Annotated in this window: 54 protein-coding genes (1 of these 54 cut by a window edge); 41 read left to right on the forward strand and 13 right to left on the reverse strand. The window is 47.3% G+C overall.

The window, feature by feature from the left end; all coding sequences use genetic code 11:
• Nucleotides 1–442, forward strand: partial view of an AraC family transcriptional regulator gene (locus BM200_RS02970; protein WP_091181168.1) — the 3' portion only. Its footprint begins 410 nt before the window's first position; only the last 442 of its 852 coding nucleotides appear in the window; its start codon lies off the left edge, out of view; its stop codon occupies nt 440–442.
• Nucleotides 443–507: 65 nt separating this feature from the next.
• Here the strand turns inward: BM200_RS02970 and BM200_RS02975 are convergent, their stop codons facing one another.
• Complete coding sequence (locus BM200_RS02975; RefSeq protein ID WP_091181170.1) at nt 508–2,163, reverse strand: response regulator transcription factor; 1,656 nt, start codon at nt 2,161–2,163, stop codon at nt 508–510.
• 2 nt (nt 2,164–2,165) lie between these two features.
• Complete coding sequence (locus BM200_RS02980; RefSeq protein WP_091181173.1) at nt 2,166–3,905, reverse strand: sensor histidine kinase; 1,740 nt, start codon at nt 3,903–3,905, stop codon at nt 2,166–2,168.
• A gap of 221 nt (nt 3,906–4,126) precedes the next feature.
• Here BM200_RS02980 and BM200_RS02985 point away from each other — a divergent pair, with 221 nt between their 5' ends.
• From BM200_RS02985 to BM200_RS03055, 16 genes are all read left to right on the forward strand, one after another.
• Nucleotides 4,127–5,014: an ABC transporter permease gene (locus BM200_RS02985; RefSeq protein WP_091181175.1), complete on the forward strand. Its 888-nt coding sequence runs from the start codon at nt 4,127–4,129 to the stop codon at nt 5,012–5,014.
• 10 nt (nt 5,015–5,024) lie between these two features.
• Entirely contained in the window at nt 5,025–5,903 is an 879-nt protein-coding gene (locus tag BM200_RS02990; protein ID WP_091181177.1) for a carbohydrate ABC transporter permease, read from the forward strand.
• A 66-nt stretch (nt 5,904–5,969) separates the two neighbouring features.
• Nucleotides 5,970–7,685, forward strand: coding sequence for a type 2 periplasmic-binding domain-containing protein (locus tag BM200_RS02995; RefSeq protein WP_091181179.1), 1,716 nt, complete (start codon nt 5,970–5,972; stop codon nt 7,683–7,685).
• A gap of 248 nt (nt 7,686–7,933) precedes the next feature.
• Nucleotides 7,934–12,616, forward strand: a complete 4,683-nt coding sequence (locus BM200_RS03000) for a sugar-binding protein (RefSeq protein ID WP_245772869.1) — start codon at nt 7,934–7,936, stop codon at nt 12,614–12,616.
• 66 nt (nt 12,617–12,682) lie between these two features.
• Nucleotides 12,683–14,440: a right-handed parallel beta-helix repeat-containing protein gene (locus BM200_RS03005; protein ID WP_091181183.1), complete on the forward strand. Its 1,758-nt coding sequence runs from the start codon at nt 12,683–12,685 to the stop codon at nt 14,438–14,440.
• Nucleotides 14,441–14,501: 61 nt separating this feature from the next.
• Nucleotides 14,502–15,692, forward strand: a complete 1,191-nt coding sequence (locus BM200_RS03010) for a polysaccharide pyruvyl transferase family protein (RefSeq protein ID WP_091181185.1) — start codon at nt 14,502–14,504, stop codon at nt 15,690–15,692.
• A 6-nt stretch (nt 15,693–15,698) separates the two neighbouring features.
• Nucleotides 15,699–16,532 (forward strand): AraC family transcriptional regulator, encoded by an 834-nt coding sequence (locus tag BM200_RS03015; protein WP_245772870.1) that lies wholly within the window; start codon nt 15,699–15,701, stop codon nt 16,530–16,532.
• Between the two features lie 133 nt (nt 16,533–16,665).
• Entirely contained in the window at nt 16,666–17,778 is a 1,113-nt protein-coding gene (locus BM200_RS03020; RefSeq protein ID WP_091181188.1) for an amidohydrolase family protein, read from the forward strand.
• Nucleotides 17,779–17,783: 5 nt separating this feature from the next.
• A complete protein-coding gene (locus tag BM200_RS03025; RefSeq protein WP_091181191.1) occupies nt 17,784–18,146 on the forward strand; it encodes a Rieske (2Fe-2S) protein in 363 nt (120 codons plus the stop codon).
• A gap of 156 nt (nt 18,147–18,302) precedes the next feature.
• The gene (locus tag BM200_RS03030; protein ID WP_091181192.1) at nt 18,303–19,307 is read left to right on the forward strand and encodes an NAD(P)/FAD-dependent oxidoreductase; all 1,005 of its coding nucleotides are present in this window, start codon (nt 18,303–18,305) and stop codon (nt 19,305–19,307) included.
• Between the two features lie 37 nt (nt 19,308–19,344).
• Nucleotides 19,345–20,532 carry a glycoside hydrolase family 88 protein gene (locus BM200_RS03035; protein ID WP_091181195.1) on the forward strand — a complete coding sequence of 396 codons (1,188 nt, stop codon included), beginning with the start codon at nt 19,345–19,347 and terminating at the stop codon, nt 20,530–20,532.
• 59 nt (nt 20,533–20,591) lie between these two features.
• Complete coding sequence (locus BM200_RS03040; protein WP_091181198.1) at nt 20,592–21,719, forward strand: hypothetical protein; 1,128 nt, start codon at nt 20,592–20,594, stop codon at nt 21,717–21,719.
• A 53-nt stretch (nt 21,720–21,772) separates the two neighbouring features.
• Nucleotides 21,773–22,009 carry a hypothetical protein gene (locus BM200_RS29620; protein ID WP_139230745.1) on the forward strand — a complete coding sequence of 79 codons (237 nt, stop codon included), beginning with the start codon at nt 21,773–21,775 and terminating at the stop codon, nt 22,007–22,009.
• Between the two features lie 19 nt (nt 22,010–22,028).
• Nucleotides 22,029–23,570, forward strand: a complete 1,542-nt coding sequence (locus tag BM200_RS03045) for a GH39 family glycosyl hydrolase (protein ID WP_175532714.1) — start codon at nt 22,029–22,031, stop codon at nt 23,568–23,570.
• Nucleotides 23,571–23,622: 52 nt separating this feature from the next.
• Nucleotides 23,623–23,847, forward strand: a complete 225-nt coding sequence (locus BM200_RS03050; RefSeq protein WP_245772871.1) for a ferredoxin — start codon at nt 23,623–23,625, stop codon at nt 23,845–23,847.
• A 465-nt stretch (nt 23,848–24,312) separates the two neighbouring features.
• On the forward strand, nt 24,313–25,227 hold the full coding sequence (locus BM200_RS03055; RefSeq protein WP_091181202.1) for a phytanoyl-CoA dioxygenase family protein: 915 nt from the start codon (nt 24,313–24,315) through the stop codon (nt 25,225–25,227).
• Between the two features lie 9 nt (nt 25,228–25,236).
• Here the strand turns inward: BM200_RS03055 and BM200_RS03060 are convergent, their stop codons facing one another.
• The gene (locus BM200_RS03060) at nt 25,237–26,091 is read right to left on the reverse strand and encodes a helix-turn-helix transcriptional regulator (protein WP_091181205.1); all 855 of its coding nucleotides are present in this window, start codon (nt 26,089–26,091) and stop codon (nt 25,237–25,239) included.
• A 58-nt stretch (nt 26,092–26,149) separates the two neighbouring features.
• Nucleotides 26,150–27,337, reverse strand: coding sequence for an AraC family transcriptional regulator (locus BM200_RS03065; RefSeq protein WP_091181207.1), 1,188 nt, complete (start codon nt 27,335–27,337; stop codon nt 26,150–26,152).
• A 166-nt stretch (nt 27,338–27,503) separates the two neighbouring features.
• Here BM200_RS03065 and BM200_RS03070 point away from each other — a divergent pair, with 166 nt between their 5' ends.
• The gene (locus BM200_RS03070) at nt 27,504–28,613 is read left to right on the forward strand and encodes a Gfo/Idh/MocA family protein (protein ID WP_091181209.1); all 1,110 of its coding nucleotides are present in this window, start codon (nt 27,504–27,506) and stop codon (nt 28,611–28,613) included.
• A 79-nt stretch (nt 28,614–28,692) separates the two neighbouring features.
• Here the strand turns inward: BM200_RS03070 and BM200_RS03075 are convergent, their stop codons facing one another.
• Both BM200_RS03075 and BM200_RS30285 read right to left on the reverse strand, forming a co-directional pair.
• The gene (locus BM200_RS03075) at nt 28,693–29,436 is read right to left on the reverse strand and encodes a Gfo/Idh/MocA family oxidoreductase (protein WP_245772872.1); all 744 of its coding nucleotides are present in this window, start codon (nt 29,434–29,436) and stop codon (nt 28,693–28,695) included.
• A gap of 83 nt (nt 29,437–29,519) precedes the next feature.
• Nucleotides 29,520–29,789 carry a Gfo/Idh/MocA family oxidoreductase gene (locus BM200_RS30285; protein WP_245772873.1) on the reverse strand — a complete coding sequence of 90 codons (270 nt, stop codon included), beginning with the start codon at nt 29,787–29,789 and terminating at the stop codon, nt 29,520–29,522.
• Nucleotides 29,790–30,024: 235 nt separating this feature from the next.
• Here BM200_RS30285 and BM200_RS03080 point away from each other — a divergent pair, with 235 nt between their 5' ends.
• The 9 genes from BM200_RS03080 to BM200_RS03115 all read left to right on the forward strand — a co-directional run bounded on the left by BM200_RS03080 (nt 30,025) and on the right by BM200_RS03115 (nt 37,239).
• On the forward strand, nt 30,025–30,762 hold the full coding sequence (locus BM200_RS03080) for a phytanoyl-CoA dioxygenase family protein (protein ID WP_091181213.1): 738 nt from the start codon (nt 30,025–30,027) through the stop codon (nt 30,760–30,762).
• 40 nt (nt 30,763–30,802) lie between these two features.
• The gene (locus BM200_RS03085; protein WP_091181216.1) at nt 30,803–31,648 is read left to right on the forward strand and encodes a helix-turn-helix domain-containing protein; all 846 of its coding nucleotides are present in this window, start codon (nt 30,803–30,805) and stop codon (nt 31,646–31,648) included.
• A 16-nt stretch (nt 31,649–31,664) separates the two neighbouring features.
• Nucleotides 31,665–31,853: a hypothetical protein gene (locus tag BM200_RS03090; protein WP_091181218.1), complete on the forward strand. Its 189-nt coding sequence runs from the start codon at nt 31,665–31,667 to the stop codon at nt 31,851–31,853.
• 293 nt (nt 31,854–32,146) lie between these two features.
• Nucleotides 32,147–32,998 carry a hypothetical protein gene (locus BM200_RS03095; protein WP_175532715.1) on the forward strand — a complete coding sequence of 284 codons (852 nt, stop codon included), beginning with the start codon at nt 32,147–32,149 and terminating at the stop codon, nt 32,996–32,998.
• Entirely contained in the window at nt 32,961–34,850 is a 1,890-nt protein-coding gene (locus BM200_RS03100; protein ID WP_281248349.1) for an FAD-dependent oxidoreductase, read from the forward strand. Before BM200_RS03095 ends, BM200_RS03100 begins: the two co-directional genes overlap by 38 nt.
• Nucleotides 34,851–34,923: 73 nt before the next feature.
• A complete protein-coding gene (locus BM200_RS03105) occupies nt 34,924–35,757 on the forward strand; it encodes an AraC family transcriptional regulator (protein ID WP_091181223.1) in 834 nt (277 codons plus the stop codon).
• Between the two features lie 25 nt (nt 35,758–35,782).
• Nucleotides 35,783–36,142 (forward strand): Rossmann-fold NAD(P)-binding domain-containing protein, encoded by a 360-nt coding sequence (locus tag BM200_RS30705; RefSeq protein WP_342716216.1) that lies wholly within the window; start codon nt 35,783–35,785, stop codon nt 36,140–36,142.
• 17 nt (nt 36,143–36,159) lie between these two features.
• On the forward strand, nt 36,160–36,747 hold the full coding sequence (locus tag BM200_RS30710) for a 2-hydroxyacid dehydrogenase (RefSeq protein WP_342716218.1): 588 nt from the start codon (nt 36,160–36,162) through the stop codon (nt 36,745–36,747).
• 153 nt (nt 36,748–36,900) lie between these two features.
• Nucleotides 36,901–37,239 (forward strand): hypothetical protein, encoded by a 339-nt coding sequence (locus BM200_RS03115; protein ID WP_091181224.1) that lies wholly within the window; start codon nt 36,901–36,903, stop codon nt 37,237–37,239.
• Between the two features lie 246 nt (nt 37,240–37,485).
• On the opposite strand, the gene BM200_RS03120 is transcribed toward BM200_RS03115, so the two are convergent.
• Entirely contained in the window at nt 37,486–38,073 is a 588-nt protein-coding gene (locus tag BM200_RS03120; RefSeq protein WP_091181227.1) for a spore coat protein, read from the reverse strand.
• A 248-nt stretch (nt 38,074–38,321) separates the two neighbouring features.
• Between BM200_RS03120 and BM200_RS03125 the strand changes: the two genes are divergently transcribed.
• The 3 genes from BM200_RS03125 to BM200_RS03135 all read left to right on the forward strand — a co-directional run bounded on the left by BM200_RS03125 (nt 38,322) and on the right by BM200_RS03135 (nt 40,560).
• Nucleotides 38,322–39,299, forward strand: a complete 978-nt coding sequence (locus BM200_RS03125; protein ID WP_091181229.1) for a ring-cleaving dioxygenase — start codon at nt 38,322–38,324, stop codon at nt 39,297–39,299.
• 77 nt (nt 39,300–39,376) lie between these two features.
• Nucleotides 39,377–39,601, forward strand: coding sequence for an alpha/beta-type small acid-soluble spore protein (locus BM200_RS03130; RefSeq protein ID WP_091181232.1), 225 nt, complete (start codon nt 39,377–39,379; stop codon nt 39,599–39,601).
• An 89-nt stretch (nt 39,602–39,690) separates the two neighbouring features.
• The gene (locus tag BM200_RS03135) at nt 39,691–40,560 is read left to right on the forward strand and encodes an ATP-dependent DNA ligase (RefSeq protein WP_091181235.1); all 870 of its coding nucleotides are present in this window, start codon (nt 39,691–39,693) and stop codon (nt 40,558–40,560) included.
• Between the two features lie 36 nt (nt 40,561–40,596).
• Here the strand turns inward: BM200_RS03135 and BM200_RS03140 are convergent, their stop codons facing one another.
• Nucleotides 40,597–40,785 (reverse strand): FCD domain-containing protein, encoded by a 189-nt coding sequence (locus BM200_RS03140; protein WP_245772874.1) that lies wholly within the window; start codon nt 40,783–40,785, stop codon nt 40,597–40,599.
• Nucleotides 40,786–40,817: 32 nt separating this feature from the next.
• Here BM200_RS03140 and BM200_RS03145 point away from each other — a divergent pair, with 32 nt between their 5' ends.
• From BM200_RS03145 to BM200_RS03155, 4 genes are all read left to right on the forward strand, one after another.
• Complete coding sequence (locus tag BM200_RS03145) at nt 40,818–41,240, forward strand: carbohydrate ABC transporter permease (RefSeq protein WP_342716219.1); 423 nt, start codon at nt 40,818–40,820, stop codon at nt 41,238–41,240.
• A gap of 154 nt (nt 41,241–41,394) precedes the next feature.
• The gene (locus BM200_RS03150; protein ID WP_091181240.1) at nt 41,395–42,414 is read left to right on the forward strand and encodes an AI-2E family transporter; all 1,020 of its coding nucleotides are present in this window, start codon (nt 41,395–41,397) and stop codon (nt 42,412–42,414) included.
• A gap of 142 nt (nt 42,415–42,556) precedes the next feature.
• Complete coding sequence (locus tag BM200_RS29870) at nt 42,557–42,730, forward strand: hypothetical protein (protein ID WP_175532716.1); 174 nt, start codon at nt 42,557–42,559, stop codon at nt 42,728–42,730.
• Between the two features lie 100 nt (nt 42,731–42,830).
• Nucleotides 42,831–44,048, forward strand: coding sequence for a multidrug effflux MFS transporter (locus tag BM200_RS03155; RefSeq protein WP_091181242.1), 1,218 nt, complete (start codon nt 42,831–42,833; stop codon nt 44,046–44,048).
• Between the two features lie 245 nt (nt 44,049–44,293).
• Here the strand turns inward: BM200_RS03155 and BM200_RS03160 are convergent, their stop codons facing one another.
• From BM200_RS03160 to BM200_RS03175, 4 genes are read right to left on the reverse strand one after another with little or no spacing between them, the layout of a single operon-like run.
• On the reverse strand, nt 44,294–45,346 hold the full coding sequence (locus BM200_RS03160; RefSeq protein WP_091181245.1) for an acyltransferase family protein: 1,053 nt from the start codon (nt 45,344–45,346) through the stop codon (nt 44,294–44,296).
• Nucleotides 45,347–45,351: 5 nt separating this feature from the next.
• Nucleotides 45,352–46,188, reverse strand: coding sequence for a D-alanyl-D-alanine carboxypeptidase family protein (locus BM200_RS03165; protein WP_245772875.1), 837 nt, complete (start codon nt 46,186–46,188; stop codon nt 45,352–45,354).
• Nucleotides 46,140–47,312 carry an alanine racemase gene (gene alr, locus BM200_RS03170; RefSeq protein WP_091181248.1) on the reverse strand — a complete coding sequence of 391 codons (1,173 nt, stop codon included), beginning with the start codon at nt 47,310–47,312 and terminating at the stop codon, nt 46,140–46,142. Before alr ends, BM200_RS03165 begins: the two co-directional genes overlap by 49 nt.
• A 14-nt stretch (nt 47,313–47,326) precedes the next feature.
• Nucleotides 47,327–48,403: a D-alanine--D-alanine ligase family protein gene (locus BM200_RS03175; RefSeq protein WP_091181250.1), complete on the reverse strand. Its 1,077-nt coding sequence runs from the start codon at nt 48,401–48,403 to the stop codon at nt 47,327–47,329.
• Nucleotides 48,404–48,603: 200 nt separating this feature from the next.
• Between BM200_RS03175 and BM200_RS03180 the strand changes: the two genes are divergently transcribed.
• The 6 genes from BM200_RS03180 to BM200_RS03205 all read left to right on the forward strand — a co-directional run bounded on the left by BM200_RS03180 (nt 48,604) and on the right by BM200_RS03205 (nt 54,756).
• Complete coding sequence (locus BM200_RS03180; protein WP_091181252.1) at nt 48,604–49,311, forward strand: response regulator transcription factor; 708 nt, start codon at nt 48,604–48,606, stop codon at nt 49,309–49,311.
• Nucleotides 49,301–50,392 carry a sensor histidine kinase gene (locus tag BM200_RS03185; RefSeq protein ID WP_091181254.1) on the forward strand — a complete coding sequence of 364 codons (1,092 nt, stop codon included), beginning with the start codon at nt 49,301–49,303 and terminating at the stop codon, nt 50,390–50,392. Before BM200_RS03180 ends, BM200_RS03185 begins: the two co-directional genes overlap by 11 nt.
• Nucleotides 50,393–50,571: 179 nt before the next feature.
• Complete coding sequence (locus tag BM200_RS03190; RefSeq protein ID WP_091181256.1) at nt 50,572–52,191, forward strand: spore germination protein; 1,620 nt, start codon at nt 50,572–50,574, stop codon at nt 52,189–52,191.
• 14 nt (nt 52,192–52,205) lie between these two features.
• Nucleotides 52,206–53,324: a GerAB/ArcD/ProY family transporter gene (locus BM200_RS03195; protein ID WP_091181258.1), complete on the forward strand. Its 1,119-nt coding sequence runs from the start codon at nt 52,206–52,208 to the stop codon at nt 53,322–53,324.
• The gene (locus BM200_RS03200; protein ID WP_091181259.1) at nt 53,293–54,534 is read left to right on the forward strand and encodes a Ger(x)C family spore germination protein; all 1,242 of its coding nucleotides are present in this window, start codon (nt 53,293–53,295) and stop codon (nt 54,532–54,534) included. Before BM200_RS03195 ends, BM200_RS03200 begins: the two co-directional genes overlap by 32 nt.
• Nucleotides 54,535–54,558: 24 nt before the next feature.
• Nucleotides 54,559–54,756, forward strand: a complete 198-nt coding sequence (locus BM200_RS03205; RefSeq protein WP_091181262.1) for a CLC_0170 family protein — start codon at nt 54,559–54,561, stop codon at nt 54,754–54,756.
• A gap of 41 nt (nt 54,757–54,797) precedes the next feature.
• On the opposite strand, the gene BM200_RS03210 is transcribed toward BM200_RS03205, so the two are convergent.
• The gene (locus BM200_RS03210) at nt 54,798–56,279 is read right to left on the reverse strand and encodes a glycoside hydrolase family 43 protein (protein ID WP_091181264.1); all 1,482 of its coding nucleotides are present in this window, start codon (nt 56,277–56,279) and stop codon (nt 54,798–54,800) included.
• A gap of 177 nt (nt 56,280–56,456) precedes the next feature.
• Between BM200_RS03210 and BM200_RS03215 the strand changes: the two genes are divergently transcribed.
• Nucleotides 56,457–57,356, forward strand: a complete 900-nt coding sequence (locus tag BM200_RS03215) for an ArsR/SmtB family transcription factor (RefSeq protein ID WP_091181266.1) — start codon at nt 56,457–56,459, stop codon at nt 57,354–57,356.
• Nucleotides 57,357–57,671: the final 315 nt, after the last annotated feature.

Genomic DNA, 57,671 nt, shown 5'->3' on the forward strand with positions numbered 1-57,671 from the left:
TGCTCCTGGTTATCGAACGGCGGTCAAAAGCCTGCTGATGACGATATGCGTGGAGCTTCTCCGAATGTCCAAGGACGAAATCAGCAGTACGACATGGCTGGATGGCATGCGAAACTATGAGCATATCAGGCCGGTGCTGCAATATATGGATCAGCATTACCAAAGGGAAATCAGCTTATCTCAATTAGCTTCGTTATTTCATATCAGTCAGTCGCATTTATCACGATTAATATTGGAAGCAACAGGGAGAAAGTTTAAAATTTATATGTCTACGCTTCGTATACAACACGCTAAGCGATTATTAGCGACGACTGTTATGCCGGTTACTGAAATATGCTACGAATGCGGGTTCCAAAGCATGGCAACCTTTTATCGCAATTTCAAACAATTTGTAGAAATGTCACCTGAAGATTATAGACGCGTCATGCTGACGATAGTGTAAGGGTAACAGACAAACAGCCGCAGAAGATTAACTCCTGCGGCTGTTTGTTATGACTGTATCCTTAATTAGGTTATGCTGCCCGATGCATCCCGGTACTCCTGCGGTGTCATTCCGAAAAATTTCTTGAACAGCTTGATGAAATAGGGCGGGTTCTGATAGCCGATTTTGCTGCAGATCTGATAAATGCGATCGTCCGTCTGTTTGAGTAAATAAGCTGCTTTCTCCATCTTGAGGCGGATAATGTATTCGCTGATGTTCTCACCTGTTTCGGTTTTGAAAATTTTGGACAAGTAAACCGGATGCATGTGGATATGATCGGCAATCTTCTGAAGCGTTACATCCTCTGCAAGGTTGGCATTAATGTAGCGCTGGATCTGCTGAATTGAGCTGTTTTTGGCTGTTGCCATCGATTGATTCATGTCCTCATAGAACAGCCCCACAACCTGAAGTGCCCATTCCTTTAACTGCTTTACACTTAGAAATGGCTTATGGGAAACGAAGGGCTCATAAGCAGCACCCAGAAGCTCTTCAAGCAACTTGCCGTTTTTGTGAGCGGCATAAGCAAAAGCAGCGCCGAGTTGGAAAAATACTTCCGTCAGCTGTTCATGGGAATCCAGGCCGTTAGACTCCATCTCGCTTGTAATGGCTTCAAGCTTGGACAGGGTCATATCTCTTTGTCCCATATCCAGGATCTGCATCATGGTTGGAGTCTCGTATAAACTATTGATGGATCGCATAGCGGTACCCGTAGTCAGGTTATCTCCTGTGGTCATGAACATATCTTGATCATTGCCGACGCTTCGGCGAATCGTTGTCACGCAGGCTTGATACAGGCCCGATACGTCTGTGGCCAATATCCCCCATGAGCTTATGACAACGGAGATTTTTCCTTTAAGAAAAGTCCGTACGTTTTCCTGCAGCTTCAGCATCGTTTGTTCCAATAGTCGGGATAACTGCGCTTCCGGATCAGGATAAGCAGCTAATTTCTCGGCCTTGCTTGCTTTCATTTTGATGAGAAGCACCAGGTAGTCATACGAATCTTTTCCTGCTACGAGATCAAAATGTGCGCCGAAGGTTTCTTCCGCAATGTTAAAGATGGCATATTCGAAAAGGGCCAGACTGCTGGAATCAAACTTGGAGAAACCGTCTTCCAGCCGAAGGACTGCTATGGCAATGGAGTCTTCCCCTTGCATAGGAATATGCAGCATCTCCAGCTTGGACTGAAGCTCTTCGCTGCCAAAGCGCTTGCCCTTGATCAGATCGTTAAGCAGGTTCGCCCGTAGAAGAGGGGCTTGTTCTTTCAAGGCAGCAAATACTTTTTTCTGGGTCAAAAGCTCTGCCCACTCCGCGGTCAACAGATCTTTCATTCGAGCAACGGCCTGTATGATCTCTTCGTCGCTTGCCGGTTTAATTAAATATTCCGTGACCTGTGAGGACATCGCTTGCTTGGCATAATTAAAATCCGCATATCCGGAATGGACGATGCATTTCAGCCGGGAATTGGCTTCCCGAATCGTTTCGATCAATTCGAGCCCGCTCAGCTCGGGCATGCGAATATCGGTAATGACGATGTCTATAACATGCGTATTGATGACTTGAAGAGCTTCCTTGCCCGAATATGCCCGGTAGACCTGCTCGATTCCGATCTCTTCCCAATTAATAGTCTCAGCCAGAGAATCGACAACCAGATGCTCGTCATCAACAATGAGTAATTGATACATAACTAGCCCTCCATATTTTTAATTGGCCATATAAGCGATATTTTCAAGCCGCCCAACGCGGCTTCTTCCATTTCTATACGTGCATCCGGGCCGTAGTGAAGGAGCAGACGCTGTGCAACATTCCACAGCCCGCATAAGTTGTCTTCATTGCTTGCTTTCATAATGCGATGCAGGAGAGCAGCACGTTTGTCCAGGGCAAGCCCAACCCCATTATCTTCTACAGACAACCGGTAGAATCCGTCTTCCTGGCAGCCGTTCACCCGAATCCAGCCTGCTTGTGACAGGGGAGCTAGCCCATGTATGATGGCGTTCTCAACCAAAGGCTGCAGGATGAGCCGCGGTACTTCAAGTGCTCGCATATTGTCGGAACAATCGATCTCATAGTTCATTTTGTGCATGCGCAGCTTATGGATCTCCAGGTAATTGCGGATAAGTTCCAGCTCTTCTTGAAGGGTGGACGTAGGATTCTCCAGACGAGTTGCATAGCGGTAATAGGCGCCAAGATTCAGCGTCATGGAGATGACCGCAGCTTCGTTGCCCATCTTTGCGCTGTATTGAATAAAGTTCAGGCTGTTGTACAGAAAATGCGGATCAATCTGCGATTGCAGATGCTTGAGCGTAGCTTCCTGCAGACGGATTCGTGATTCATAGACCGTTTCAATTAACTCCTTAATCTGGTGAGCCATCGTGTTGAACTGGTTGATCAGGAACTGGAATTCATTTTTAGGCGTGTAAGTAATTTGTACATTATAATCACCTCGCGTGATGGAACGAACGCTGGAGACTAGCTTCAGGATCGGTTTTTGCACATTGCGGTAAATGAGGAAGGACAACGTTAAGGCTAGTCCGATCAAGATGGCCAATGAAACCATAAAAATTTTGCTGGATCGGGAGATCGGCGCCAATACATCATTTAAGGGCAGAAAATCCACCAAATACCAATTGAGAGAATGGGATAACTGATAGGTAACAATATATTTTTTTCCATTCATTTGAACGGTTTCGTTGCCTGACTCTTTCAATTTGGATTCATTCAAATGTCTCAGCAGAATAGCGATTTGCGGCTTTTCCGAATAACTGTTCATAATGGGGGCAATTCCCGGCTTAAATAGAAACGGGTCATGAATACTGCCATTACTTTTAAAGGTGTCCAGCATTTTGATAATGTTTTGCGTCGGGAAAGAAATCTCGGTCAACAAGCGGTAGGAGGATACAGCCTTATTCTCCATTAAATTAGGCTCTACGAAATATCTTAAAAAATAAGGCGAGCTCCCGTACCGGTAATCCGGGGACGTATAGGTCCATTCCGTACTCAGATGTTTTTGAAGAAAGGATTCATTATAGGCGATATTTCCCGTATTGGAAATAGCCTCCTTGGCACTGGGAGAATAAACGGCAATTTGATTATCCCATGCCATCGAAGAGCTGTTGAGCTTCAGCTTCTCCTGTATATTCGATACGATTAAAAACTTGTCGTAAGGAAAATGAACCTCTTCATAATTAAGGTAAGACCTTACGGCGCTATCCCGTTCCATAATAAGAGCAAACGTGGACAGCTGATCAACCATTGTATCCATTTGATTGGTTAATAGCTGCATATTAGAGGAGCTTGATTTTAGAATCTCCTTCCGAACGACCGTATTGCTTGTTTGATTCGTGTAAAAGTTGAGGGCAAGCAGCGGCAGGAGTATACCGATCAGAATAAAGTTAAACTTGGCAAAGGTGCTGAATCGAAGTGGCATGGATACCTCCCGAGTACAATTAAATGATTGGTTCATTCGACATAGGCTTATCATATCGGGAAACTTGTGCAGATGGAAGAGCAAGGCATGCAGGCGGGAACGAATGATGCAAAGTGATTAAGAAAACATATCGAATCTTAAATTCGTCTTCTATCAGCCGGAAAATGAGGATGATAAGATTTAAACGTAGACAGACGATACGACATAAAGGAGCGAAAACAATGCTCGGAAGAAAAGGCATATTGTATGCGATGTTGCTGCCTGGCATCCTATTAACTTTCATTTTTCACTACTTGCCGATGATTGGACTGGTTATATCCTTTCAGAATTTCAAGCCTTGGTTGGGAATTACGGGTTCTGAATGGGTAGGTTGGGAAAACTTCCAAACCGTCTTTGAACGGGAAGACAGTCTGCAGGTAATCTGGAACACCTTATTTATAGCATGTGTCAAAATTATAGTGAACTTGGTAGTTCCTGTCGTGTTTGCTTTGCTCCTCAATGAGGTGAGACAAGCTCGGTTCAAGAAGACGATTCAAACCCTGGTGTACCTGCCGCACTTTTTATCCTGGGTTATCCTGGGCGGGATCGTCATTGATATCTTATCGTCAAAAGGCATTGTGAACACTGTCATCCTGCCGACATTTGGAATTGATCCGATTCTCTTTATGGCTGACGGCAACTGGTTCCGATTTGTTGTCATCGCCACGGACTCATGGAAGGAATTCGGCTTCGCCACCATCGTCTTCCTGGCTGCGCTTGCCGGCATTGATCCGTCGCTGTATGAAGCAGCCGAAGTGGACGGAGCAGGGCGCTGGAAGATGACCTGGCATGTAACGCTGCCGGCTCTTGTGCCTATCGTGATCGTGGTAGCCACATTGGCAATGGGGAATGTACTTAACGCCGGTTTTGACCAAATCTTTAATCTCTACAATCCGCTAGTGTATGAGAAAGGCGATATAATCGATACTTTCGTTTACCGGGTAGGCCTTCTCAGCAGTCAATTCGGCCTCGCAACCGCTATAGGATTATTCAAATCTTTAATAGGTTTCATCATGATCATCGCGGCCTATCAGCTAGCATCCCGATTCGCGAATTACCGCATCTTCTAGGAGGCAGACTATGTATTATAAATCGCGGCCTTACCGGCTATTCTATGCTATTAATATTGTCATTCTTTCTCTGGTTTCCATCCTTTGCTTGATTCCGCTCATTCACGTATTGGCTTTGTCCTTCAGCAGCGGGCTTGCAGTTGAGACCAATCAGGTGTCCTTATGGCCAATTGGATTTAACCTGGATTCTTACAGCCGGACATTCGCAGACGGCGCGTTTCTCGAAGCTTTGACGAATTCTGTGTTCAGAGTCGTGCTCGGTGTAAGCCTCGGTATGCTCGTAACGATCTTGACCGCATACCCGCTGTCCAAAATGGACGGCGGCGGCTTAAAGGGCGGGAAGCTGATCGCCTGGTACTTTGTTTTCACGATGCTGTTTAATGGCGGCCTTATACCCAACTATATTTTGATTCAAAAGCTTCATTTGATGGATTCGATCTGGGCCTTAGTCTTACCCGGTGCGCTTAGTATTTACAACATGATTCTGATGCTCAACTTCTTTCGAACGATTCCCAAAGAGCTGGAAGAAGCTAGCTTGATCGACGGAGCCGGTCATTTGACTACACTGTTCAGGATCTATATTCCGGTTTCCCTGCCCTCCATTGCTACAATCGCGTTATTTGTGACGGTAGGCAGCTGGAATGCCTGGTTTGACGGGCTTATCTATATGCACAAAGAGAACTGGCCGCTGAGCACCTTGCTGCAAACGATGATTTCAGCTCCGGATTTAAGCCAGAAGTCCGTTTCTGAATCGGAAATCGCAAATTTGACAGAACGTTCGCTCCGTGCAGCTAAAATTTTCATCGGGGCCTTGCCTATCCTGCTTGTGTATCCTTTCCTGCAACGCTTCTTCGTTAAAGGTATCGTTGTAGGCGCCGTAAAAGGCTGATACTATGGTTTCACGCTTTCTTTTCATATAGCATTCATAATTTGACAAAAAGAGAGGGGTATTACAATGCGAAAGAAGCTTTCAAAAGCAACCGCTATCCTGCTCATCACCACGGTTGCATTCAGTACGCTGGCGGCTTGCTCCAATGGAGGAAGCAACTCGGAAAATTCTTCATCTGAGGCTGGCGACAATGGATTTGCCAAGGGGAAATTTGATTCGCCCGTAACACTGACAACCATCGGCTGTATCAACTCTTCCTACAAATTCAAAGAGGGCGAATCCCTCGAGAATAACCTTCATACGCAATATATGAAGGAAAATCTGAACATTGACATCAAGTACAAATATGTGACTGCTGCTGATCAATGTTCGAACAAAATTCGCCTTGACATGGCTGCGAATGATCCATTGCCGGATGTGATGTCTATTGCCGATCCGCAATTGATGGCCGACCTGATCGATTCAGGTAAAATGATGGATATTTCAGAGGCTTTCGAGAAGTATGCTTCACCTGAGTTGAAAAAAATGTACGACATTGATGAAAGCTACTGGGCCCAAGTCGTTAAAGACGGGAAGAAGTATGGCATTCCTGTATTGGCCAGAGCACAGCAGAATGATCCGCTTCTGTGGATCCGTACCGATTATTTGAAGAAGCTGAACCTGCAGGCGCCAAAAACCTTCGATGACCTTGCGAAAGTCATGGATGCGATGGTCAATACGGATCTTGGCAAAGGGAAAAACAATCCGCCTCTGGCCATTAGTCTGAAGGGCAACGGAGGCAGCCTCTGGGACGGTCCGGTTTCCTGGCGCGGTGATGCAAGCTGGATCTTCGGCGGATTCGGGGTAATTCCAACTTATTGGAACAAATGGCATGGTGATCAGATCGAATATGGATCCATTCAGCCGGAAATGAAGGATGCGCTTGCCTTAATGGCAGACTGGTTCAAGAAAGGATATATTTCTCCGGACGTAGGACTCATTGATGTTGGAAAAAGCGATGAAACTTTCCGTACAGGTCAAGCGGGAATTACAGCAGGTCCAGTCTTTACATCAACCGTTGTACGTAATTATGTTCAGAAAAATGATCCGAATGCGACGGTGTCGCCATTCGAAATTCCAGCAGGTCCATCCGGCAAAGCAGGCCGTCATTTTACGGCAGTTCCGAATGGTGCGTTAATGGTCAGCAAAGATTACAAGCATGTAGAAGCATTGTTCCTCTACCTTAATAAATTAGTTGAGATTGGTAATCCGGCAGCTGGAAGCGAACTTGAGAAGGGCTGGAAGGAAGGCTACGACTATGTCATGAAGGATGGCAAGGTTTCCAAATTAGAAGCCGACTTCCCGGACAAGATCGCGGTTAATCCGAGCAAATACTTCTTAACCGGTCAACCGCTAATTGACCCGCAGCTTGAGCTGGACGCTCAAATGAAATTCTATAACGGAGAGAAGCCTTCTACTCCGTACGAGCAAAGCTTGTATGACTTAATCCCGGATAACGAAAAGCAAGATCCAAAGACGGTAAATGATTGGCTGGGAGCAAAGCTAGTTACCGATCAGAAGGAAGCATCACTTGCCAATTTGTTCCTTGGGCCACAAACCGAGACAATGAAGTCCAAAGGTGAAGCGCTTAGCAAAATGGAAAGTGAAACGTTCCTCAAAATTATTTATGGCAAAGCTCCAATCGACGAGTTTGATACATTCGTGAAAAACTGGAAGTCGATGGGCGGAGATAAAATTACGGAAGAAGTAAATGCCTGGTACGAAGCTGTTAATGTTAAATAAGTAATAAAATAAAGCCAGCTGCAGCGTATGCCATAGCTGGCTTTATTAAATTCTAAGCATTTATAAGTTTCACGAAATAAATAACGCTTAGAATTCTCCGGAATGAAACGCGCTCCGCCGCCAGAGGACGGCGCCAACCGTTTCACCTTGGGACCATGGTGTTAGGTCAAACTCTGAGTCCTATCTTAAGCCAAAGAGTGAAAGCGCTTAATTAACTCGAAAATGGATTCTAAGAGAGGATGAGTATAATGAGGAAAATCGGATTATGGCTATTGATGTTTACGCTTGTAATAAGTGCTGTATTAACTCCCGGCCTTTCGGGCAAGCGGGCATATGCAGCCGAGGGATTCGTGTATGACGCTGAGTCTGCATCGGGAGATATGGAGAATGGCTCCGGTCTGACCTGGTCGAATGTCCAAGCTGCTGTGCCGGGCAATTATATGATTCATATCCATTACAGCAATGCGGAGTCTGAGCCCAGACCTTTCAGCTTGAGCGTAAACGGACAGAAGTATGCCGTTTTTACGGGGAGTCCAACGGGCCAAGAGGGATCTCCTGACGGAGATACGCTTACGGCGATTGTGTTGTTGAATCAAGGCCCGAACATTATTAAGCTTTCTGCGGAAAGCGATAGCGGTCCTCAGATTCATTCTATTGAAGTGATCCCGTTTGCAACGATTTTTGAAGCTGAGAATGGAGGAGGTGCTGCTCATTCCGGCGTCACGATTGCGGCCAACTCCGGCACCGCTCCAGGATTCTCCGGAACCGGTTACGTCAGCATTGCTTCCGGCGTTAACGGATACATGTTATACAATAACGTTGATGTTCCCCAAACTGGGACGTACACGATGAAAGTAAGATACAGTCTGGGCAATACGGCGCGGCCTTATGCTGTAACCGTGAATGGAGAGAGGATTCAAGATGCCAAAGGTGTGTCAACAGGCTCTTGGGCGAACTGGCAATTCGAAGAACTCAAAGGAATCCGCTTGAACGCAGGTGCAAACACCTTAAAGATTGAGCGGATCGGGACGAATGCGACGCCGGTCATCGACAGATTTGAGCTCGTTAACGAAGAAATACCCGATCTGGGAGACCAGACATTCCGTAATACGAATTTTGAGACATCAGACGTGGATCCTGTCATCGCCGGTACAGAAACGGGGGCGACTTTGAACTCAGCTCTGATTAGCGGCAGTGCACTAAAAAGCAGCTCCGCCAGCACGGTCAAAATGATCGACAACGAGGGATCGCGTGCTGCAGAGGTAACAACGCCTTCGTTCAAACCAGGGGTTATAGGCTTTCCTTTTCATGCCAGCTGGCTAGCGCCGGTTCCGATGAAGAGCTATACGCTGGAATCCCGTTTTTTACTGAAGGATGAGCAAGCAAATTACATCTTTAAACTCATAAGTGCTTCCGGCATGGAAAGCCCGATCTTTGCGTTTGGTATGGATAACCATATTTATGCCCGCTCGAACGCAACAGAGACAGGGGCAATGGCGGCAAGAGGCAGCTGGAGCAAGGATACCTGGTACAATATCAAGCTGACTGTTCATTTGGATACGAAAAGCTACGATATGTTCCTGAATGATACGCGAATGGTGAACAGTGAGCCTTTGCAAAACGATACTTACTTAGGCGGGCTTAAAGGCTTCATGATGGAAGTCAAAGACGGTGCGAGACAGGAAACCAAAATGTTGGTTGATGATGTCCAGCTTTCTGGCTCTAATCAAGCTGGCACGGCTCCGAATACGAACCCGGACCCTGGAGTGATCTTTGACGAACAGCCATATATTGGTGAGCCTGTTCAATATTTTGTCAGCCCTGGCGGATCGGATACCAATAATGGATTAAGCACGGCGACTGCTTTTAAGTCCATAACGAAAGCCATAAGTGTTACGAATCCGGGGGACACAGTGAACCTCATGCCGGGAACCTATTCCCCTGTAAACGACGCGAATAATTTTGTGTCCATTAATCGTTCCGGCGCAAGAGATGTGAAGATCGGTGAAGCGCACTATATCACTTATAAAGCATACGACATGAATAATAAGCCGAAGCTTCTTCTCCCTCCAGGGATTAAAGGGGTATGGGACATGGTTGATGTCTCGGCTAATTATATTATTCTGGATGGGCTGGAGATTGAAGGAAATAATCGGAATCTGACACTAGCTGAAGGTGAAGCTAATTACGAGAGTGTTACTACCGGAGGCTCTGACTGGTCAACGTACGCCAAGACGAACACCAATGGAATCAATCTGAATGGCCATCACCTTATCGTAAGGAATAGTCATGTCCATCATATGGCTGGCGGTGGCGTAGGCGGCGGTGGCGATTACATCACGATTGAGCATAACGATATTCATTCGAACAGCTGGTACTCCTTTTATGCAACCAGCGGTATCAGCTTTATGAATGATAAGGATTACGATAATAATACAACAGATTATAAAATTATCATCCGCAATAACGTCGTGCATGACAACGAAACGAAGGTGAAATGGGAAAAAACGAAGGGTTATTCGGACGGGAACGGCATTATTTTCGATGTGGATGAAGCCTACAAAGGGAAAAAGCTAGTCATAAACAATATTGTCTATAACAACGGCGGCGGCGGCATTCATATTTATCGCAGCAACAATGTTCACGTTATTAACAACACGGTTTATCACAACAGCAGAAGTCCTCACTTGAAATATCCCAATATGGATGTGCAGTCCGGCGATAATGCGATTTTCTTGAATAATATTTCGATTGCACGGGACGAAGAAGGAGAGTATGCCAATGGAAGCGCGGGCTGGAATAATCTGTTTGCAAACAATATATATGGCGGTTTAACCCGTTTTCTCGGGAAAAACGACAAGGTTGCAGATCCCAAATTTGTGTCCGTAACGGAAGAAAACTATGATTTTCATCTGCAGCAGGATTCCCCGGCTATTGATACGGGTACCCGAACGATGGCGCCGAATGAGGATTTAGAAGGAAAACCTCGTCCATATGCAGGGGCAGGTACTCATACGAGAGTTGATATTGGTGCCTACGAAACCGAGTGGAATAATGCTTCTTTCCTTGAAGATGATGCTGTGCAAATTACGGAACCTACTCCGGAAGTGCCTAAAGCAGGAACAGCAGCAAAAGGTACGCCTGTCATTGATGGGGCAATCGATGAGATTTGGGCTACCACACAGGGCAATCAGGCGCTTTATCTAAGTGATCCAACGAAAGGCTATCCATTAGCAACGGTACGTTTGCTGTGGGATGAAGATCAGTTATATGTATTAGCGGAAGTGGAGGATGACAACCTGAATGCCACAGGCGGAAACCTGTGGGAGCATGATTCCATGGAATTTTTCGTTGATGAAAACAACGCGAAAACATTGACTTATCAAGCAGATGACAGTCATTATCGTGTAAACTACCAGAATCTCAGAAGCGCGGGCAAGAACGCTACGGCCGATAGCTTTACTTCGGCGGCCAAGGTTGTCGAAGGCGGCTATATCATTGAAGCAGCGCTTCCCCTGCGAACGATAACCCCATCCGTCGGCACTGTCATCGGATTTGATTTTGGCGCCAGTGATGACAGCAATTATGACGGAATCCGGGATAATGCAACGATGTGGAGTAACCGGAGACTGAATTCCAACGCATCCACTTCTTTATTTGGAAATGTGACGTTGGTAGCTCCGTCGTCGGTGGAGCCTGAAACCGGGAGCGGCAACGGCGAATCTAACGGCGGTACTAACTCGCAGGTGCAGGTTCCAGACAGTTCGGAAATAGAACTGACACCTACATTAACAAGCAACAAGGCTGCTGCTGAGCTCACCGAGGCTATGCTTCAGGCAATGCTGACCAAAGTAACAGCTGATAGTGAGGGGCAAAAAAAGGTAACCGTGCACATCAAGGAAGCTGCGGGGGCGCAGACCTATGTGCAATCTATTCCCTCGGCGTTCTTTAAGGAAAATCCGGATGCTAACCAATTGGAGCTGCGGACGGCATTAGCAACCATCCTCTTATCCAATGAAATGCTGCAGGGAATAGATCTGGAAGGAGCATCCAAGGTTGAAATAAGTATTGGCTCCGCTGACCGTTCCAAACTTCCAAGTGAAGTAATAAATAAGATTGGCGACAAGCCTGTCATTGATTTGGTCCTATTCGTGGACGGCAAACAGGCAGCATGGAAGAACAATCAAGCTCCAGTCATTGTGTCCATACCGTATAAACCAACACCGGATGAATTACAGAAGCCGGAGCATATCGCGATCTGGTATATAGACGGAGACGGTAAAGTTGTGAAAATCCCTTCCGGCCGATATGATGCGCGCACCGGAATGGTAACGTTCACCATCAATCATTTCAGTACGTTTGCCATAGGTTATCAGATCTCGAGCTTCTCGGATCTTGGGCAGTTCGGATGGGCGAAGGAAGCAATTGAAGTGTTGGTGTCCAAAGGCATTATTAAGGGGACGAGTGATACTACCTTTGGCGCAGGCAAAAGGATAACCAGGGCGGATTTCATCTCCCTATTGATCCGCACCTTGGGAATAGAGAAAGAGATAAGTTCAAATTTCGCTGATGTTGAGGCGACAGATTATTTTTATGAAGAGGTAGGTATTGCCAAAGAGCTCGGAATTACCAACGGGAGGGGGGATAACTCGTTTGGTCCGGAGCAGGAGATCAGCAGGCAAGAGATGATGGTTCTGACGGCAAGAGCCTTGCAAGCAGCGGGATATTCATGGCCAGTCGCTGCCGAGGAGAAAAGCTTGGACAGCTTTGCCGATGTTAATCTGGTATCAGAATATGCCAAGAGCAGTATGGCTGCACTTGTGCAAGCGGGAATGGTCCAAGGGGATAGAGGCCATCTGAATCCAAAAGGCTATTCATCCCGAGCGGAAGCAGCCGTATTGATCTATAGAGTCTATCAGCTTCTAAAATAACACATTAAAAAGTTTTGCGCGCAGCGGGAAGTTCACTGCGTGCAAGACTTAAGGGAGGATTCTGTTATGGAATTACGGACTTTGCAAAAGCAATTATTTTTACTTCCTTTTCTCATATTTACGTTGGTTGCCTCTATGGTTGTTGGGGCTGTCCCTGTGCATGCAGCGGACCCACAAATCTACTATGTAGATATTGATACCGGAGTAGACTCTCCGGACCATGGAACAACTCCACAAGCCCCGTTTAAGAATATCCAATATGCCGCCGATCTAACCAATCCGGGAGATACGGTGTATGTTATGAATGGAACCTATTATAACACGAATGATCAATATGTATTTCAGGTTACACGCTCCGGGAATTCAACGGGGTATATCAGCTTTTTGGCCTATCCCGGGCATACGCCAAAGCTTAAGTCGATAGATGCCTGGAACCATATCGTTGTATCTGCTTCCTATATTCGCATTGAAGGCTTCGAGATTGAGGGGGAAAATGCCAATCTTGCCTTAAGCGACGGAGAGGAGCGTTATAACCATTTTATCGCAAATAAACCAACAGGAACCATTGACTGGAACTATGTGCGTAAAACCCAGACGAACGGCATCTATATCAAACCAGGTTCATCTGGCATTCCTCATCACGTCACAATAAAAAATAACGTCGTTCATGATACGCCTGGAGGAGGAATCAGCGCAGAGAAATCCGATTATATCACGATAGAAAATAATACGGTCTACAATACTTCCTGGTATACGTTGTATGCGACAAGCGGGATTTCGATATTAAATTCCGTAGATGCAGATACGAACAACACTGCCTACAAAACGGTTATCCGCAATAACCGGTCCTACAATAACAAAACGATGGTGAAATGGGAGAAAACGAAGGACTATTCCGATGGGAACGGCATCATCATTGATAGTAACCGGAATACGCATTTAAACGGTCAGTATCCGGCTTATGCAGGCAAAACTCTTATCGCCAACAATTTAAGCTACAATAACAGAAGTTCAGGCATTCATGCCTACTACAGCCAAAATGTTGATATTATCAATAACACTTCTTACAACAATAGCGCCTTATTGGACGTGGGTGAAATTTTTGCGGTTTCCAGCAACCAGGTTAACATTCTCAATAATATCATGGTTGCCAGAACGGGGAAGAAGATTAATACCAATTATAATAATACAAACCTTACAAACAATTATAATGTTTACTCGAACGGCAATCCGGTTGTCAGCGGTGCCAATGACATCTGGGCCGACCCTATGTTCGAAAATCCGGCTAACGGAGACTTCCGTTTAAAGATTGGTTCCAGAGCGATTGATACGGGTTCCGCTGCGCTTGCTCCGAGCAATGACTTCATCTATAAGCCAAGGCCAAAGGGAGCTGCTCCAGATCGGGGAGCTTATGAATATCAGAATTTGATAGGTAATCCAAGCTTTGAATGGGGTGGCATTGGGAGCTGGACTGCCGAGCAAAATAGTGCCGGTATTACCGTTCAAAATACGGGAGCCTATTCTGGAACCTATAAAGCCGCTTTTAATACTACGGCATCAACAAAGCTGGCTCAGACCGTAACAGCTCCGACGACTGCTGTTTACACGGTAACTGCTTATATAAATACGAATGTGACAAGCAATGTTGTTTTGGGGGCGGATGTTGCGGGTGTGAATTTGGGTCAGCAATCGGTTCAGGCTGGCGGATACAATAAGATAACCTTTACCGTTAACGCTAATGCAGGCCAACAGATTAAGGTATGGGTCAGCGCACCTGCCTATACCGGCGGATGGGTTGCTATTGACGACATTTCGCTGAATTAGTGCAACCATTGTATTCTCGTAAGAGCGCAATAAACAACTATTGTTTAACTTGAGGTGACTTATGAACAAACAAACAATCCTGCTTCGTTCATCCTGGCAGACCGTGAATATTGGAGATATTGCGCATACTCCTGGCGTACTAAAGCTGTTGAATACCTATATGCCTGAGGCGAAGGTAATCCTATGGGCTTCGGATGATTTCAACGAAGAGGTTCTCGCCATGCTCCGCAGACGCTTCCCTGAACTTCAAGCTCTGCAGGGACGTATAGGCAAAGATGGTCGTGCATCCAATCCAGAGCTGCAGAAAGCGGTGGAACAAAGTGATTTTCTGCTGCACGGCTCTGGTCCATTGCTTGTAGGCCATGAGGATGTGAAAGCATACCGGCAGCATACGGGCAAGCCATATGGTGTCTTTGGTATCACGTATGGCGGTTATAACGAATCGAATTGGCCGGATATGCAGCAGCTCTTGTCAGAGGCGGCATTCGTCTATTTCAGAGACTCCGTTTCACTGGCAAAAGCAATAGTCGATGGCATTCATTGTCCCATTATGAAGTTTGGGCCAGACGGCGCTTTCGCTGCAGATTTAAGAGATGACGACCGGGCCACGGACTTTTTAAACGAAAAAGGTCTGGAGGAGGGTCAATTTCTTTGCTGTATCCCAAGGTACCGTTATACGCCGTTCTGGACAGTAAAGAACGTTTCCTTTGATGAAGAAAAGCATGCCTATAATCAAGCGATGAAGGAACATGATCATGTTGAGCTGAGGCAGGCCATTATCGAGGTTGTGAGGAAAACTCCATATAAAGTGCTGATTTGTCCGGAGGATATGACCCAGATGGCGCTCGGAAAAGAAATGCTGTGGGATGAGCTTCCGGAGGATGTGAAGCCAAACGTCGTTTGGAGAGACCGATATTGGCTGACTGACGAGGCATTAAGCGTATATGTGCGTTCGGCTGGGCTATTCGGCAACGAAATGCATTCGCCGATTATGTGCATTGGCAATGGGATCCCGGCTATCGTATGCAGATTCAAAGAGCAGACCTCCAAAGGATTCATGTGGCGGGACATCGGCCTTGACGAATGGCTGTTTGATTTGGATCAGGAGCAGGACAGAAAGAAAATTATCCCGGCCGTTCTCCAGTTAGCGATGAACGGAGAGGCCGCCAAACTTTCCGCGGCTCAGGCACAACAGCATGTGCAGGCACTCCAGCACGAGATGGTGGATACGTTGAAGCGGGCTATGGGTTAATCTAAGATGATAATGGACTATGAATTTTTCAACGGTTTTACTCCTCGCATTATAGAGGTAGCTATTCGAAACAAACAGGTGTGGGAGCAGCTTGAATACCAACTTGCAAGGGAACGGACGGGTGTACATTCGCTTGGTTATGTGTACAGCGGAGAAGGCGTGCTTACATTTGACGGTGAAGAGAAGTCGCTTGCTCCCGGAGACTTATTTCAAATTTGGCCGGGGCACCCTTTGCGGTTAACGTCAAGCCGCTCTAACCCCCTCCATTTCTATTCCTTTTTGTTTCAATACCGAACCGTTCAATGGGATGGAGGAACTATGCTCAGCCGGGAGGCGTCGGGGAAATTGCCGTTGCAGCTTGGAAACGCAGGCCCCGAGCAGATGGCGCTTGAGTCTGTATTTCGGGAAGCTTACGAGCAATGGCATGACAAAAACAACGGCTACGAGTGGCATGTGAAGCTGCAAATGTTAAACGCGCTCCGGCTTATTCAAGGATTAGGAGCAAACCGGGAAGATCATCCAGGCGCGGTAACTGCCGTTCAGAAAGCTATTCAGTATATGAAACAGTCATTCAAAGAGAATCTCACCCGTGATCAGCTTGCTGAAAATATTTCCTTGTCCCCAGGCTATTTCTCAATCTTATTCAAGGCGCATACGGGCGTTAGTCCGATACGTTACTTAAACAAAATCAGAATTGATCAGTCCAAGCTGCTATTGAGGAATACGGATTTGCCTATTAAGCAAATTGCGGAGGAAAGCGGGTTCGAGGATTCCTTCTATTTCTCCAGATTGTTTCAAAAAGAGACGGGAATGTCTCCAAGAGATTTTCGAAAATCATAAGCTTTGAAGGGCATGAGAATCTGACAATAATCCAGATTCTCATGCCTTTTCTTCATGTACGTTAGAGTTCCTGCATTGTAAAGTAAAGTTAATAAAGCGATTACACTTTTTGCAGGGCAAAGGAGAGGTCATCATGACTAAGCCGAAAATTATTGACACTGACGTGCATAATGCGATTGCCAGAACGGAGGATTTGCTTCCATTCTTGCCAAGAGTATGGCATGAATATTGGAAGTCAGCTGGAGCGGGGTACGGTGGCGGCTGGCATTCGCCGATTGGCGTGCTTCGCTCCGATGCCATACCGCCGGGAGGCGGCTTGCCTGGCAGCGATCCGAAGCATATGCTCGAGCATCATTTTCACAAATACGGGATTGATTACGGCATATTGACGGGCTCCGGTATTCTTGGCATCTCGCTTAATCCGAATCCGGATTACGGGAATGTTATCGCGAGTGCCTATAACGATTGGCTTGTTGAGACATGGCTTAAGGCCAGTTCCGTATATAAAGGTTCGATTCTGATTAATCATGCGGATCCGCAGGCAGCGGCGAAGGAAATCGACCGTATGGCCGTCAACAAAAACATGGTGCAGGTTATTATGTGCAGCGGGTCGCGTATGCTCTTTGGCCAACGCTTCTATCATCCCATCTATGAAGCGGCCGAGCGTAACGGCTTGCCTGTGGCGGTTCATCCCGGGACGGAGGGCAGAGGCATTGCAGGCGCGCCTACGCCATCCGGTTATCCGACTTCTTATTTGGAATGGCATAATATATTGCCAACCAATTACATGGCACATGTTAATTCTCTTGTTTGTGAAGGCGTATTTGAGAAGTTTCCATTGCTGAAATTCGTGGCGATTGAAGGCGGTATCGCTTGGCTCCCCCATCTCATGTGGCGGATGGATAAGAACTACAAAGGCTTAAGAGATCTGGTGCCGTGGCTGAAACGTCTCCCGTCAGAGTATATCAAGGATCATATTCGACTGACGACGCAGCCGATTGAAGAGCCGGCCAACAACGAACAGCTGAATCAAATCCTGGATATGGTCGATGCCGGCAGAACCGTCATGTTCTCATCCGATTATCCGCACTGGGACTTTGATAATCCGAAGATGGCGCTTCAGCCAATTCGCAAGGAGCTTCGTCAGCGCATTTTGGTGGATAACGCAATCGAGCTGTACGGTCTAAATGAAGCCCCGTCCGCTGCTGTGACAGATGCTAAAGCGGCTGCCATTAAGGGGGAGTAGCAAAAATGGAAAAAACGCAAAATCGTTACGAAGCGGCAACGGTCGAAGAGCTGCGAAATGCCAAACGATTGATTGTTACGGTTAAGGGGATGGAGATAGGCTTATTTGCGGTAGGCGAGCAGTTTTATGCCTGGCGCAACATTTGCCCCCATGCCGCTGCTCCGGTATGCCAAGGTCCTGTATGCGGGACCCGGCTGCCTTCCCTGGTGTATGAGTACAAGTACGGCAAAGATCAAGAGATCGTGCGTTGTCCATGGCATGGCTGGGAGTTTGATTTGATTACGGGACAGCATCTGGTTGATGAGAAGGTAAAGCTGCGCGGTTATAAGGTTGAGGTGGAAGACGGCAAGGTATATGTCGTTATTTAACCACAATAGAAATTATAAGATTCCGAAGCAATCGGAAGAACAATATCTATTTGGCGATAAAAACTACCTCTAAGCGCGGTCGCTCATCTTTGAAGGACTTCGGAGAAGTTTTTCTCACACAGGTTTGACACTATTCATGCAGACGGAGGGTATACATTGTTAAGCATATATTCAAAAAACAATCCAGTAGATTTTCTAATCATCGGCGGTGGTCCGGCAGGCTTATTTGCTGCTTTCTATGGAGGGATGCGTCAAGCTTCTGTGAAGGTCATAGAAAGCATGCCTCAGCTCGGCGGTCAGCTTGCCGCACTCTATCCTGAAAAATACATTTATGATATTGCCGGGTTCCCGAAAGTGACCGCTCAGGAGCTGGTTGACCGGTTGAAAGAACAGCTGAGTCATTTCACAACAGACATTGCTCTGGAGGAGAAGGTGCTGAATGTCATCAAACATGACGAGAGGCTGTTTGAGGTGATAACCGATAAATCTTCCCATTATGCAAAAGCCGTAATTATTACTGGCGGTGTCGGAGCGTTTGAGCCTAGACGGCTGGAGCTTCCCGAAGCTGCCAAATACGAGTCCAAAAATTTGCATTATTTCGTAGATGATCTTAAGCGTTTTGCCGGGAAGAAGGTGCTGATAAGCGGAGGAGGAGATTCCGCAGTGGATTGGTCGCTGATGCTGGAACCGATAGCAGAGCAAGTGACGCTGATCCATCGCCGGGACAAATTCCGCGCGCATGAGCACAGCGTGCAGTCTCTAATGAATTCCAAGGTTAACGTTCTGACGAATAAGGAAATTACCGGACTTTATGGCGATGAGGGAATTGAAGCCGTGACCCTTCTTGATACCAAGACGAAGGAAAAGGTTAGCCTTGATGTAGATGCCGTTATTGTGAACTATGGATTTGTATCCTCCCTGGGTCCAATTGCAGAGTGGGGGATTGATATACAGAGCGGATCGATCGTGGTAGATACCCGTATGGAGACAAACATACCAGGCATCTTCGCCGCAGGTGACATCACGACCTACCCAGGCAAGCTGAAGTTGATTGCAGTCGGCTTCGGAGAAGCTCCGACCGCAATTAACAACGCAAAGGTTTATATCGATCCGGAAGCGAAGCTGTCCCCGGGTCACAGCAGTCATATGAAGCGTGCATAATAGGGAACAAAAAGAGCTCCAAGGAAAGGGAGTTACCATGAGGGAAGTGTTTAACGAGGGCATCCGCAACGCTGCGAGATTTGCGGAGCAGCCCGTGATGACGAAGGAATATTTGAAGGAAGCTATCGCTAATGTACTGACAATTGTAGATAGCAATTTGGAGGCTTTCACCTATCAGTATCCTGCTCCTGCAAGTGTGAACAACGTTTATCCAGCCATTGACAATGTGGAGTGGACTTCTTCATTCTGGACCGGGATGCTATGGCTGGCCTATGAAGTAACGGGTGATTCAAAATACCGCGGGGTTGCCGAGATTCAGCTGGAGAGCTACAAACGACGTGTGGAGGAACGAATCGAAACCGGCACTCATGATCTTGGATTTCTATATACCTTATCTTCTGTGGCGGCCTTTAAGCTGACGGACAGTCAAACCGCGAAGGAGATCAGCATCAAAGCAGCTGATCTTCTGATGGAAAGATACTTTGATAAGGCTGGCATCATTCAAGCATGGGGAGCTCCGGACGACCCGGTGAACGGCGGACGGATGATTATCGATTGTCTCATGAACCTTCCTCTTCTGTATTGGGCTAGTGAACAAACAGGAGACGGTAAGTATTATGAAGCAGCCTACAGCCATGCAAAGATGGCAGAAAAATATATCATTCGCGAAGACTCCTCCAGTTACCATACCTACTTCATGGATATTTATACAGGCCAGCCCAAGTACGGAAGTACGGTGCAGGGCTATTCGGATGATTCCTGCTGGGCGCGAGGGCAAGCCTGGGGCATCTATGGCTTTCCTTTAAGCTACAAGTATACCGGAGACTATAGCTTAATTGAGTTAGGCAAGAAGGTAGCGAACTACTTTTTGAACCGACTTCCTGAGGATTCCATTGCATACTGGGATCTCATTTTCACATCTGGACCGGAGGAACGTGACAGCTCTTCTTCAGCTATTGCAGCTTGTGGTCTGCTGGAATTGTCTAAGTATCTCCCTGTTACGGACAGCGATAAACGATTGTACGAGAATGCGAGCCTTCACATCGTTAAGTCGCTGACAGAAAATTATACAAGCAAGGCTGTTTCCGAGAAGAACGGGGTACTGCTGCATGGGGTTTATGCTAAGCCCCATAATAAAGGGATTGACGAGTACACCATTTGGGGAGATTACTATTACTTTGAAGCGTTGGTCCGATTGATGAAAGACTGGAAACTATATTGGTAGAGTCTATTCAGATGATCATTGCAATGTTCTTACTAGCTGCTGGATAAGGAAGTGGAAAGGTGTACGTAATTGCAAACGATATAAAGTCGCCATCCGAGGCTCTGCCTGAAGGGCAGCGTGTGCCGTTTGATTGGAAAGCACAGCCTGTCCTGCAGGATGGTGTATCGATGACCGAGCTGCATTGGCACTCGCAAGAGTTGTTAGAGACAGACCATGCCCGGCTGCGAATCACGGTGGCTGTCGATGTCCGGGAGAATAAAAGAATTGAAGTGATTGCTCTGCGTACAAAGAACGTGCTAGGTACGCTGGATATACGATATGCTCACGTATTCCAGATATTCGAACTGCCGCTCGGATTAAATGAAGCGCTTCTCGCAGTGAGGGAAGGGGTAGGACTTCGCATGATAGAAGGAGAAGCCCCGCTGTGGTTTTTTACCGATGATCCTTCAATGAGCAGCATCGAACCTGTGCATTTGCCGCATTTGATGATAGGAGATGCCAAGGAGCCTCTGGAGTCGTTCAAGGACAGGTTTAATTCGCTGGCCAGTATTCAGCCATTCGGCTGGATGGAAGGTTGTGTTCTTGACGGGCTTCTCGATTCTGGATTTACATCGACCGCGCGACAGCATTTGGAGCTGTTTGTGAAGAACAATGAACTGGTCTATGAGGATCCAAGAAGCAGACCTTCGGATGGCTGCTTCTATGGCATCGAATCTACGCTGCCTATTGCGATATTGACGAAGTTAGCCCCTGCTCATCCTCTGGTGGACTTGGCCGTTCAATTCATGAAAGAGCATACCGATCAGCATGGGATTATTAAGGACGGCGATACCATATCCGCGGAAGGCAGCTATACGATCGCCTACCCGTTATCCGTGATCGCCGCGCTTCGGAAGGATCGCGAATTGGCACAGCTTGCCTTTGAACAGCTTGAATTAAGAAGAGCATTGTTATGGGAAGGCGGGGCGTTCTATTTAAGAAGGCAGGATAACGGGACGCGCAGCTTCCGTAATTGGGGGCGCGCGTATGCGTGGCATCTGCTTGGGCTTATCCGCACACTTGAACAATTGAAGGACAAGGAGTTGTTGTCCAATGATCAATTGCAGCTTATTGAAGAGGAATATAGAGGAACGCTGCACACGCCTATGCGTTTAGAAGCGATAAGGGGCTGTGGAGCTGCTTCCTAGATCAAGAGGAAAGCGGCGTTGATACTTCGGCCTCTGCCGGAATTGCGGCTTCATTGGCCATTGCTGATCGCATAGGCATTCGCTTATTTAAAGGTGCGTCAGATGCAGCACACACGGCAGCATCTCTATATCGTTATTTGACGCCCGATGGTTTGGTGACCGGAACGGCACAAAGCAACAAAAACGGGGAAGAGCTGCAGCGAAGCGGGTATCGGGTTATATCGCAAATGACGATGGGACTGCTGGGACAATTGTCAGCGGCGATACGTAGCGGTCATAAGCTTCAATAATAAACTGGGGGTATTCAGGTTGCATATTTCAATCAAGGCGACAGATGATCAAACCATTATACAAACGAACTTCTGGAATCATATTCATTTCCACCCGACAGATGCCATAGAGGATATTTGGGGGAAACGCGTACTAGAGAAGGTTGCACAGGATCAAGCAGCCAAGTATGTGCGAATGTATGCCATGCTGGAGGATATTGTAACAAGATCACCGGGCGGGGAGCTTCAGTATGATTTTACCATGAATGATCATCGGCTTGATTATTTGCTCGGGCTCGGCTTCAAGCCGCTCATCTGCTATAATTTCATGCCTCGTGCCATAGCCAAAAACCCGCTGCAGCTATCGAAGCTGGAGCGTTACAAAGGCAAACGTATCAATTATTCCGAACCGGCAGATTATCTGGAGTGGCAAGAGGTTGTTTATCAGTATGCCAGACATGTAACAGAGCGGTATGGTATTGAAGAGGTTAAGCAATGGTATATGCACTGCTGGAACGAGCCTGATCTCCATTACTGGCTCTCTGATCAAATCTATGCGGTGCACCAGGAAAAGCTCCCGGCCTACTGCCGGTTGTATGATCATTTTGCCGCGGGAGTGAAGCGCGTGTCTTCGGTCCTTCGCATAGGCGGTCCTTCCGCTTGTTATGATCGCAACTTCGTAGATGCCTTCCTTCGGCATACGAGAGAGGGCAGGAACGATGCGACCGGGGAAGTGGGTACTCCTATCGATTTCTTCTCCGTCCATGTCTATTCCATTAACCCGGCTGAATTCAGCAAAGGTCTGCGGCCAAGCGTCAATGGAATTGTCCAGAATATATTCCAGGAATATTCCGATATAGCGAAACGTCATGGCTATGGCGATTTGGAAATTATCGCGGATGAATGGGGAGCCAGCAGCAACGGCTTCAGTAATGTTGACCACTATCCGGACCTGATTTTCAGGGAGACCGAGTATTTTCCGGCTTTCTACGTTCGCATGGTGGATACGTTAATCCGTGAGATGCCCAAACGGCAAATTCCGCTTGGCAAGATGATGATCTGTCTGTCGGGGCAGCATCATCTGGATCGGGATTTCGAGGGTTACCGCAGCTTCTTCACCTTAAATGATTACAAAAAGCCAATTTATAACGGCTATGTTCTTATGGCTAAGCTAGGGAACAGACTGCTGTCACACCAGACCGTCGATATGGAAGAAGGAGTTGGGATCATTCCAACACAGGACGATAACGGCAGCTATAAAATCGCTTTGTATTATACAGATGACGATTTCTCCAAGAAGCTGGGCAGCAAGCGGGTTTCCCTTCGTCTGGAAGGTATCGAGGGACGCTGCCGGATTCGCCACTATCGATTGGATCATACGCATAGCAATGCGTTTACGACGTTCAAAGAGTTAGGCAGTCCGTCGCAGCCAACACAGCAGCAGCGGGAAGCCATTCAGCAGGCAGGAGAATTGACGCTATATTACCCGGAGTACACGGCTGATCTGCAGGGCAGCTATGAAGAGCATATAGTATTAACGGGACATGCGGTCTCCTTTCTGGAATTAGAGCCAATCAATTGAATGAGCAATACATTTTCTAAATGAGGAGGATCGCCAGGTGAAATATACTTAGGTGGATAAAGATACCTGCATTGCTTGTGGTGCTTGCGGAGCAACCGCACCAGAAATTTTTGATTATGATGAAGAAGGTTTAGCGGAGGTTATTTACAAGGGAGACGGCAATTGCGGGAAAGAAGCAATCGAGGACGACACTCTTTTGGAGGATTTAATAGATGCCGAGGATGGGTGTCCGACAGATTCTATAAAAATTCAAAATGAACCTTTTAATATAGTATAGATATAAAGTGCAGAAACTTGCTCTGGCAAAAATTCTGCACTTTTTATTTTTGGTCTAGGTAAATAGAGGATCGCCTCTTATTATACGCATGTTAACAGCTTCATTAGATTTAACCTTGAGAGGAATAAACGGTTTAAGGGGATGTCGCCGAACCAGTATCGCAAAATATATATGCAATAAAGCAGCTTTCTCTCACAAAATTGGGGAAGGGCTGCTTTTTTTGTTTTTCTAGATTTTGGAGGCTTTTCTATCAAGTCGGTTTTGAACTTCGGGAGGGACTTAGGGAGAACAAGCAAAGCTAATTAGGGAAATATGGAGCGCGGCTAATCCTAGAACAAATTCATCCCCATGCGAGGATGGATTTATGTGCTTTTGGCAACCGAATCATTGCTTTTAACTAAATCATTGCCTGCCAAAACTCGGTATAGTTAAGTTATTCCAATGATTAAATGAGCTGTTTAAGAAATGAGTACACGTGCATTTAACGAAGCACCGGAAGCCGATGCAAGTCTGCAGCAAGTCATTACGGATGAACAAGCCCAATTCTTCCTGGATAACGGTTATCTAGTTATCCGAAATGTCGTGAGAAAAGAAGAACTTCGGCGGCTGCAGGAGCAAACTCTTCAGATTGTGGAGAAGGGACTTGCGGGTCAGCCGGAAGACAGCGACTACCTGTACCGGATCCGGACAAATGGAGAAAAGGTTTATTGGCGGACGGAGTATATCATTGACAAGTGCGAGGCAAACAAAGTGCTTTTGGGCCATCCGTTTATTCTGCAAACCGTCGAGAAGCTGCAAGGGGCCAACTTTATCCCGACGTGGGATTCGTTAGTCGTTAAAGCGCCAAACAACGCGGCATCCGTCCCTTGGCACCGCGATGCGGCTGTACCGGTAGGCTGTCAGGATCCAAGACCGATCTTTAACGTGGATTTCTATCTGGACGATGCGGATGAACGCTCTTGTCTGTGGGTGATTCCGGGCAGTCATAGTTGGCCAGCGTCTGAAGCCCAAGAACGCTGCTCTAGACCAGGTTTTGAGATGGGCGATGCGGTTCCGGTTCCGATGAAAGCGGGTGATGTGATTCTGCACAATATTCAGCTGCTGCACGGATCACCGGAGGGGGAAGGAAACGCCATGCGCCGTACCGTCTATTATGAATTCCGTGCCGGAGAGATAGAGGCTCAGCACGGACCGCATACAATGGCCTATCTTCCGCTCAAGCAGCGCATCTTGCAGGATTGCATAAGCAGAAGGCAGCAATGCGATTATATCGAAGGAGAGAAGGCATTCGTGTACAAGCCAACCGGAGCCTTACCCGTTTCAGGCAATGAGGCTCCCGAATCCTACCGCGTCCTTCATGAAAAGTATTGGAGAGAATAAGCGAAGAGATCAGGAATGAATCAGGTTAGCGCAGAACTGACTTAAGCTATGCCCTGTTTTCTTTTTGAACATCCGGCCAAAGGTATGGACATCCGAATAACCAACGCGTTCAGCAATCTCGCTGATCGTAAGGTTGGTTTGGATCGCCAGCTCTTTGGCCTTATTTATTCGGATCCAGGTCAAATATTGCATGGGCGACATCCCCATATATTTGCGGAAGGTATGCAGCAAGTGATTCTTGCTCCAGCCGCTTAGCTGCTCTAATTCCTTTAGCAGCACTTCCCGGTGATAGTTGTCATGCAAGTAATTTTTGACAAGTACCAGCTCAGGTTTGTTGGAATCGTTGGATTTCGCGCCGGAATCTTGCTTGAATTGATGGGAGGCGTCGGACAGGATTCGCATAAGAAGACTCTGGCATCGCATCTGGTGATCCAAGCCGGGTTGTCTGTAAGAAACGACAAGTTCCGATAGCGAGTTATCAATGGGATGATCGGCAAAGTTCCCGAGGTAATGCTCCTCCGAGAAAAGTTCCGAAACAGGAAAAGCGGACATTCCAAAGTGAAAAACGATAGAAATACAGACATAGCTCTGCGAGGGATGCGGCAATATGGAATGGCGTTCTTTGGGACGATGAAAGAGAAGATCTCCGCGTCTTGTCGTATATGTCCTTCCTTCAATCGGATAGTCTGCACACCCGTCAACAACATATTGAAGTACATACTGCTTCATCTCCCGGTTATGAATAGCCCAATCATTGGGAGCGGAGAACATATGGGCAAGCGTAATAAAAGGGGGGTAGTAATAGTCAGGCAATATGCCGATCGTTTCTTGCGGACCAAGTGCAGAAAGCGTGTTGTGATCCATAAGGTTTGCTCCTTCTGAAAGGATAATGATGATGAAGGTAGAGTGATTCCCCAATCGCCTATAAATTAGATTGCTGCTCCCGATAAGCTCCCGGAGATAATCCGGTATGCTTCTTAAATGCAACACTCATATATTCCGAGTGTTTGTATCCGACCTGATCGGCGATAACCGGCAGTGTCCAGTCGGTTTCCGTCAGGAGTCTTGCAATTAGTTTCATCTTCACGGCTATAATTTCTTCATGCGGCGTACGACCCAGTGCGGCTTGAAAGCGATGGTCCAGCGATCTTCGCGATAACGGGATTACCTTAAGCAAATCATTAACTTTGAGATCCTCGTAGGCGTGCTCTCTAATGTATCGAATGGCGTCCGCGACATAAGGATCTTCCACCGCAATGATGTCCGTTGACATTCGGGTTACCACCTCGACGGGTTCAATTCGGTGAATATCGGGAGCAACTGGAACACCAGACATTAATGAATCCAGAAGGGCTGCCGCCTGATATCCCGTCTCGACCGCATTTGGCTGTATGCTGGATAGAGGAGGGGAAGATAAGTTGCAAAGCAGGCTGTCATTGTCAACGCTAATGACGGCGGCTTCCTCCGGAACGTTAACATTAGCCAGCCGGCAGGCTTCAAGCAGCTTCAAAGCGGTATTATCGTAACAGGCCATAATCCCAACGGGCTTAGGCAAACCGCTTGCCCAGCTGGCCATTTGATCTCGTTCTTCTCTGCTTGAGGAATGCGGATTCCGGTAATAAGAATGGACGCTGAAACCTCTGTCTTTAAGGTAGCTTTCGAAATGGAAGCCTCTAGCCCTAGACCATTGGAAGACAGGCTCCCCGCAATAGGCAAAATGCTTAAATCCGCGGCTTAGCAGATGTTCAGCTGCCCACTCGGCAATCGTACGATCGTTCGTTTCGACGCATGGCAGCTCGGGCAGCAAGCGTGAGGCGCTTAAATCAACAGCGGGAAGCTGCATGGAGCTTACAAGGCGGGCCATCTGTTCTGTCTCGATTCTTGCGATTAAACCATCTCCGCGCCAATCCGCCAGCCAGGAGAAGTCGGTATCCAGGCGGCTGTGTTCCCCCAAATAGATGGACCATGGCCGATGCGTGCGTGTATAGGCAATTATTCCCTTCAATAATCCTCGAGCGTACTCATTTGAGGTTTCGATGAGCAAGGCGACATGTTTCTGCGGCTGATCGGAACCTCTCTTCTGTTGTCTTTCAGGTGTAAAATTATTCATCTCGTTTGCTCCTAGCCATAACTTCTCCTGTATGTATAAGCCTTTCGGAGCGGGATGTCAAATGTAAAAAAGCTTATGATGTTAGCTTGATTCCTCCTCGACCTGTCTTTGTTTCGGCCTTATCCTATTTCTTGCAGGGACTTCAAATAAGAAGGGAACAAAAGTGATGAATACGAATCAAAAAGTTAGAGTAGCAATTGCTGGATTAGGTTTCGGATCGGAATTTATTCCGATCTATCAGCGTCATCCGCAAGCTGAACTTGTGGCGGTTTGCCAGCGTTCCGCAGATAAACTGAAGGAGGTGGCCGATCACTTCGGAATCAAAGGGAGGTATGTAAGCTTCGACGAGATGCTTAAGGATCCGGACATTGATGCCGTGCATATCAATACACCAATTCCGGACCATGCCGAGCAGAGCATCAAGGCACTGCTTGCCGGCAAGCATGTGGCGTGTACGGTTCCAATGGCAACTTCCATAGAAGATTGTCATCGCGTTGTGGAAGCACAGCGTGTATCGGGCAAGCATTACATGATGATGGAGACAGCCGTTTATACCAGGGAGTTCTTGTATGTCAAGGAGTTAAGAGATAGCGGTCAACTGGGACGCATTCAATTCATGAGAGGGGCGCATCAGCAGGAAATGGCCGGATGGCCGGGCTATTGGGAGGGTCTTCCGCCTATGCATTATGCGACGCATGCCGTCAGTCCGCTGCTGGCTCTTGCAGGAACGGAGGCAGAGAGCGTACTATGTCTCGGATCCGGACTTATTAACGAGAAGCTGGCAAGCCGGTACGGAAGCCCGTTCGCTGTGGAATCAGCCCTATTCCAGCTGAAGGAGTCTCCGGTTGCCATGGAAGTAACCCGTTCTTTGTTTGAAACAGCAAGGGAATATGTAGAGAGCTTTGATATATACGGAGACCGGATGAGCTTCGAGTGGCAGCAGCAAGAGCATGAAGAGCCCGTTGTATTCAGAGGAGAAGCAGGGGCTAAAGTAAAGGTGCCCGATTATGCGCATCTGCTCCCGGAAGAAATTCGGATGTTTACTACACAAGGAGTTTACGATGGTGACAATCAACATCTATCCTTCACCCAGGGCAGCGGCCACGGCGGCTCGCATCCTCACCTAGCGCATGAATTTATTGCAAGCATTATTCAGAACCGTGCCCCATTCCCGGATATTTTCACCTCCGCGAACTGGACAAGCGCAGGATTATGCGCACATGAATCGGCGATGCAAGGCGGACTGAAGATTATGCTGCCTGATTTCAGATATTAACGAGAAGAAGACAAAAAAAGCATGAAAGCCCCAGAGTTGGATAATCCAACCGGGGCTTTCTGCATGACTCTATGAAAACTTAGCTAAACAAAGGAATTACGATTTCAGCGCCGCCTTTCAGCGCCGATTCGTGCGCGCAGATGCCGGCAGCTGTCCAGTTAGCCGACGTAACGGCATCAATCCACGGGTTCCGCTTCTCGACGATACTGCGGATAAACTCGTGTACAAGATGAGGGTGTGATCCGTGATGGCCACCGTCGGCATGATGAGCGATTTCTTTTGGCAGAAGGCCTCGGAAGTCCGGTTTCTCGGTAATGCGCTGCGGAACGTACTTAAGTCCCCAGGCATCAGGCGGCTGCTCCTCTTTCCGGTACAAGACAGGTGCTTCGTCATGGTCATGCCATTCGAAACTAATATCTTCGCCGTATACGTTAAAGGACTCCAGACTTCCTCTTGCCGTATGGAAAAGTGTACGCGTAACCTCCGCGCTTAGCATGCCATCTTCCAATTGGAAAATGGCTGATTCAATGGGGAATGGATTTCCGTAAGTCTGTTTAAGTTCTTCCCTCATATATCCCGAACCAAAGCAATGCACCTTTGCTGCTCTCATTTTGCTAATTGCCAGTAAAGGAGCGACGGCATGCGTGGAGTAATGCATGGGGGGAAGACCAGACCAATAGGCTGGCCAGTTCTCCATATCCTGATAGTGGGCTCCCCGCAGAAATTGGATTTTGCCGAATTCCCCCTGTTCCACCAGCTGTTTCACCATTAGAAAATAATACGTATAAACCGCTGTTTCCATCATCATATAATTTTTTTGCATGGTTCGGGACGCGTCGACTATAGCATGAAGTTCTTCCAGCGTTGTGCCCATCGGAACGGCGCAAGCGCAATGCTTTCCGCTGTTCAGAATAGCCAGGGACTGCTGAGCATGGAGCGGAATGGCGTTAATAGATGTACAGCATCGTATTGATCGGATGAGATTATTTCATCCAGATTAGTATGTCTTCGATCCATGGCAACGCCAAGCTCGTCTCCGAGCTTATGAAGTTTTAACTCATTTACCACACATAGTCCTACGTATTCAACATCAGGATGATCCTTGTATATTCGGGCGAAACTTGCGCCAAAGCCTAAGCCAACTACCGCGATGCGGACTTTCGGGGAATGTCCCATGATTGATTCTCCTCATCATAAATTCTTTTCACTCTATTATATAGTCGAGCAAAAGGACAGGCGATGAGATATCGGGCAAGCATCTTGAGAACTTTTACAAGTTAGCGGAATCGATGTCGGATAGAAGTTCCGAAGATAAATCAACTTTACAGGAAATAACGAGAGGTATGATGAAGGGCTTCTCCATTATGATTGGGACATCAACAACAATTACAATAACGGAGGGGAAATACGGATGGAAAATGCTACACTTTTAAAGCAGGAAGTCGAGTTTTATAAGAAAAACGGGTACTTGCTCCACAAGAAGCAATTATTCAGCGAGGACAAAATGAAGGAGCTGAGCGGCATCTTCGAAGAGCAATGGGAGCTGGTCGGCAGGAAACTGAACAGCGAGCTGGACACCCCGCACTTCCGGGACGAGCGTCTGCTCAAGTTCCTGCTTAGCGAAGAGGTGCTCGACTTGGTAGAGCCGATTATCGGCCCGAATATCGGATTATGGTCAAGTCATTTCATTTGCAAGGAACCGTTGATCGGCAAGCAGACGCCATGGCATGAAGATTCCGCTTATTGGAACGGCCGTTTGAGCAGCTTCGACAAGATTGTGACGGTGTGGCTTGCGATCGATCGCAGCTGGGAAGAGAACGGCTGTATGCGCGTCATTCCGGGTACCCATGCGGGAGGTTTTTCCGAGTATGAAGAAGTTGACGGGAAAGAAAATATTTTTCAATCGGAGATCAAAGATATTGATGCTTCCAAGGCCGTATATTTCGAGCTCGATCCGGGTGAATGTTCTTTGCACGATTCACGCATTATTCACGGCGCTGCGCCTAATAAAAGCCCTTACCGCCGTTGCGGCTATACGATGAGGTACTTCTCGACGGACGCAAAAGTGATCGCGGAGAAAAATCCCGGCCATAAAGTATGGCTAGCAAGAGGCAAAGATCTGGCGGGAAGTGCATTCGTCAACCTATAATGGAATGAATAAATAGAAATGGCGAAAGGAGGAAGAACGGATGAATAACGGATCGCCCGAGCGGCTGCTAGAGAGCAACTATTTGCTCGTATCTTCCTCGTTTCGGATGTATAAACAAACGATTACCGACAGAATAGAAACACATTGGCATGATTTCTTTGAAATGGGCTGCATCGTGTCCGGCACGGGGCGCCATATCGTGAACGGCCAGACCTTCCGTCTTCAGCCGGGCATGGTGTTCCTGCTGACGACGGCTGATTTCCATGAGCTGATTCCGGATGAAGGGCAGACAATCGAGCTGTTCGATTTTATATTTAACGACTCTTTATTGCGCCCGGCCATCTACGAATCTATCTTCGGACAAGCAGGACTATTCATTCATACTTTCGCTAGCGAGCATGCGCAGAAGATGGAGTCGGAATTCACCCTGTTATGGAACGAGTCGCAGCATTGGCAATTCGGGAGCGAGATTATCGTGCAGGGCAGCTTTGAACGCATAGTTGTTGATCTTGTCAGACAGATGGGAATGAACGAGCCCTGCGACCCGAACGACAGCAGAGCACCGATGCACCCTTCCGTTCGGAAGGCGCTGCTTTATATCCAGCATCATTTCCGCGAACCGGTCTCGCTTGCATGCGCGGCAGATTATGCGGGGTTATCCGCCAATTATTTGAGCGAATGTTTCCGCAAACAAGTCGGCATCTCTTTCCAGGAATACTTGAATGAGAGACGATTGCAATTTGCCTCGGCTCTTGTCCGAAGCAGTGACCTGCCCATTACGGAAGTGTGCTTCGCGGCGGGATTTAATACGATCCCGCATTTCGATCGGACGTTCAAGCGAAAATTCGGATGCTCGCCGAGAGAATATAGGAAGCAGGGGAGTTAAGAAGGAGGGACATTCGATGGAGTTACGTGTATATAAGGCGTTGTGGGGGATGGAAGGTACATACGAAGAGCAATTGGGGAAAACATCCGCAGCAGGCTACTACGGCATCGAAGCGCCATTACCGCAGGAGGGCAACGAGCAATCGTACGAATGGATGACGGATAGGGTGAAAGAAAGTTTCAATCGGTTCAGTACCATTAAATAAGTTTATCCGTTTATCAGATATTGGAAGGGAAAGTGAGTCCTTTCCACAATTCAATTTTTGTTTTCATTAGAAAGAGGCGAATCCCTATCATCCGGAATGACAGGGGAACGCATCTTTCTTTTTTTTGATAGTGAAGGGGAAAGGAAGCTGGTTTTTAATATCAGATGAGAAGATAAATCACCATTTTTTATAGAGCTTTCTCCATTTAAGCCATACAACAAGTGAGTATAATCAAAGGTGTGAGAAATTAAAACGTTCATATTTACGAGTGATAATAGAAAAGGATGATGGAAATGAAACCGGTTGAACATGTATCAACGATGATCATAGGGGCTTCGATGCTAGGTTTGGGGCTTGCCTCGCGTATTGGTCGGGATGCATTGGTTATCGAGCCCTCCAATGGGGTTGGGATCGAATTCATTCGCAGCTTCAAGCTGTCGGACCGCAAGTATGCACCTTTGACTGCAAGCGGTATTGAACTGCATAGGGAGCTAATCCGCAGGAATGTAACGGATGAGGAGGGGAGACTTCATTTGCCGGGGATGATGCCTGTGCTGATCAAGCATATCACCGGGCAAAAGCTGGATGTGAGAATGCAGACGCAGGTTGTGGAGGCGCAACCTTGTGATGGTAAATTTGAAGTAGTTTGCTATGATGCTTCGGGATTTCGTCACATCGTCGCTGACCGTCTGGTGGACACGACTTCGGGGTGTGTCACCAAGGTTGATCGGTGCCAGGTTAAAGCAAAATGTCTGAATATGATGCTGCTCGGCTCACCGGACGCTGGTCGTACGGAGGGGCTGTCAGCATACGCCCTATATCAAGGGCGCTTCCCGAATGAAACGGTGTTGAAATACGCTGTAGATCCGATGGATGATTGGTTTTCGGCAAGGAGTAAGCTGTTCGAATTTTGGCTTAATCGTCCGGAGCCGTTGCGTTCCTGCGCATTCGTGACTCACGCAGACGAGTTCGATATGGAGTTTGATACTCAGCAAGCACAGATTCAACCTGGATGGGACTGGCTTCCGTCCGCCTATTATGTGAATCCGCTGGAAGCTTATGAACAGGGATACAACTTGAGGTTGGGGGTAAACGGTGATGCGTTTAATGGAGAAACATGCTGGGGTAATTACGCCATCCACTAGCACGGCCGCGTTCGAGGACCACTATGACGTGATCGTAGTAGGGCTCGGTACGGCGGGTTCGATGGCAGCCATCAGCGCAGCTCAAAGAGGCTTGAAGGTGCTAGGGATAGAGAAGCTCTCTTGCATGGGCGGGACAGGTACGACCGGTGGTGTTGTAGGCTATTATTATGGCAACCGGGGCGGGGTTTTTGAGTCCATCGACAGTCAAGTGGCTGCTTATCAGAGGCAAGATGATTTCGTACCCTTCCAAGGTGTGCATGCCGAGATTAAAAACTGGGTGATGGATTCCGAAGCGGTTAAGGCAGGCGTCGACGTTGAATATGAATCTTATGTTGTAGGAGTGTACATGGAGGGTCAGGCGGTGAAGGGCTTACGCTGGGTATCACCGACTGGAGTTCATCATACTTCAGCTAAGTTCGTTATCGACAGTACCGGAAATGCGGAGGTTTGTGAGATAGCCGGCTGCTCCTTCGATATGGGAAGAGAAATGGATGGAACGTGCCAGCCTTTCTCCAATGTGCAGATGAGATTGTACCCTAATCAAAAAGTAGGCAACTTCTATACGGATTCGGGTTACATGGATATCAGCAAGGCGGAGGATGTGACCCGTTCGATCTTCGAGTCTAACCTGTTGGGTACCCATTTGCAGGAGCGGTACGAGGCAGAGCCTTTGCTGCTGAAGATCTGTCAGTTGCTAGGCATACGTGAAAGTCGCAATATTGTGGGGGAGGAGAGAGTTACCTTCGCGGATTTCCTTGAAGGCCGGGTGACACGAGAGCCGGTATTTCTAGGATTCTCCAATTTGGATAACCATGGGAAGGATATGGCGTTTGAAAGCAATCTCCAGCAGGATTGGCTTGTCGCTGCCAGCTTGTTTGGTCCTTGCTTCAACGTTCCGATACCAAGAGGGGCCTTGATCCCTAAAGGAGTTGACGGGTTGCTGGCAGCTGGCCGCTGTATCTCGCTGGATCATGACATCGCCTCTGCCATAAGGCAAAAGCGGGATATGGAGAAGTGCGGTGAGACCGCTGCGAATATGGCGTTTCTATCTATTACAAAGGAAGTTCCAATCAGAGAACTGTCCTATGAACAGCTGGTAGAGCTACAGTTGGAGACCGGGTGCATGAAAGCAGGAGACCGACCAGAGTTTAAGGAGATCACACCGCAAGAATCAAATGAAAAGCTTGCTGTTCCCGCTATGAAGTGGATGAACGATCCACAGGAGTTGAAGGAAGCCTTAAACTCTGATAAATCGGGCTTTGCTATCTGGTCGGCCAAGCGGTTAGGTGATCAGATGAGGGGAACCTTACTGAATTGGATGGGTGAGCAGGAACACGGCTTGCTTTATAAAAACAGTGCATTGGCGCTAGGATTAATAGGAGATCCTGCTTGTTTGCCTGTACTACGGGAGATGGTATATCGCCGTGATCTCTATGTGCCGAAATCTAGCCGTAAGTTCAATCAACCTCATGTATTTGCAGCTATTTATTTGCTGGGCAGGTTAAAGGATCAAGACATCATGCCAGAGCTGCTCTCTTTCATGCAAAGTGATGCTTTTATCGATAAAATGGATGTGGATCGAAGCAATGATGAGTTCATTTTTGATCTTAAGGAGTTATATTTCCAGTTCTTCTCTTTTTCCATGATCGCTGCCATTCGAATCGCTGATGCTTTCCCCGAATGGAGAAGTCAGGTAACCGAATTATTAACCAAGCGGTTGGCCGATCCTAATCTCGAATTAGTCATTACCCTTAAAACTCATTTAAAAGAAGCGAATGGATTCTTGAAGAAAAACATGAATGATCGGGTTAAATACATTTATGAAACACGAGTCCAGCATTGGTTGGATTAGGAATCAAACGGCTGTATCTCTTATAATGGAGAAGGCCGTTTTTTCTCTTAAATCAAGGCTTGGAGGTGCGGGGATGGATCAGGATTTCATGAATCGATTTATGCCCAGAGTTGTCGATGTTTTGTTTCGGGATAGGCAGCATTGGAATAATCACCAATATGAGGTGGTCATCCCTTCCACCCAAATGTGCAATATGGGGTATGTCGTCAGCGGCGAAGGGAAACTGGAGATTAATGAAGAAAGCTACAAGCTGCGCAAAGGGTGTTTTTATCACATCTCGCCGCCCGGTGTCCGATTGAGATTTACCACGGAGTCTACTAACCCGCTAATATATATTGCTGTGCATTTCGATTATCGATTAATTGAATGGGAAGGACGGGAGTTAACTTCGAAGGTTTCCCGTACTTCCTTGCGGCTTCCGCATGTGGTTGAGCTTGACAGTGTAACGCGGGCAGAAGAGCAGTTTCGGCAGATGCTACAGATATGGAATGATAAATGCCCGGGGTATGAGTGGCGCTCCCGTGATTTTCTTATTCATTTATTGGATCAACTGGAAGGGATGCAGACGTCCAAGCCATTATCCGAATTAAGGGCAGAACAGTCGATTCACCGGGCTATGGAGCATGTGCATGAACGCTTCAGAGAACCGTTAAACAGGGAACAAATGGCACAATATTGCTCCTTGTCGGTCAGCTATTTCTCGTTACTATTTAAGAAATATACAGGATACAGTTATGTACAATACTTACATAAAGTTCGGCTGGAGAAGGCCAAGATGCTGCTGCGCAACGGGTTCGCTCCTATATCGGAGATTGCCCGTGATATTGGCTACGAGGATCCGCTATACTTCTCCAAGCTTTTTACCCGGGAGGTAGGATTATCACCAAGGGATTATCGCAAGGGTTAAACATAAGACGAAGGGAGTTGGTAAAATGAAGCCCAAAATCTTTATTACTAGGAAAATTCCATCCAGCGCGTTGGACATGCTCACAATGGCATGCGAGGTGGACATGTGGGAAGAGGAAGATATCCCTGTTCCCAGAAATGTGCTGGAGCAAAAGGTTAGGGATGTCGAAGGTTTGTTGTGCTTGCTTACCGAAGCGATCGATCGACCTTTGTTAGAGCAAGCACCCCATTTGAAGGTGATTAGTAACATGGCCGTCGGCTACAACAATATTGATGTGGCTGAAGCCAGCAGCAGAGCCATTATGGTGACGAATACGCCAGGTGTGCTTACGGAGACTACGGCGGACTTAACTTTTGCATTATTAATGCGGCCTCGCGGAGGGTAGTAGAAGCTTCTCAATATTTGCGGAATGGCGAATGGAAAACCTGGTCTCCCATGCAGCTGACGGGACAGGATATATACCAATCGACCATGGGGATTATCGGGCTGGGCAGAATTGGCCAAGCGTTGGCAAAGCGGGCAAAGGGCTTCGATATGCGGGTACTCTACTTTAACCGGAGTCGTAAGCTTGATGCAGAGCAGGAGAGTGGCATCGAATATGCGGAATTGGATGTTCTTCTAGCCCAGTCTGATTTCGTATGCTTGATGACCCCGCTGAACGACGAGACATATCATTTTATTGGGAAGCCAGAGCTGGAGCAGATGAAGTCCACAGCTGTCTTGATTAACACGGCGCGTGGAGGCATAGTGGACGAGGAAGCTCTTTATGATGCGTTAACGCAGGGCAAGCTTTGGGCGGCTGGTTTAGATGTATTCGAGCAAGAGCCGGTCCGAATGGATCATCCTCTCTTGAAGCTGCCTAACGTAGTTGTCCTTCCTCATATTGGAAGTTCTTCTATCCGAACCAGGACGTTAATGGCTGAATTGGCAGCAGAGAACTTAATTCGCGGATTACGTGGACAACAATCAGAGCACTTGGTGAATGCGTAAGTTATTTGAGTCTCTATCCATTATGGAATAAAAATGTCCTATCGGACGTTACTCTATGAAATGGGCTTCAAGCCAGGCCATTGGAAGTACCAAGCCGTACAAGCCTTAATAGAATAGATAGCTTCACAATCCATCTATGAGGGGGAAACATGCATGAGCATTATTAATTATGTCACGAAAAGCGGATTCGAATCGGGACTGACCGGCTGGACAACCTCCGGGACGGTAGGACTCAATTCGACTTACAGCCATACCGGCTCGAACTCCGCCCAGGTTGCAGGAGGGACGTCCGGCTCCTATATCTATAAGCTCGTTAGCGTACCCGACAGCAACAGCTTCCAGCTGATGGTCGTTTGCGTTGTCGAAGAACGGCTCCGGTCTCGGACCGTCCGTCGTTATCGGCGTCTTTTATTTCACGACCGGGCTCGTCTATCAGAATACGGGACTTATAGCCACGGTGCCTTCCCGCCTGCCGGACGCTACGGCGAATAACTGGAAGACCGCTTATTTTTACGTGGAACCTGCCTTCTCGGGAGCGACCATTGCTCAAATCTTCATTATGAATAGTTCGCTGGCCAATTCGGTGGACTTGTTCGTCGATGATGTCCAGCTGCTCAACAGTGCTTTGGACCTTGGCTAATCAGAAGCGGCCTTTTAATCATAAACCTTAGCTGTATCACGTTAAAAAAGCCGGCTCCATAATCGGAACCGGCTTCAAGCAATTACGGATTTTTACTGTTATTGACGGAACTGAAACATTCCGTTCATCGGTTGGGTCATATCATTTGTTGCAGGCTGATACGTCTGGAGGATCGTATTCGTTGTTTCTTCCTTCATCGTTGGTACTTGATAATAACCCATGCGATTCATGTATTGCCAAACCTCGTAGGCTTGCTCGGCACAATTCACGGAGCCTTGCTGCAGCATGCGGCGAACCTGCGGATCCGCACACTCCAAGGCCGCCATCATTTTTTTGGATGCCGAATTCTTATGACAAAGCAGCATGGCAGTAGCAACGGCACGGTCGTCTAACGTGCTGCCGGTGAGGTTAGGACTTTGTGGCGTTGGATGATCCAAGCCGTATTTAGGAGCCTGGTTTTCCATTGTTTTGAATGGCATCATTTGCCCAGAGCCCTGTTGATTTAACGACTGTACGGCAGAATGATACTCGCTCATCATCATTTGAGTATGACGGTCAAGCATTTGAGATAGTTGTTGATCCGTAACCATGGAGCGATACAGCTGGAAATGGTTGATGCCGTTAATAGCTGATGTTAGAATTTCATGAATCTCCATTGTTTCGTGTGCGCCTAAATGTGCAGCCATTTTTAAAAATCCTCCCTTAATCTAAATCGTGACCGCGTTATTATAACCAAAATTCCCAAGCTCATCCTTGTTGGTTCCGGCGTCTTTTTATCGACATTCAGGATAAGGATCCTTACGATATTGAAAGCCCTCAATCGGCCTGCAAGGCTAGATTGAGGGCTTTTGGTTTAGGTGATATAAGATATAAGACATATGAAATAAAGGGTCTTGAATAAGAGAAAGCTAAAATTGAAACGGAGGAAAGATCAATGAATGAATTAAAAGGAATCCACCATGTAACGGCGATTACAAGCAGTGCAGAGAAGAATTATGAGTTTTTCACGTATGTATTAGGCATGCGCTTAGTTAAGAAAACAGTCAACCAAGATGATATTCAAACTTATCATTTGTTTTTCGCAGATGATGAAGGCAGCGCAGGTACAGATATGACCTTTTTCGATTTCCCGAATATGCCTAAAGGCGTCCATGGCAATAACGAAATATATAAAACCTCTTTTCGGGTGCCAAGCGATGCGGCACTGGATTATTGGGAAAAGCGCTTTGATCGTCTAGCCGTTAAGCATACCGAAATACAAGAGCTGTTTGGTAAAAAAACGCTGTCGTTCATCGACTTTGATGATCAGCAATATCAGTTGATTTCCGATGAGAACAATAAGGGTGTTGCATCCGGAATTCCATGGAAAAAGGGACCAATTCCTTTAGAATACGCAATTACTGGTCTAGGCCCAGTCTTTGTACGGGTCGCTCAATTCGACTCCTTTAAAGAAATGTTGGAGAAAGTTCTGTTATTCAGGGAAATCGCCAAGGAAGGGTCATTCTATTTGTTCGAGATGGGTGAAGGCGGTAACGGCGCCCAAGTCGTGGTTGAACATAATGTTGTTTTGCCTCCGGCCAAGCAAGGGTTCGGCACGGTTCATCATACCGCATTCCGAGTAGCCGATCGCAGCGTGTTGGAGGAATGGATTAATCGTCTGGACACATTCAAATTGCGAACATCGGGATATGTTAATCGCCACTTTTTCGAATCCTTGTATGCCAGAGTTGCTCCTCAAATATTGTTCGAGTTTGCGACAGATGGTCCAGGGTTTATGGGGGATGAATCTTATGAAACTCTTGGCGAAAAGTTATCGCTGCCTCCATTCCTGGAACCGCAACGCGAACAAATTGAAAAGTTAGTTCGCCCCATTGATACGGTAAGAAGTACAAAGAATTTGGTGAAGGAATAAAGAGATAAAAATGCAACGCATAAATTTCCAACAACTCCACAAAATAATATTACATCCAAGAAAAGGAGTTGACGATTATGGCTAACCAATCCAACAATTTAGTTGTACCGCAAGCTCAAGCAGCTTTGAATCGCATGAAATATGAAGTGGCTACAGAACACGGCATCCAGCTCTCGGAGGGCTATAACGGAAATTTGACGACTCGTGAAGCAGGTACAATCGGCGGCAATATTACGAAACGTCTCGTTCAAATGGCTGAACAGTCCTTAAGCGGAGCAACATTCTCCAATACAAGCAGATAATAAGCACACAACAATTCCCCTCCATCTCACACATCACTTACCATCGGACAGCACGTTAAACGATGTTATAATGTTGGGATGAGAGGGGAATGCTTATGTTCATTTCACCTATGCTTCTTGATACGGCCGAAGAGCCCTTTGATTCCGATGATTACTTATTTGAACCTAAATTTGACGGCCATCGTCTTATGATCTCTTTTATTAATGGGCAAGTTAAAATGTTTACTCGACATAATAATGAAGTAACCAGACAATACCCGGAGCTGTTTAATGTCCCGGTAGGCAATCATATTGATGTGGTGTTTGACGGTGAAGTAGCAAGGGTTAGAGAAGACGGTACGAATGACTTTGAAGGACTCATGAACAGATTCCGGATGGGTAAGCTTACGAAAATGAAAGAAGCTTCAAGAACAGAGCCGGTTCACTATTTTGTATTCGATATCCTATACCTTAACGGCAAGTGCTTAACTCATTTACCGCTCGTCGAGCGCAAAAAGATTCTTGCACAAATACTTATACCCAATGCCTATTACCATGCAACATTGTCTATAAGCCAGCAGGGTAAGGCATTATTCAAAGTGATCGAAGATATAGGTTTAGCGGGTATCGTAGCAAAGAACAAGTACTCAAACTACGTTAGCGAACGTTCTGAGAATTGGCTGAAAATACTCAACTATCAACATGCTGAAGTGGCCATAAGCGGTTACAGACGCAATGAGTTTGGGTGGCTTGTTGAACATGAAGGCAGACCTGTTGGATGTATAGAATCAGCAGTGCCTGCAGATGCAAAGAAAGCTTTCCATAAAGTCGCTCCATCCATTATCACGGGTCAAGACAGACATTTTGTATATGTGAAGCCCATACTAAAAGTGAAAGTAAGGTTCCGTAACTGGACATCCAATAACATGCTTCGAACCCCCGAATATGTGGGATTCGCAAGTGAACTGAAAAGCCCCTGAATGATCCTAGTGGATCATTCAGGGGCTTTTCGTCCTTTACATAATCAAAATCCGTTTACCGAATTCCAAGTGCTCCTCCATGGCTTGACTAGCTTTGTCTGCCTCTCCACCCTGAATAAACTGGAAAATCCGAAGATGATCGTCATAAGAGACGCTGATTCTTGTCCGGTCTTTTCGAAGAACGCCAATGGCAATCCGATACAGCTGATCCTGCAGTCGCTCCATCGCTTGAGTGATTACTTCCTGGCGCCGTGTCGGTGTTCAACATCATTCTGCTGTTGAACTTCTATCGAGAGGTCCCTCAGGAACTGGAAGATGCCGCCTATATGGATGGTGCAGGACATTTGCGTACGCTCTGGCAAATTTATGTTCCGATGTCTTTGCCCGCGATTGCAACCATCACGCTGTTCTGTGTTGTCGGACATTGGAATGCGTGGTTCGACGGCATGATTTATATGAAAGGGAATCATTACCCGCTGCAAACTTACCTGCAGTCTATCGTGATCAAATTTGACTTTAATACGATGTCAATGAGCGAAGCGCAAAGATTGGCCAAATTAAATGACCGCTCGGTCAAAGCGGCCCAAATGATTGTAGCCGCGATTCCCATTCTGCTCGTCTACCCGTATTTGCAAAAATACTTTGTGGCGGGGATCCGTCTTGGCAGCGTGAAAGGGTAAAGCATTTACAAATGAAGGAAATGATAGACTCCGTGCAAGGGCTGTCCCAAAGGTCAATTTGGGGCAGCCTTTTCATTGGTTGGCAAGGGAGGGTGCGTTTCAAGGTTAAACAAGGTATTATTAATTATAAAATTGAATTTTGCGAGGGAAATGTGTGGAAACGCTCAAAACTTTTTTTGCCCATTCGATCGTCAAAAGGCTTGTGTTTGTCCTACTGGTCATTGTTTTGCTGTACAGTCTCAGAGATATGCTGAATTTGCTCCTTCTGCTATTTATGGTCACGTTTGTGATGAGTCGGGTACAAAGCATTCTTACGAAGCAGATACGACGGGTGATTCCGGTCTCGCCGGTTGTCGTCACCTCGGTCTTATATGTCGCGCTTATTGTGGGCCTCGTTTACGGTTTGGTTAATTACGTGCCCAAGCTGATCAATGAAATCGTGGATATCGTCAACAATGTGCAAAAGTTTCTAGGCTCTTCGCAAAACGATCAGATCGCCCAGGTGGTCGCCGATACGCTCGACAAGATCGAGTACAAGACCTATTTGAACAGTGCGCTTACTTATGCCAAGAAAATTGGCAGCTGGCTCGAAATTATTTTGCTTGTTATTCTGCTTAGCTATTTCTTCCTGCTCGAAAGACGTAAGATCGTTCAGTTTACGGAAAAGTTCAGCGGCAGCTCAATAAGCTGGCTGTATCTGGAATTCCGCTATTTTGGCGGCAAGTTTATTGCATCCTTCGGCAAGGTGCTTGAAGTACAGCTGTTGATTGCCGTCATTAATACGGTGCTCACCATTGCCGGCTTGTGGATTATGGGGTTCCCGTATCTGTTTGCGCTAACCATCATGGTATTTCTTCTTAGCCTTGTTCCGGTTGCTGGCGTAGTGGTATCCTTTATCCCGATTGCCATTATCGGCTACCAGATCGGCGGCAGTACAACCGTCATTTGGGTAATCGTGCTTGTTTTGGTTATCCATGCCCTGGAGACGTACTTCTTGAACCCCAGGCTGTATGCGCACAAGACAAATCTGCCGATGTTCTACACGTTTTTCATCCTCATTTTGTCCGAGCATTATATGGGCATTTGGGGGCTATTGATTGGCATTCCGATCTTTATGTTTATGCTGGACGTGCTCAAGGTGGAGCAAGCTGGTTCATCATCCGAGCCTCTTTAATGAGCGCAAGCGTCATGTAATCCCCCTCCGTAATTGAAGAGGGGGATTATTTTTGCTTGACTTGGAGTTCACTCTAGGTAGTAAGATCTAATAGTGGCTTTTTATATTTTAAAATTATAATCCAAGGGAGAATCAAATAGATATGACTGCAAAACGTGCCTGGTGCATGGCCAAAGTTTGTTCGTTACATTCAGAAACGAATGAGCAACGAACTCGTCAAGACGAAACAGGGGATGCTAGGAGAAAGAATGATGCGCTGCAAGAGAGCGGTGTTGCGGTGATCAATGGCAATAAGTTTTTTATTATTGAGGATTAACAAAGAAAAAACATTCAAGCTCCGGGTCAATGGTTTACGATCACTGAAGAACATCGTACAATTAGAATTCAGATTAGAAGGATAGGAGATTCTCTACATCATGACCAAAAAGAACAGTCAGAAAGTGTTTGGACTCGCTTTGCTGCTCGGATTATTTTCGACCCTTGGGCCTTTTACGATTGATATGTATTTACCGGCGTTCCCGGAGATTGTGAAGCAATTCGACACAACCCCTTCGCTGGTGCAGCTTAGCCTGACTGCTTGTTTGCTCGGACTTGGCATCGGACAGCTCGTCATGGGATCGCTCAGCGACGCCCACGGAAGACGTATTCCTCTGCTGATCTCCATGGCTGCTTATCTTGCCGCCTCATTAGCTTGTGCATTCTCTCCAAATATCGGTTTGTTGATTGCATTCCGATTTATACAAGGCTTTGCCGCTTCAGCAGGCATTGTTATTTCACGCGCGATCGCGCGCGACCTGTACAGCGGGCATGAGCTTACTAAATTTTTCTCGCTGCTCTTGCTTGTCGGTAATTTGGGGCCGCTCGTAGCACCGGTTTCGGGCAGCGGCGTTCTATCCTTCACGAATTGGAAGGGTGTATTCATAGCGTTGGCCTTGCTCGGAATCTACCTTACGGTGATGACAAAATTTGGGCTGAAGGAAACTTTGCCAGCTGATCGTCGGAGTTCCAGCAATTTCGTGCAGCAGCTGCAGAACTATGGCTCACTGTTGCGAGACCGCCAGTTTGTCGGCTACATGCTGGCACAAGGGATTATGATTGCGGGTGTCTTCGCGTATGTTTCCGGAACGCCGTTTATTTATCAAGATATTTACGGAGTTTCGCCGACCGGATTCGCTCTGTTGTTCGGATCCAATGGGATCAGTCTGATCATTGGTTCCCAACTTGTCGGTCGAATGTCGCACCGCGTATCGGAACAGACCTTCCTGTTAGTCGGCCTGTTGCTAGCCCTCTTGGCAAGCGTAGTTGTCTTGGTGGTCGCGTTCCTGCATGGGCCGCTGTTCGCACTCGTCATTCCGCTGTTTATCTTCGTAGCGTCAATCGGCATTACATCAACGGCAGCATTCCCGCTTGCAATGGAGAGTCAGAGTCATATGGCGGGCAGCGCAGCCGCGCTGCTTGGTGTCATTCCATTCTTGCTCGGAGCGGTCGTCTCGCCGTTAGTTGGTATCGCGGGTGAAGACACGGCCGTTCCGCTCGGCGTCATTATTCTATTGACGAGTGTTGCGGCGATGTTGTCTTACTTCCTTCTTGGTAAGAAGAAGTCCACGCTGATCACTAACGTAACGAGCGTCTAATATCATTTTGTTTAATTAAAGGGGTGTCCCATAAGTCATGTAAATGACTAAGGGGCACCCCTTTTAAATTTGGGTTAAATAGCAACCTGCGCATTTTAATGTTCTTCCGATCGCCATTGCTCGAGGATTCCTTTGAATCAACCTGGTAATAGCAGTGCAGGGATAGCCCTTGCACTGCTATTTTTACGGATGCGAGCCGTATCTCTAGCGAGCGAACCTCTTTTGAGACGGGCTCTTTATGTGTACTAGCTGTTTACAAACAATCTTTTGAAGCGGGACGTTTGGAATTTACGGCTGATCGCCAATAGCCATACCGTGGCTGCGGCCATTCCGATCGATACCAGGCACACCGCGGCAAAATGGAGCAGACTATTCAAGATAAACAGCTTTTCTGAATGAGTCACTTCCGCTGCTCCGCGAACGAGTACGATTGCGAGAGGGTGAAGAATATAAACCCATACTCGCCACTCCCGGAACGTTTTATTTGACCGGACCTTCCATTGCAAGGACCATTGGAACAGAAAATAAGTGGCGGGAAGCGCGAAAATATACATGCTGTCATGCCTTGGAATTCCCGCCGAATGCAAAAGTTCGCCTTCAACGAACATCATTCCGAGCGATACAGCAAACAAGGCCGCATTAACAAGCGGCTTTCTCTCCGGAATTTGTCTCTTGGCTGCCCAAGCCCCGATTGCCAAATAAATAGGGGCATAGAACAGCCCGTTACGCGTGTAATCAAACACAGTGAACATGCCTTCATAAACATGGACGATCCCGCTGCCGTTCTGCAGCATTCCATAGTAGCTGTCCCCAAGCAATCCTACGATATACAAGAGGCCGGCCGAAGCCAGCATGGCTTTCATCGTCATTTTCTGATACATATAGAAAGTTATATACAGGCCTAGTATTAACGCCGGCAAATACCACAAATGATAAAAGGTACCGTCAAACAAGATGTCCTTAATCAGGGAATAAGTCGTGAAGGATTCGGAAAAATAACCGGTATATATATTCAGCGGGAAATAGATGAGTAGGGCAGCGGTATATAATTTCAAGGTTTTCAGCATATAGCCGTGCAAGGCGTTACGATCCGTTATTGGATCTCCCGTCAGCTTGCGGAAAAATAAAAATCCGGCCGTCATGAAAAAAATCGGAACGGCAATGCGGGTGAAAAGATTGCTGATCAGAAAATCGGCAGCAGCGCTGTAGGATAGAAGCGGGCTGGTATGATTGGCAACGACCATGAGGGCTGCGCCAAACTTGATCCAATCCATTCCGCCGTAATTTGGTTTAGACATCGGTTTTACCTGCCTTTATCCAGACAAGCAGTAACAATAAATCCGTCCCTGTTGTTTCCGGATAAATGGTATCGGTCGCATGGTACGAGGGGAATGGTTGTAACAGCCCCCGCATCCGCCGCTGCATAATAGATCTGAACGAATGAATGCTCGTCCTCAAATACAAGGTGCTCTTTTTCGAACGGGTAGTTTTTAAGCTGATCGATATATTCCTCCAGGCACCAATCGTTTCGCTCCATGATCTCGGCGTGAGGATAGCCGATATAACGGAAATGCCACGGCTCGCAAGAAATGTGAGTGATGGCTTCCTTTCCTTCCTTGTACCGTTGGATGAAGCCAAAGCTTGCGGCAAGCCCCTTAAAAGACTTATACACTTCGGTATCGGGAAAGGCCGGCGCGATGAAATCCACGTTCTTGTTCAGCTTGCCAACGTCGATGGCCAGTCCCGTTTGATGCTCGCTCCGGTCAGGCCATGCGACGTAACGTGCAGTGTATTCCGCGCCTCTCTCGGCTAAAGTCGAAGCATAAATCTGCTCCTGCTCCCATTTGGTCCGATAGCCGCTGACGGCGATAATATCGTTGATTCCTTGACAAGCCTCCAGCAGATCAGCCAACTGCCGTAAACAGGTTTGCTCGAGCAGCATACCATCCCTCAGAGTATGGATAGACGGAATTGAGCTAAGCGGTAATAAACGGCTGGAAGAGATTGACTGACGTATGGGATTCTCGCGGTTGATCAGAACCAGATTGCCTTGGTGGATTTCGGAATTAGCTGCTTGAATCGTGTTGTAGGTTAGATGACGGCCTGATTGATTTTGTTTGACCAGGTTTGTTTGTCCCATCTTGTACGTACCTCCTCGATATCGGTATAGGCTCTTGCCACTCTTGCTCCTAGTGACGTGGATACTTCTTGCGCGACACTTTCGATGTGGGCGGCAAGCTCAGCAAACGTAATGTGATGATCGCCTTGCTGACCGATAAAGGTGACTTGCGTCCCTTCCGCACACGGCCCCGGAAGCCTAATCATCAGCTGGTCCATGCAGATTTTTCCAACAATGGGGACACGCTGACCTTCGATCAGCACCTCAGTGCCTTGCATCCGTTGCGACCAGCCGTCAGCGTAACCGATCGGGACTGTTCCGATCCATTCGTCTTCCTCGGCCCGGTAGGAATTGTTGTACCCGAGATATTCCCCTTTAGCCAGCTTCTTCACTTGAATCAGACGGCTATGGAGACTTAAAGCCGGCTCCAGCTTTACCGAACAAGCAAGATTCTTCGGATAGAAGCCGTACATTGCCGCCCCAATCCGAACCATATCCATCGCCAGATGGGGAAATCTTAGCGCCGCAATACTTCCCGCGCAATGATAATGCCGGATCGTTAGGCCCGACGAGTGTCCCCAATCCATCATCTGGGCGAAGCGCGCAGCTTGCTGTTCCAGATAGTCGGTATCGGCTTGCCCGGCCGTCGCGAAATGCGTATAGAAGCCGTCGACTTCGACATCCTCCGCGCGCAGCCACGGCAGAATCTCATCCCATTCTTCTTTGGTCCGGATGCCGATCCGTCCGAGTCCCGTATCCATCTTCACATGAACCCGAAGCTTTCCGGGGGAAGCGTATGGCTTATAGGCTCTCATCTCAGAGAACCATTTCGCGCTTGTGACGGTTAATGTCAAGTTGAACTTCAGCACCAATTGCACCTGCTCCGGCCGAATGGGCGCCAATAAGAGAATGGGCAATTTCATTCCGGCATCGCGCAGTCGCAACGCTTCCTCAAGGTAGGCAACCGCCAAATAATCGGCACCCGCCCGCACGGCCGCTGTCGCCGACTCGATGTCGCCATGCCCGTAGCCGTTCGCCTTTACGACGGCCATCAGCTTCACCGAAGATGGCAGAGACTGGCGAATGTTTAGCATATTCTCGCGAATGCGGTTCAAACTAATTTCAGCCCAAGTATCTCTTAACATGCCGTTCACCTCACTCATCTTGTATATTGAAGCGTTTGTTTGTTTTTGTGACGGGCGATAGCGTGCCCGATTAATTTTTCAATCAGCTCGGAATAGGCCGTTCCGTCGGTACGTTCCCACATGACCGGATACATGCTGAAATTCGTAAATCCGGGTAAAGCGTTAATTTCGTTCAGGAACAAATCACCTTCTCTACCCAGGAAGAAGTCGACGCGGGCGAGACCTTCGCAGCCATGAGCTTGATAGGCTCTGATTGCCAGCTCACGGATTCGCTGAGTCAAGCCGTCCGCCAGCTTGGCCGGAATCGACATCGTAAGCCGCTTGTCCATGTACTTGGATTCGTAATTGAAGAAAGTATGATCATGGATGAATTCGCCGGGTAATGAAGCTAACGGCCTCTCGTTGCCGATTACGGCTACTTGGATTTCCCTGCCGACCACTTCGCGCTCGATTACGAGCTTGTTATCGTAATAGAAAGCCTCGCGAATACCGGTCAGGAGCTCCCCTCGGTTTAAACATCTGCTTATGCCGATGCTTGAGCCGAGAGAGGCGGGCTTCACGTAGCACGGATATCCGATTAAATGCTCGACATCACGCAGCACCGCTTCTTCATTTGTTCTCCACTCTTCGAAGCGGCATACTTTATATTCCGTCTGCTGAATGTCGGCTTGGGCCAAGACCTGCTTCGACATCGCCTTGTCCAAGGTAAGCGCGGACGCCAGTACGCCGTTTCCGACGTATGGAACGTTCAGCAGCTCCAGCAAACCTTGTACCGTGCCGTCCTCTCCGTTGGAGCCGTGCAATAACGGCAATACGACCTTTGGTCCGGGCAAAGCCATTACACCTGACAGGATTTCGCCAATAGACCGGGCCGGGTCGTGAAACGCTGGCTCCGCAATTAAACGTTCGACCGTCAAATCCTCCTTGGAAAGATGTCCTGGCGTGCACCACAAGCCATCACGCGAAATATAAACGGGATAAACCTCATAGCGGGTTTCGTCAATGGAAAGCAGGACTGTAACCGCCGTTTTTAATGACACTTCATGTTCGACGGATTTGCCGCCGTATAGAACGTATAGCTTTGTTTTCATATGAAAAACCTCCAGGCAGGATTCTTGTCCGTTGCTCTATCTCCAAGATAACGGTTAAGGCCCGGGAGGTTCGTAAAACATCTTAAAGGAAACCTTAAGAATTTCTTATTTGTGAATCCAAGTGGTCGGTTGCGGGGAAGATTTCTGATAAACTATACTGGCAAGCGCAACTCATTAACCTAAAAAGATGGAGAGATCCCATGAAGACCATTCAAATCCTGATCGCGGATGATGACCTTGAAATCGCCAAATTGATCAGTATCTATTTGACCAACGAAGGATACCAGGTGCTCATAGCAAACAATGGCCGTGAGGCATTGGATGTGATCGCCAAGGAATCCATACAACTAATTATTCTCGACGTCATGATGCCGGAGATGGACGGTCTGGAGGTGGTCCGGGCAGTGCGCGCGGAGCACGGGATTCCCATTCCCATTCTGATGCTGAGCGCCAAAGCCGAAGATATGGATAAAATCATGGGACTGACGACAGGTGCGGACGATTATATGGTCAAGCCGTTTAATGCCCTCGAGCTAATCGCCAGGGTGAAATCGCTGCTTCGAAGGTCCATTTATTTAAACGCACAAATTCAACCGGAGCAGGATCCGGAAGAAATTCAGATCGATTCTCTGAACATAAGCAAAAAAGCGCATACGGTAACGGTGGAGGGACGGAACGTTTATTTAACCTCGACGGAGTTCGATATTTTGTATTTGCTGGCGAGCCATCTTGGGCAGGTGTTCAGCGCGGAGGCGATCTTCGAAGCGATATGGAAGGACAAGTTCCTGGAGTCCAACAATACGGTTATGGTTCATATAAGCAAGCTTCGAGATAAATTGGAAAGCGAGCTGGGCGGCGTTAAGCTGATTCAGACCGTATGGGGAGTAGGGTATAAAATTGATCCGTAAACCGTGGAAGAGCCTTCGTTTCAAAATGTTATATTTGTTCGGGTTAAGCGCGCTGGCGTCTATCATGACGATCGGCCTCCTATACTTGGTTGCCATTGTTTTGTACAGTTCCGATTTTTTTATTTTCCCAACCCTGTTGAGAGAGATTCTGGATAATTTCGGCCTTCCGGCTACATTTGTTACTTCCAGCCTTATCTTATTTATTATTTATTTCTTCGCTCTAAGCCGTTCGACTATTCGTTATTTGATGCGAATCTCACAAGGAATCGAACAGATAGCCGGCGGAAACTTCGATTCCCCCTTACCGGTACGAGGGGGTGACGAGCTCGGAGCATTAGCGGACAATATCAATAAAATGACGGTTCAGCTGAAATCGTCCATTGAGGAGGAGCGGCGCGCCGAGCAGGCGAAAGCCGAGCTGGTTACGAATGTTTCCCATGATTTGCGTACACCTTTGACATCGATTGTCGGGTATTTGGGACTGATTGAAGAGGATCGTTACCGGGATGAAGTGGAATTGAGGCATTATGTTCAAATCGCTTATGAGAAATCCATGCGTCTGAAATCAATGATTGACGATTTATTCGAATTTACGAGGACGAGCGGAGGAATGGTGCTTCGTCTGACTCCAATCAATCTTACCCAGATGCTTGGGCAATTGGCGGCTCAATTCCGCTTGCAATTTGAACAGGCGGAGATGGAAAGCCATTTGTCTCTCCCGGATCATCCGATCATAGTTGACGCAGACGGGGATAAGCTTGTCCGGGTATTCGAAAATTTGATCCTCAACGCGATTCAATACGGAAGGGATGGCAGGAAGGTTGATATTTCGGTCTGGAGCGACAACAGGCAGGCCGTCGTTGAGATAGCAAATTACGGCGAGCCTTTGCCTGCAGCCATTATTCCGTTGATATTCGAAAGGTTTTATCGCGCTGAGCATTCCCGTTCGCACCATACGGGCGGCTCGGGACTTGGTCTCGCGATTGCCAAGAACATCGTTGAGCTGCATCATGGCGCGATTTGCGCAGCAAGCGACCAAGGGAGAACCGCGTTTACGGTGAAGCTTCCGCTCGTGAAATAGGGTAACGATGCCTGCCTAAGAGCCTGGTCCGACCAAAGTTTGGTCGAACCAGGCTTTTTTCTTTTTACCCGCGGGATAAGAGGCTGGATGATTAACTTCCGCACCATTTGTAAAAGATGGGAATAAGTAATATTCCACTTCCGCTAAAAGTCAGACTAAGGTGATTGGCTGGTGATGAAATGCCTGCAAGAAAAGTCAAACGTATAGCTGCGAAGCCGATTGTTATAGGACCAAGCAAAGTGCTGGATAAGCATAAAGGGGAAAAGATTAGTACCCAAATCGAGAGTACGATTGCGTTTATTAACGGTATTCTGGGCATGAACGAAGATTTAACGATTCGAAGATTCCATGTGTTTGGGCAGTATCAAGCCGTTATCATGTATTACTCTAATATGGTGAATCAGTCTACCGTCAATGTAGATATCGTGAAAGCACTTATGTATGTTCCTCCACACCTTATAGGAAGATCCATTGAAATCAAACAGCTGACTGATGTTCTGATGAATGACGCTCTCTATCATAGCGAAAGCAGATTGGAAAGTGAATTGACGGTTCTCGTCGATAGTCTTCTGAGGGGGGAGACAGTCGTTACGGTTGAAGGTCTGGACCATTCCCTAATCATTAATACCCGAAATATAGATAAACGTTCGATTGAACAACCTGCAACCGAGCAGGTTATTCGAGGACCGCGTGAAGGTTTTATTGAACCTTTAGGCACCAATATCTCTCTCATCCGCTATCGGCTTCAATCTCCAGATCTTCGAATAGAGACGATGGAGATTGGACGCAGAACAAAATCAAAGGTAGCCGTCTGCTATATGGAGGGAATTACCAACCCGGAGCTTGTCAAGGAAGTCAATAATCGCCTGTCCAAAATTGATACCGATACGGTGATGGATTCCGGCTACCTGGAGCAGTTCATTGAAGATAATCATTATTCGCCGTTCCCGCAAGTTCAGTATACGGAACGTCCAGACAAAGTTGTTGCCAATTTAGCCGAGGGAAGGGTGTCCATTCTTGTAGACGGCTCGCCTCTGGCATTAGTTGTTCCAACCGTATTTAACCAGTTCTATCAAACGGTAGAGGATTATACGGAGCGGTTTGTGTTAATGAGCTCAATCCGGCTCGCCAGGTTGATTGCTTTAATCTTTTCGCTGGTCTTTCCGGCTATCTACGTTTCGATTATTTCCTACAATCCGGAGCTCATCCCTACGGAATTTGCGGTTGCCGTAGCGGGAGGAAGGGCAGGGGTTCCTTTTCCGGCTGTCGTTGAAGTCATCATTATCGAAATATCAATGGAAGTGTTAAGGGAGGCCACGATCCGATTGCCGCAGCAAGTCGGCGGCGCTCTATCAATCGTTGGCGTGCTAGTCATTGGACAGGCTGCCGTAGCTGCCGGATTTGCCAGTCCCATTACGGTTGTTATTATTGCCCTAACGACAATCGGATCGTTTGCAACACCGGCTTATAATGCCGCGCTTGCGCTTCGGCTGCTTCGTTTTCCGCTCATCATTTTGGCGGGGATCTTTGGTCTTTACGGGGTTATGATCGGATTAATCCTGATTGCGAACCATCTCTTGTCGCTCAAGTCTTTTGGCGTTCCATACCTCAGCCCGCTAATCCCGGTCGATTTTCAGGGGCTGAAGGATCTGCTGATCAGAGGGCCGTTATGGCTGATGAACAAGAGACCTGCATTTTTGAAGCCTGTCGATGAAACAAAAGTATCGGAAACGATGTTCGATGAGCTGGAAAAAACGTCAACTAACGTACTAGATCCTTTAAACGATAAGAATCAGTAGGAGGAGATTGTTAGATGGAGCCCCGCCAGATTACCGTCATACAAGCATCAGCCGTTCTAGTCAGCACGATTATTGGTGTTGGCGTGCTTGCTCTTCCGCTGTTTGCCGTACGTGCGGCGGATTCTGGGGGGCCGCTTGTTACTTTTCTTGCCGTACTGCTTGCGTTTGTTGGGCTAGCTCTGATCACGTGGCTCGGCATTCGGTTTCCGGATCAAACGATTATCCGTTACAGCGAAGTGATTATTGGACGATGGCTCGCGTGGATTGGGAGCATGCTTATCATTCTCTTCTTTGCCGTGTTAACCTCGCTTACTGCGCGGGAATTCGGAGAAGTGGTCGTTACATCGGTCTTGAAATCTACTCCAGTTGAAGTGACGGTTATTGTCATGCTGCTGCTGGCGGCTATTTCTACCCGTCACGGCATAACAACGTTTGCACATATTCATACCTTTTACGTTCCGTTTCTGTTAATACCCGTTCTGGTTATCGTCGCGCTGTCGCTTAAAAATGCGGAGGCGATCAACCTTCTGCCGATCTGGGGGAATGAACAGGGCGGAATGCTGAAAGGCACGTTAACGGTTGCCGCTCTTTTTCAAGGAGCATTTATTCTAACCGCGGTCATTCCGGCCATGAAACACCCGGAAAAGGCGATGAAGGCAAGCTTCTGGGGCATGGTTATAGCTGGCGGGCTTTACATCGTAATCGTGGCAGCCACCATAAGCGTGTTTGGCTCGGAAGAAATCAAGCAGCTTCTCTGGCCTACGTTAGAATTAGCCAAAGCAACAACTTTGCCCGCAAACATATTGGAGCGCCTGGATGCTGCTTTTCTGGCCGTATGGGTGACAGCCGTGTTTACGACGCTGTTCTCCAGTTACTTCTTTACCATTTATGCGATGAGTCATCTATTTCGGCTGCGAGAGCACAAGCTGTTCTCTTATTTTATTTTGCCATTTGTATTTGTCATGGCCATGCTGCCTCAAAACATCATTCAGATGTACGAAATTATTGAAAGTGTAGGCCGTATCGGGTTAATTATCACGACAGGATATCCTGGTTTATTGCTTATCGTTTCAATCCTTCGCAAGAAGAGAGGTAATCGCGTTGCGGACAAGAAAGTGGATCAAATCGATTAGCGTGCTATGCGCGGTTATTATTGCGACGCCCTTTCTTGCTGGCTGCTGGGATCGGCTTGAAATCGAAGAGAGGGCCGTCGTGCTCGGGGTATCTATCGATACAGTTGATACGGAAGAAGCGGAGCAGGAGGAGGATGAAGTATCCCATGTACACGGGACGCTGCCTGCACCGAGGAAAGGCATGGTGCGCGTTGCCGTGCAAATTGCTCTTCCCGGCAGAATACCGCTCGGACCAGGCGAAAGCGGGGGTGGCGGCAAAGGTTCCGTTGGACAAACGGTATGGGTGATCGATGTAGTGGGACACAGCATCAATGATGCCTTCATGAATTTGCAGCAGCAGATATCCAGCAGGCTTTTTTTCGGACATCTGCGCGTCATTGTTGTGTCTGAAGCAGTGGCAAGAAGAGGGCTGGAAAACGTGAACGATTACTTCCGCCGCAACTCTGAAGTGCGCCGGATGGCCTGGCTTATGATATCAAAAGGACAAGCGCGGAAGCTCATGATGGCTGCCCCGCCTCTGGAACGAGTGCCTACGCTTTATTTAATGTCGACACTGGATGAAGGCATTCGTATGGGTAAGTTCCCTAAAGATTTTATCGGCATGTTTTGGAGCAATGTTTCTAAAAAAGGGCAGGAAGGCTTTTTGCCCTACGTTGAAATAAAGAAAGAACAAAATGTGGAAATAAAAGGTCTGGCTTATTTTGTTGATGACCATATGGTAGGGGTTACTAAACCACTGGAAATCGCAGGATACTTGGCAGTGAAAGGAATAAACCCGGCAGGCTACAGGGTGTTTGTCCAATTGGACGGAGCAGATGAAGCCGTTATGACGACGGCAACGCATCGCCGGTCCAAGATTAGTGTCCAGATCAAGGATGATGTACCGCATTTCACGATCGATATCGGTATTGAGCTTAATTTGGAAGGAAAGGTCAGCGAGAATGTCCAGATTGATAATCCGGCCGTCATGCAAATGATCGAAAACAAACAAGAAGAGGCTTCGGTCATCTTTTATTCCAATATTATAAAAAAATCGCAGGAGAAAGGATCGGATTATTTCGGATTTGGCGAAATCGTCAGAGCTAAAAAGCCGCAGTATTGGAATAAACGGATCAAGACGGCAGAGGGATGGCGCAACATGTACAAAGACTGTACTTTCGATGTCAAAGTATCGATGAAGGTGCGCCGCATCGGGATGAAGGGCAAATAAATTCTGGCTTGGAGGGGAATTGAGATGCTCGGTGGTTACACAATCGGCTATCTTTATTATGCCATTGCATTGTTTATCGCAAGCGGGTTGCTGATTCTAAATATCGATGTGAAAAACTTTCAAAAGTCGAAGCAAAAAAAAGAATGGAAAGTATCCCGAATGATTGGTTGGTTTAATGTCATTGCCGGCATCCTCACATTAATGATGAACTGGGTATTATGAGGATGCCTAAGCCCCAATAGGGGCTTTTTCTATGACACTCCTTATCGATATTCACATTTAAAATCCGAGAAATCGGCCAAAGCGTCTTGCCCATACGCATATAAACCGATGATAACGCCTGTAAATCCACCGGCCACCTCGGAGGAGAGGTACTTCGTTTGTGCCGTGCCTAATTGAATATCCTTTCCGTCTGCGTGAAGGAGGAAGGTATAACGATCAGGAGCTGCTTGAATAACCAACTTAGCATGATTGTTCAATCCAAGGTCAATTTCATTTTCAATCGATTTAACATCGCCGATATTAAGGCGTTCGAGCACTTTATAGCCGTTCGTATCTTTACGCAACGCTAAATCATAATGATGATGCTCGTCCATATAGAGGGTGATGCCGGCCTCTCCTTGCGTTAGGCTAAGCTCGCATGAAATGACCGCATTGAAGTCCTTTTGGCGGATTCCAATGAAGGTTGGGGAGTCTGCTTGATCGAGCGTGATTTCCGTCCCTTTAAGGGTTACCTTATTAGCATCTAATAGATAATTGTGAGAATGAGGATGACGAAGATAGCACCAGTCTGCGTCCCATTCTGTATTTTCAAATGTGAAGCATTTCTTCTCCTGTTGAACAACGTCGCAGAGGCTATCAAAGGACGTTATTGTGGTTCCGTCATGCCCTGCTGTAAACCAGCCGTCCTCCCCGAAGGTAACGGGCGTAAGAAAAACTTCCCGGCCAAGATGATGATAGGCAAGCCATTGGCCGCTTTGACGGAAGCCAAGATGAAGCAGCCACCAGTTACCGCTGTTATCTTGAATAAGGTCACCGTGACCGACGGCCTGGATTTCATAACCGCCTAAATTGCGGTTCGTGAGAACCGGGCTCATGGGATAAGCTTCGAAAGGACCGCTAATGGAATCCCCTCGGGCATAAGTAACCATATGGCCAAATTCGGTTCCGCCCTCTGCGGCAAGAAGATAATACATACCGTTAATGTTGTACATATGCGGCGCCTCTAGAAAACGGCCCCCTGTTCCTTGCCAAATCGAACGGCTTGGCGTCAGCCTGCTGCCCGACTCTATATCAATTTCACACTGAACGATGCCGCCAATACCGTTATCGTCGGTTCCGTTGCTCATAAAGAAAGCTCTTCCGTTCTCAAAATACAAATCCGGATCGATGCCTCCCTGATCGACATAAACCGGTTCTGACCATTCACCGTAAATATCGTCTGTCCAGACATAGAAATTTTGACGGGTTGTATCGTTGGTTGTGGTCATATAAAATCTTCCGTTGTTGTACCTTATGGTCGGAGCGAATACGCCGCCGGAACTGTTCACCTTATCGAGCTGGATCTGGCTCTCCCTCGTTAAACAATGGCCGATTTGATTCCAGTTAATCAAATCCTTGCTTTCAAAAAGCGGAACGCCGGGGAAATATTGCATCGAGCTGCATACCAGATAATAGGTATCGCCGACTTTGCAAACGCTTGGATCGGGATAGAAACCTTTAATGACCGGGTTATTGTATTTCATCTATTCACCTCGTAAGTAAATTCACATATCTAAGAATCCAAAAAAAGAGTCTCAGCTAAGGAAATTAAACACCAACGTGTAGTATCATGCAATATAAAGAGGGTTGAATGCCCAGTAAACTTCAGTTGAATGAATATAAATATGATTTCATGAGTTTGAGGTCAGGAGATTATGCGCATGATCAAAGCAAACGGGGAACCGAAATACATGGCATTATATGAAGCTCTGGCAAGCGAGGTCAGGTGGAGGATTATGGGTTTCCTTGCGGATAATGAAATGAGCGTGAAGGAAATAGCGGCAAAGTTAGAGCTTAGCCCCTCCATCGTCACCATGCACATACGCAAATTGGAACAAGCTGAATTAATCGGCAGCCGCAGGGTACGAAGAAACGGAGGAACGCATAAGATGTGTTTCCTCAAGCACAATCAGGTCGAGATCGAGCTGCCATCCGCAAGGAGCAGTGCAAGGATAAGAGAGCAGACGATCTCCGTTGGGCATTACACGGCCTTTGAGGTGCATCCGACCTGCGGACTTGGAACGCGGGAGAAGGAGATTGGAGTCTGGGATGATCCTCGTTATTTCCTTGATCCCGAGCGGGTTCATGCTTCCATTCTGTGGTTTGGGAGAGGGTATGTGGAGTACAAGACGCCTAACTATTTGGTTCCTGATCAAAGCGTCGAGGCCATAGAAATTTCGATGGAAATTGCTTCAGAAGCGCCAGGGTTGAGGGATCATTGGCCTTCGGATATTACCTTTACGTTTAACGGAAATATACTTGGAACCTGGACAAGTCCGGCCGATTTCGGAAGAGCGGCGCGCGGCAAATATACGCCTGAATGGTGGCATCGAAACGTCAATCAATACGGCTTGTTAAAGACGATTCGGATTGATGATTCGGGCACCTATATGGATGGAGAGAAGATGTCGGAAGTGACTACCGCGGATCTTCATTTGAGTGATCCCTTTTGGACACTTCGGTTTGCGGTTGAGGAGCAGGCCGTTCACGTAGGGGGATTAACGATCTATGGTTCCGGATTCGGCAATCATGATCAGGACATTGTGATCCGAGTGTATTAGGTCATCCTATTCGTGTCAAATGATTGCCTAATCCTCACTACCACTTAAGTAACCTACGAATATGAAATATAATTGAGCTATAAAGAATGACGGATCGAGGAGGGTCAAATGTCGGGCCAAATCACAACTAATAAGAGTGAGTTCGTTAGTAGGATAAAACGTTTTGCAGTAGAGGATGGCTTTTTCCAAACTGCTGTTCCTTTCCTGTTTTTCATGCGGCGTTCGGATGCAGTTCCGATTTATAACCTATGTGAAATCCCCGCCGGAAACGGCGGGGATTTCGTTTAGCATGCCAGATAGTCTTCATCACGGCTC

Origin of the sequence: Paenibacillus catalpae (genome assembly GCF_900112695.1) — a bacterium.
Lineage (GTDB): Bacteria > Bacillota > Bacilli > Paenibacillales > Paenibacillaceae > Pristimantibacillus > Pristimantibacillus catalpae.

Bases quoted from the DNA above. Each gene is read 5' to 3' on its own strand.
- BM200_RS03055 (WP_091181202.1), top strand. From the start codon at position 24,313: ATGAGTACACGTGCATTTAACGAAGCACCGGAAGCCGATGCAAGTCTG.
- BM200_RS03125 (WP_091181229.1), top strand. From the start codon at position 38,322: ATGAATGAATTAAAAGGAATCCACCATGTAACGGCGATTACAAGCAGT.
- BM200_RS02975 (WP_091181170.1), bottom strand. From the start codon at position 2,163: ATGTATCAATTACTCATTGTTGATGACGAGCATCTGGTTGTCGATTCT.
- BM200_RS03010 (WP_091181185.1), top strand. From the start codon at position 14,502: ATGAACAAACAAACAATCCTGCTTCGTTCATCCTGGCAGACCGTGAAT.
- BM200_RS03160 (WP_091181245.1), bottom strand. From the start codon at position 45,346: ATGTCTAAACCAAATTACGGCGGAATGGATTGGATCAAGTTTGGCGCA.
- BM200_RS03020 (WP_091181188.1), top strand. From the start codon at position 16,666: ATGACTAAGCCGAAAATTATTGACACTGACGTGCATAATGCGATTGCC.
- BM200_RS03065 (WP_091181207.1), bottom strand. From the start codon at position 27,337: ATGAATAATTTTACACCTGAAAGACAACAGAAGAGAGGTTCCGATCAG.
- BM200_RS03005 (WP_091181183.1), top strand. From the start codon at position 12,683: ATGGAATTACGGACTTTGCAAAAGCAATTATTTTTACTTCCTTTTCTC.
- BM200_RS03205 (WP_091181262.1), top strand. From the start codon at position 54,559: ATGCTCGGTGGTTACACAATCGGCTATCTTTATTATGCCATTGCATTG.
- BM200_RS02980 (WP_091181173.1), bottom strand. From the start codon at position 3,905: ATGCCACTTCGATTCAGCACCTTTGCCAAGTTTAACTTTATTCTGATC.
- BM200_RS03105 (WP_091181223.1), top strand. From the start codon at position 34,924: ATGGATCAGGATTTCATGAATCGATTTATGCCCAGAGTTGTCGATGTT.
- BM200_RS03025 (WP_091181191.1), top strand. From the start codon at position 17,784: ATGGAAAAAACGCAAAATCGTTACGAAGCGGCAACGGTCGAAGAGCTG.
- BM200_RS03035 (WP_091181195.1), top strand. From the start codon at position 19,345: ATGAGGGAAGTGTTTAACGAGGGCATCCGCAACGCTGCGAGATTTGCG.
- BM200_RS03130 (WP_091181232.1), top strand. From the start codon at position 39,377: ATGGCTAACCAATCCAACAATTTAGTTGTACCGCAAGCTCAAGCAGCT.
- BM200_RS03120 (WP_091181227.1), bottom strand. From the start codon at position 38,073: ATGGCTGCACATTTAGGCGCACACGAAACAATGGAGATTCATGAAATT.
- BM200_RS30705 (WP_342716216.1), top strand. From the start codon at position 35,783: ATGAAGCCCAAAATCTTTATTACTAGGAAAATTCCATCCAGCGCGTTG.
- BM200_RS03210 (WP_091181264.1), bottom strand. From the start codon at position 56,279: ATGAAATACAATAACCCGGTCATTAAAGGTTTCTATCCCGATCCAAGC.
- BM200_RS02995 (WP_091181179.1), top strand. From the start codon at position 5,970: ATGCGAAAGAAGCTTTCAAAAGCAACCGCTATCCTGCTCATCACCACG.
- BM200_RS03075 (WP_245772872.1), bottom strand. From the start codon at position 29,436: ATGCAAAAAAATTATATGATGATGGAAACAGCGGTTTATACGTATTAT.
- BM200_RS03140 (WP_245772874.1), bottom strand. From the start codon at position 40,785: ATGGAGCGACTGCAGGATCAGCTGTATCGGATTGCCATTGGCGTTCTT.
- BM200_RS03100 (WP_281248349.1), top strand. From the start codon at position 32,961: ATGGAGAAACATGCTGGGGTAATTACGCCATCCACTAGCACGGCCGCG.
- BM200_RS03015 (WP_245772870.1), top strand. From the start codon at position 15,699: ATGATAATGGACTATGAATTTTTCAACGGTTTTACTCCTCGCATTATA.
- BM200_RS03090 (WP_091181218.1), top strand. From the start codon at position 31,665: ATGGAGTTACGTGTATATAAGGCGTTGTGGGGGATGGAAGGTACATAC.
- BM200_RS29870 (WP_175532716.1), top strand. From the start codon at position 42,557: ATGACTGCAAAACGTGCCTGGTGCATGGCCAAAGTTTGTTCGTTACAT.
- BM200_RS30285 (WP_245772873.1), bottom strand. From the start codon at position 29,789: ATGGGACATTCCCCGAAAGTCCGCATCGCGGTAGTTGGCTTAGGCTTT.
- BM200_RS03135 (WP_091181235.1), top strand. From the start codon at position 39,691: ATGCTTATGTTCATTTCACCTATGCTTCTTGATACGGCCGAAGAGCCC.
- BM200_RS03070 (WP_091181209.1), top strand. From the start codon at position 27,504: ATGAATACGAATCAAAAAGTTAGAGTAGCAATTGCTGGATTAGGTTTC.
- alr (WP_091181248.1), bottom strand. From the start codon at position 47,312: ATGTTAAGAGATACTTGGGCTGAAATTAGTTTGAACCGCATTCGCGAG.
- BM200_RS03165 (WP_245772875.1), bottom strand. From the start codon at position 46,188: ATGGGACAAACAAACCTGGTCAAACAAAATCAATCAGGCCGTCATCTA.
- BM200_RS03000 (WP_245772869.1), top strand. From the start codon at position 7,934: ATGAGGAAAATCGGATTATGGCTATTGATGTTTACGCTTGTAATAAGT.
- BM200_RS03080 (WP_091181213.1), top strand. From the start codon at position 30,025: ATGGAAAATGCTACACTTTTAAAGCAGGAAGTCGAGTTTTATAAGAAA.
- BM200_RS03175 (WP_091181250.1), bottom strand. From the start codon at position 48,403: ATGAAAACAAAGCTATACGTTCTATACGGCGGCAAATCCGTCGAACAT.
- BM200_RS03155 (WP_091181242.1), top strand. From the start codon at position 42,831: ATGACCAAAAAGAACAGTCAGAAAGTGTTTGGACTCGCTTTGCTGCTC.
- BM200_RS03060 (WP_091181205.1), bottom strand. From the start codon at position 26,091: ATGGATCACAACACGCTTTCTGCACTTGGTCCGCAAGAAACGATCGGC.
- BM200_RS02990 (WP_091181177.1), top strand. From the start codon at position 5,025: ATGTATTATAAATCGCGGCCTTACCGGCTATTCTATGCTATTAATATT.
- BM200_RS03095 (WP_175532715.1), top strand. From the start codon at position 32,147: ATGAAACCGGTTGAACATGTATCAACGATGATCATAGGGGCTTCGATG.
- BM200_RS03190 (WP_091181256.1), top strand. From the start codon at position 50,572: ATGCCTGCAAGAAAAGTCAAACGTATAGCTGCGAAGCCGATTGTTATA.
- BM200_RS02985 (WP_091181175.1), top strand. From the start codon at position 4,127: ATGCTCGGAAGAAAAGGCATATTGTATGCGATGTTGCTGCCTGGCATC.
- BM200_RS03180 (WP_091181252.1), top strand. From the start codon at position 48,604: ATGAAGACCATTCAAATCCTGATCGCGGATGATGACCTTGAAATCGCC.
- BM200_RS03215 (WP_091181266.1), top strand. From the start codon at position 56,457: ATGATCAAAGCAAACGGGGAACCGAAATACATGGCATTATATGAAGCT.
- BM200_RS03085 (WP_091181216.1), top strand. From the start codon at position 30,803: ATGAATAACGGATCGCCCGAGCGGCTGCTAGAGAGCAACTATTTGCTC.
- BM200_RS03195 (WP_091181258.1), top strand. From the start codon at position 52,206: ATGGAGCCCCGCCAGATTACCGTCATACAAGCATCAGCCGTTCTAGTC.
- BM200_RS03115 (WP_091181224.1), top strand. From the start codon at position 36,901: ATGAGCATTATTAATTATGTCACGAAAAGCGGATTCGAATCGGGACTG.